Below are 57,671 nucleotides of genomic sequence, written 5' to 3'. Positions count from 1 at the left end.
GGAATAGGCATGCTGGATGCACCAGCCTTGCCGCTCCCGCCGAGCCCCCGCCCATGGCTCGGGTCAAGTTGGACCACTATTCAGCTACAGTGTCCAGAGGGGCCCGAAGCTTATCGAATGGCATTTTCGGCCGGCGTCGACGAATGGTTGCCCGGTGCGTTCAGCGGTGCATCGGGCGCCTCGATTGTCAAGAGGCTCGACAGGTCGGCGCCGCTCGCCGGGGCCGCCATCGGGCAGAGCGCGCCTGGCAGGATGGTGACGTCGAACAGCTCGCGAATCGCTCCATCGAGCCGGATCCATTCCACCACGTCGCCGGAGGACAGGTTGATGATCTGCACGCCGCACCACGGGCTGCCGCCGCGCCGCGCGATCTCCTCTTCGATCGGCAGGGCGGTGAACGACAGGTGGCGCGGCAGCGAGAGGGTCACGACCGCATGCCCGGCGTGGAAGGAGAGCCCGCGCAGGAAGCCGGGGCAGAACGCCACGTCCTCCTTCTCTCCGGTGGCCGGATCGATCCGCACCAGATAGCCGCGCGCGGAATCGAGCACCCACAGCCGGCCCCCATGCAGCCTCGGCGAATGGGGCATGGAGAAGCCGCGTGCGATCACCTCGTGATCGTCCACCCGTATCAGCAGGCCGCCGCCCACCCGGTGCTCGCGCCAGCCGTCGACCACGTCGGTGCCGGCCACCGCGGTCACGTAGCGCACGCGCCCGTCCTCCAGGGCGAGGCCGTTGAGATGGCACCGATCCTCGGCGGCGAGGCGGGAGATGAACTTCGGCTTCCACACCGGCTTGAAGGAATGGGTGCGGCTCACCGTGGCGAGGCAGCTGAACCTGGTGTTCACGAAGACGATGCGGCCGCTCGCCTCCACCGCGACCTCGTGGGCGTCCACGTCGCCGGTCACATGGGCCGTGCGCGGCACGTAGAGCCGGTCGAAATTCTGGTTCGCGCGCTCGTCGGGGCCGAGCACGTTGGCGAAGCGCCAGATCTGGTTGAGTGAGGCCAGATAGAGCTCGTCGCCGCGCTGGTGGAGGCCCATGGCGCGCACGAAGTTGCGCTGGCGGAACGAGAGGTTCTCATTGCCGAACTGGCCGACGAGGAACAGCTGGCCGGACTGGTAGGACGAGAAGGCGAGGCCCACCCGATGCTGGGCCAGCCAGCTCGCGAACGTGCGGGAACAGGTGATCTGCGTCTCGTCCGCGCCGAGCGCGGGCATGGCTGTCGCGGCCGCGCCGGCGATGTCCTGGTGGGCCTGATCCATCACGTCGTCTCGTCCCCCGGCCTTCGTCAGTTCCATGCTGCGGGGGTGGGAGTGAAGCCGCTTTTGGCGACGGAAGCCAGACCATTTCTGCGCCGCGCACAGAGGGTCGTCGGGGGCGAAATTCCCCCGGTCTTCACCAGTTCCCCGGTGTCCCTTCGCCGTGCTGAAGCGTGGTCTCGTTCATCGGACTTCGGCTTCAGAGGGATGCCGATTGCGCTCCGGCAGGCGCGGCGCGCCGCACGTGCTCGAAGGCCCGCAGCGCCCGGTCGCGGGCGGCGGCATGATCCACGAGGGGCCTGGGATAGGTGTGCCCGAGCCTGATCCCCGCCGCGGCGAGCGTATCCTGCGGCGCTGTCCAGGGCTGGTGGATCAGCTTCGCCGGCAGCCGCTTCAGCTCGGGCACGTAGGTGCGCACATAGGCGCCCTCAGGATCGAACTTCTCTCCCTGTGTCACCGGGTTGAAGATGCGGAAATAGGGGGCCGCGTCGAGGCCGGAGCCTGCCACCCACTGCCAGGAGGCGGGATTGTTGGCGGCATCGGCATCCACCAGCGTGTCCCAGAACCAGTCCTCGCCCGCCCGCCAGTCGATGAGCAGGTGCTTGGCGAGGAAGGACGCCACCACCATCCGCACCCGGTTGTGCATCCATCCCGTCTGCCACAGCTGGCGTATGCCTGCGTCCACCAGCGGATAGCCGGTGAGGCCGCGCCTCCAGGCCTTCAGCTCGCCGGGGCATTCGCGCCAGGGGAAGGCATCGAGGCTCGGCTGGATGTTGCGCCGGGCGATGTCCGGCTCCTCGGCGAGGAGGTGGTGGGAGAATTCCCGCCAGTACAGCTCGGCCTCGAGCTTGTCCGCGTCGGCGGCGGGCACCGCGCCGGCGTCCACGGCGTGGCGAACGGCGAACAGGATCTGGCGCGGGGAGATCTCGCCGAACCGCAGATGCGGGGACAGGCGCGAGACATGGTCGAGGTCCGGCCGGTCCCGCCCCGTGGCATAGCCTTTCAGTCCGTCGTCGATGAAGGCCGCGAGCCGCTCGCGCGCCGCGGCCTCGCCGACCTGCCAGGCGGCCCGCAGGCCGCCGGCCCAGTCCGGCTTTTCGGGCTCCAGCTCCCAGCTCTCCAGCATCTCGCCGGCCGGCGGGCGGGCGACGCCCTTGAGCCGCTTGGGGGCGGCAAGGGGCGGGGCGAGGTCGCGGCCGCGCAGGGCTGCGCGGTGGAAGGCGGAGAAGGTACGCGGCATCCGTCCCGATCCGCCGAGCACTGATCCCGGCGGATGTAGCAGGTGGGCGCAGAAGCGCAGGACACGGCGCTCCTCCGCCGCAAGGCGCGCGGTGATCGCCCGGTCGAGCTTGCCCTCGGCCTCGCCCGCCCGGTCGTTGAAGGCGACCGTCGCCGCCCCGAGCGCGGAGGCGACCTCGGGCACGACGCGGGTTGCCGGGCCGCGCCTGAGGATCAGCGGGATGCCATGGTGCGCCAGCTCCGACTGGAGCGCCCGCAGCGACTGGGCGAGCCACCAGCGGGCGGCGCCGCCCAGCGGCCGGATGTGGGGGCTGTCCTCGTCGAGGACATAGAGCGGGGCGATGGGCGCGCCGGTGCCGGCGAGGGCGTCGAGGGCCGGATTATCGGCCAGGCGCAGGTCGTCGCGGAACCACAGGAGGGATGGAGCGGCTATCATGACGCACCTTCCTACGCGGACGGGGCAGGGGAGGTTCACTCCCTTTGCGGTCCTTGCGCAAGAGGGACGGTTGCCGCCCCGTCGCGCCTCAGTGGTCCATGTTCACGTCCCGGGTCTCCTTGCCCAGCACGAGGGCCGTCAGCGTGAGCAGGGCCATGACGGTGAGGTAGATGCCCACCCAGAACGGGCTGCCGCCGCCGTAGCTCCACAATGCGACGGCGATGAAGGGCGCCACCGCCGCGCCGAGGATGGAGGAGACGTTGTAGGAGATGCCCGAGCCCGTGTAGCGCACGTTGGCCGGGAACAGCTCCGGCAGCAGCGCGCCCATGGGGCCGAAGGTGAGGCCCATCAGCGTGAAGCCGATGATGAGCCACGCCATGACGCCGGCCGGCCCGGCGGAAAGGATCGGCACCCACAGGAGCCCGAAGGCGGCAATGGCGGCGGTGATCCAGATGAGGGTGCGCCGGCGGCCCCAGCGGTCGGCCCAGGGGCCGGACACCAGGGTGAAGATGCCGAAGAACACCACACCACCGATCATCATCAGCACGAAGGTACGGTAGTCATAGCCGAGCCCCGGCACCGCCGCCGTGGTCGGCGCGCGGCCGTAGCTGAGCGAGAAGGTGGTCATCAGGTAGAACAGCACGTAGGTCGCGAGCATGTAGAAGGTGCCGAGGATCAGCTCGCGCCAGTAGGTCCTGAAGGCGGCCGCCAGCGGCAGCTTCTCGATGCGGCCGTGCTGGACCGCCTTGGCGAAGGCGGGGCTCTCCACCAGCGAGATGCGCACCCACAGGCCGACGATCACCATCACCGACGAGAACAGGAACGGCAGGCGCCAGCCCCAGGAGAGGAAGGCCTCCGAGGGGCGCGAGGGGTCGCTCGACGGCATCCAGGCGGCGATGGCCAGGAACAGGCCGTTGGCGATGATGAAGCCGATGGGCGCGCCAAGCTGCGGGAAGGTGCCGTAGACGGCGCGCTTGCCGGGAGGCGCATTCTCGGTGGCGACCAGCGCCGCTCCGCTCCACTCGCCGCCCAGCGCAAAGCCCTGGGCGAGGCGCAGGATCACCAGCAGCGCCGGCGCGAACCAGCCGGCCGTATGGAAAGTGGGCAGCAGGCCGATGAGGAAGGTGGCGATGCCCATGGTGAGCAGCGCGCCCACCAGCGTGAGCTTGCGGCCCTTCTTGTCGCCGAGGTGGCCAAAGAAGATGGCGCCGAGCGGCCGCGCCACCATGGCCGCGCCGAACACCGCGAAGGAGGCCAGCAGCGCCGTCGTGTCGTTGCCGGCCGGGAAGAAGAGGTGCGGAAACACCAGCACCGCCGCGGTGGCGTAGACGTAGAAGTCGTAGAACTCGATGGTGGTGCCGATCAGGCTGGCGAGGATGACCCGCGAGCGGGGATTGGCGATGGGCGCCGCATCGGCGGTGAACGTGGTGGACATTCTGGTACTTTCCGACTGCGCCCCGCCTGCGGCCGGGAGCTGGTGGGCGGCGGCCTGGCTGGTCCGGCAATTTTCTGTCGCGACGGGGCGGGGCATGTATGTCCGGCGCGCAGATGAGTGGCAGTCCTGATAGATTATTGCGCGCAGCCTGGCCAGCGCACGCGCCCAACGCTTGCGGGAACCGGGCTTGCAGGTAGCGCATGGCGGGGGAGCGCCGATCGTCGTCCACCGCGCCCTCCAATCTGTGGATGACGGTGATGACTTGCGTGTCCCCGCCCGTCCCGTCCCTGTCCCTCACGAGACGGTGAAAATCGAGCCGGCATAAGGCGCGTTAGGAATTTGATAACCTGCGGGCAGGCACCATATATAGTAGGAAGTGCGGCCATGAGGCCCCAAATGGTGTCAAAGAGGGGTTTGACCGGCAGGCCAGACTCGCTCTAGCGTTCAGGTCTCGGCGGCGGGCGTCCCACGGGTGCGTATCGGTGGACGCAGGCAGCCCCCCTGAACAGCAAATTTCCGACCCGCCAGGTGCGGCGCGCAGCGTCGTGCCCGTCGGATCGTCACGTCCGCCACATTCGTCTTGTAGACTGATCGGCCCCGGGACGGGCCGAGCCGAAGGAGCACCGGTCATGCGCGTCGAACGCCGCTACACGCAAGAGGGCCGTTCCCCTTACGCGGACATCCCCTTCCGCGAGACCGTGAGCGAGATCCGGAACCCCGACGGATCGGTTGTCTTCCGCCAGGAAGGCATCGAGGTGCCGGCGCAGTTCTCGCAGGTGGCCTCCGACATCCTCGCGCAGAAATATTTCCGCAAGGCCGGCGTGCCCGCGCGCCTGAAGAAGGTGGAGGAGAATTCCGTTCCCTCCTTCCTGTGGCGCCAGGTGGCGGACGAAGCGGCTCTGGCGGCCCTGCCGGAGAAGGAGCGCCTTGTCGGCGAGACCTCGGCCAAGCAGGTGTTCGACCGGCTCGCCGGCACCTGGACCTATTGGGGCTGGAAGGGCGGCTATTTCGACACCGAAGCCGACGCCCAGGCCTTCTTCGACGAGCATTGCTACATGCTGGCCATGCAGATGGCCGCGCCGAACTCGCCGCAGTGGTTCAACACCGGCCTGTTCTGGGCCTACGGCATCGACGGGCCGGGGCAGGGCCATTTCTATGTGGACTATCAGACCGGCGAGCTGACAGCATCCACCTCGGCCTATGAGCACCCCCAGCCGCACGCCTGCTTCATCCAGTCGGTCAGCGACGACCTGGTGAGCGACGGCGGCATCATGGATTTGTGGGTGCGTGAGGCGCGCCTGTTCAAGTACGGCTCCGGCACCGGCTCCAACTTCTCGGCGCTGCGCGGCGAGGGCGAGCGCCTGTCCGGCGGCGGCCGCTCCTCCGGCCTCATGAGCTTCCTGAAGATCGGCGACCGCGCGGCGGGCGCCATCAAGTCCGGCGGCACCACCCGTCGCGCCGCCAAGATGGTGGTGGTGGATGCCGACCACCCGGACATCGAGAACTATGTCGACTGGAAGGTGATCGAGGAGCAGAAGGTGGCGGCGCTCGTCACCGGCTCCAAGCTCAACGCCAAGCATCTCAAGGCCGTGCTCAAGGCCTGCGTGAATTGCGAGGGCAATGGCGACGATTGCTTCGACCCGGAGAAGAACCCGGCCCTGAAGCGCGAGATCAAGGCCGCCCGCAAGGCCGCCGTGGCCGATTCCGCCATCCGCCGGGTGATCCAGTATGCCCGCCAGGGCTACAAGGACATCGACGTTTCCATCTACGATACCGATTGGGACGGCGAGGCCTACATCACGGTGGCCGGCCAGAATTCCAACAATTCGGTCCGCGTCACCGACGACTTCCTGCGCGCCGTCGAGGCCGACGAGGACTGGAAGCTCATCCGCCGCACCGACGGCAAGGTGGCCAAGACGGTCAAGGCCCGCGAGCTGTGGGAGAAAATCGGCGCGGCGGCCTGGCATTGTGCCGACCCGGGCATCCAGTTCCACACCACGGTCAACGATTGGCACACCTGCCCGTCGGGCGGCGAGATCCGCGCCTCCAACCCGTGCTCGGAATACATGTTCCTGGACGACACGGCGTGCAACCTCGCCTCGCTGAACCTGCTGCAGTTCCGCGACGCGAACCGCCAGTTCGACGTGGAGAGCTACGAGCACGCCGTGCGGCTGTGGACCGTGGTGCTGGAAATCTCCGTGCTGATGGCGCAGTTCCCCTCGCGCCGCATCGCCGAGCTGTCCTACGAGTACCGCACGCTGGGGCTCGGCTACGCCAACATCGGCGGCCTGCTCATGTCGAGCGGCATTTCCTATGACTCGCCCCAGGGCCGCGCCATCTGCGGCGCGCTGTCGGCCATCATGACCGGCGTGTGCTACGCCACCTCCGCCGAGATGGCGAAGGAGCTCGGCACCTTCCCGGCCTATTCGGCCAATGCCCAGTCCATGCTGCGGGTGATCCGCAATCACCGCCGGGCCGCCCACGGCCTCGCCGACGGCTTCGAGGGCCTGTCCATCGCCCCGGTGCCGCTCGATCACATCTCCTGCCCCGACATGCGTCTCGTCGCCCACGCCACCGCGGCATGGGACAAGGCGCTGGCGCTCGGCGAGCAGCACGGCTTCCGCAACGCCCAGGTCTCGGTGATCGCCCCCACGGGCACCATCGGCCTCGTCATGGATTGCGACACCACCGGCATCGAACCCGACTTCGCGCTGGTGAAGTTCAAGAAGCTGGCCGGCGGCGGCTACTTCAAGATCATCAACCGGGCGGTGCCCGAGGCGCTGCGCGCGCTCGGCTATAAGGAGGCCGAGATCGCCGAGATGGAGGCCTATGCGGTGGGCCACGGCTCTCTCGCCCAGGCGCCGGCCATCAACCACTCGACGCTGCGCGCCAGGGGCTTCGACGATGCGGCCATCGCCAAGGCCGAGGCCGCGGTGAAGACCGCGTTCGACATCAAGTTCGCCTTCAACCGCTGGACCTTCGGCGAGGAATTCCTCGCCAACGCGCTGAAGGTGCCGGCCGCCCAGCTGGCCGACCCCAAGTTCGACCTGCTGAGCTTCCTCGGCTTCTCCCGCGCCGACATCGACGCCGCCAACGTGCACGTCTGCGGAGCCATGACGCTGGAGGGCGCGCCCTTCTTGAAGGCGCAGCACCTGTCGGTGTTCGACTGCGCCTCGCCGTGCGGCCGCATCGGCAAGCGCTACCTCTCGGTGGAGAGCCACATCCGCATGATGGCGGCGGCGCAGCCCTTCATCTCGGGCGCCATCTCCAAGACCATCAACATGCCGAACGAGGCGAGCGTCGAGGAGTGCAAGCAGGCCTATCTGCTTTCCTGGCGCCTCGCGCTGAAGGCCAATGCGCTCTATCGCGACGGCTCCAAGCTCTCCCAGCCGCTCAATGCCCAGCTGGTGGCGGACGAAGAGGACGAGGACGACGCGGTGGAGGCCCTCGTGGCCCAGCCGAACGCGGCCCGTGCCGCCTCCGTGACCGAGAAGATCGTCGAGCGGGTGGTGGAGCGCATCGTCGAGCACCGCGTGCGCGAGCGGGAGAAGATGCCCGACCGCCGCAAGGGCTATACCCAGAAGGCGGTGGTGGGCGGCCACAAGGTGTATCTGCGCACCGGCGAATATGATGACGGCCGCCTCGGCGAAATCTTCATCGACATGCACAAGGAGGGCGCGGCGCTCCGGTCGCTCCTCAACAACTTCGCCATCGCCATCTCCCTTGGCCTTCAATACGGCGTGCCGCTGGAGGAGTATGTGGACGCCTTCACCTTTACCCGCTTCGAGCCGGCGGGCCCGGTGCAGGGCAACGACACCATCAAATATGCCACCTCCATGCTGGACTACGTGTTCCGCGAGCTGGCGGTGAGCTATCTCGGCCGCAACGACCTCGGCCACGTGGACCTGTCCGAGACCGGCTTCGACGCTCTCGGCAAGGGCGTGGACGAGGGCAAGGCGCCGACCAATCCGTCGGCCCGCGTCGTCTCCAAGGGCCTGGTGCGCGGCAAGACGGTGAACCTCCTCTCCACGCCCGGCACCGCCGAGCCGCGGGCGGGCAGCGACAACGTCACCGTCCTGCGCGCCCCGACCTTCGGCGCGACGGCGCTGAAGCCGGAGACGGCGGAACTGGCCGAACCCACCCCCGAGGTGGAGGAGCTGGAGGCGGCGGTGGAGAGCCTGATGGAGAAGACACTCCCCTGGTCCCCCTCCGCCCGCAAGGCGGACGCCCGCGCCGAGGCCCGGGCCAAGGGTTATGAAGGCGAGGCCTGCCCCGAGTGCATGAACTTCACCATGGTGCGCAACGGCACCTGCCTGAAGTGCGACACCTGCGGCGGGACGACCGGCTGCAGCTGAGGATTTCAGCCCTCGTGATAAAAATGCCCGGGGCTACGGTCCCGGGCATTTTTCGTTTGGGATGCGCATTCTGGCCAATCGCGCCATCCTCTTGCCAATGCTATCAGGTGGGCCATCTTGATATCAGATCATCCGCACGGGTCTAACCGATGGCAGCCGTTACAATTCGCAATCTCTCCGAGGAGGCCCATCGCGCTCTCAAGCAGCGCGCGGCTCGCCACAATCGCAGCACGGAGGCGGAAATCAGGGCCATTCTTGACGCTGCGGTGCGCCCAGAGAAGCGGTTGCGGATCGGCAGCACCTTGGCCGAGCGAAGCCGCAAGGCTGGTGTGTCCAACGCCGATGTGGAAGCGCTGGAGCAGGCGCGCGACAGCTGCGCCGCAGATCCCATCGCTTTCGAATGATCCTGCTCGACACCAACGTGGTCTCCGAGGCAATGAAGCCGGAGCCTCATCCCGGTGTCCGGGATTGGCTGGATGCCCAGGTCGCAGAGACGCTCTTTCTCTCCAGCGTGACGATCGCTGAACTGATGTTCGGCATCGGCGCGCTGGCCACCGGCGAGCGCCGCTCTGCACTCGCCAGAGCCCTAGATGGGGTGCTGGAGGTGTTCGGCGAGCGGATTCTGGCATTCGATCTGGAGGCCGCGCGCGCTTACGCGGCACTCGCTGATAAGGCGCGCGGGGCTGGGAAGGGCTTTCCGACGCCTGACGGCTACATCGCGGCCATCGCCGCAGCGCACGGCTTTGCCGTCGCCTCACGCGATACGAGTGCATTCATGGCCGCCGAATTGCCCGTGATCAACCCGTGGACCGCGGGCGGCACGTCTTAGCCGACAGGCGCGAGGCCTCACGCTCAACGCGCGGTGCGGTCAGGGGGATTGGCCTGATCCCCTGGGGCAGACGGAGGCGGGGCAGCCCTCCGTCGCTGGTCGTCTTGTCGGTCCGCGGCCTGATCAGGCGGCGTTCTTGATGGCGAGGCCGTCGTCGAACGACAGCTCCTTGTAGTTTGAAACCTCGTCATACTTCAGGCCCACGTCCGCCAGGGCGTCGAGCTTGGCGGCGGTGTCGTACTTCTTCAGCTTCACCTTATCCACGTAGAAGGTGTCGAGCAGCTCGTTGTAGACCGAGGTATCGTCGATGAAGATGGCGAAGATCTTCACGTCGCCGAAGCGGATGAGGAAGCGGTTGCCCTGCGGCAGGTCCGCAATATAGATGAAATACTTCCCGTCGGCGTCGAGCGCCGGGCCGAGGACGTCCACCACCTTCGGCAGATCGTCATAGGTGGTGATGGAGCCGGCGAGGAAGCCGATGGCGGGCTTGCCGGCCTCGGATACGGAAAACACCTCCTTCAGCACCGTCTCCGGGCCGTCGTAGGAGATCTCGCCGCGGAAGCCGTAGCGGCCGGCCACGTGGGTGTCGGCGTTGAGGGCGGGCTTGAGCAGCCGGCCTTCGGCGTCGAGCTTGGCGAAAGGCGTGTCGGCAACAGCAGTCATGAAAAAGATCCTTCGGGTGGAGGTCCTGTGGGCGGGCCCTGAAACGGCGCCACCCGCGTGCCGGACGGAGCCGGCGGCGCGTGCGACGCCTCGGTCTGCCGTGCCCTTGGCGGGCACGACCTCTGGTGGCGATCCGGCCCAGCCCGCATGCGGACCGGGGGATGGCCTCAATCTCCGGTGATCATCACCTCGGGGACCTCGTTGGGGTCCTCGATGTCCAGCCCGTCCTCCTCAGCGAGCGCGACATTGACGAGACACACGTCGCCGTCGTCGATCACGAGCTCGATGGGGGTGAGCGTCTTGCCCTGGCAGGGGCCGATGAAGCACTGGCCGGTGTCGAGGTCGAACTTCGCCCCGTGTCGGCCGCAGGTGAGGAAATTCCCTTCCTTGTCGAGAAATTCGCCGGAAAAGGTGTCGAGGCGAGAGCCCTCGTGCGGGCAGGCGTTCTCGAAGCCGTGGAAGGTGTTGCCCTTGCGGGTGATGAGGATGGGCCAGGGCTTGCGGTTGCCCTCGTCGTCCAGGCGGGCGAGCACGAAGCCACGCGCATCGCCATCGTCCACCTCGTACGTGGCGCATATGGCGAACAGCTCGTTCATGCGATCAGCCTCTCCCGGACAGGCGATCGCCCCCAAAGGAGCGCAAGGCTTCGAAGCAGAAGGCTTCGCCCCCGCGTGGACGCGGTGCTGTCACCATTCCATAAGCAAGTCCCGCGCCAGCGCGGATTGTCGGGTATCTCCCGCTCCGCGCGGGGCGGCTTGAGCGGCGGCGAACCCGCGCCGGGTCACGCGTCCGGGGTCGGCGCTCGCCCGGGCCGAAGCCGGCGGGGGCTGCGGGGCGCGCGGGGTGTGTCGGGACCCCGACAGGGTTGAGGCCGTGGACGGGAGGCTAGAACGCCGCCATCGGCGCGAAGATGCAGAGCGTGCGGCCCTCGCGCTTGCCGCCCACCGAGCAGCGGTGGAACTTGCCGTCCGGGCTGTCCGGCACCGCGGTGCGGGGGAAATACTCGCCCGTCGCCTTGATGAAATAGCCCTCGCCCGCGAACTCTACGTCCTCCTGCGTGATCTCGTAGCAATCCTGTCCCGAGCAGCAGTAGGCGGGATACCATTCGTGCGCCCAGCTGGCGCGCTCGAACGGCCAGAGACAGAGCGAGCCTGAGAGGGCGAAAGGCAGGGCGGCGCGGGCAAGCCCTCGTGTCACGTGCATCATACGCAGCGACTCCGATCAGCCCGGGCCGGGATCGGCCGGCTCGGGACGTTCCGGGTCGTTCAGGATGACGCAAGCCGCAGCCGGCTCAAAGGAAATTTCGCACCTGCGAGATTGACCCTAGGGCAGAGCGGTAGGGGCGTCCCGGCGTGGTTCAGTCCACGTCGTCCACTTGCTCCGGGCCACCGCCATAGGCGCGCTGGGCGAGGGCCGCCTGCATGAAGGGGTCAAGATCCCCGTCCAGCACCTCCTGCGGCGTGCCGGAGGTGACGCCCGTGCGCAGGTCCTTCACCAGCTGATAGGGCTGGAGAACGTAGGAGCGGATCTGGTGGCCCCAGCCGATGTCGGTCTTGGCCGCCTGCTCGGCCATGGCCTCGGCCTCGCGCTTCTTCAGCTCGAGGTCGTAGAGCTTGGCGCGCAGCATGTTCCAGGCTGTCGCGCGGTTCTTGTGCTGGGAGCGGTCGCCCTCGCTCACCACCGCGATGCCGGTGGGAATGTGGGTGAGGCGCACCGCCGATTCCGTCTTGTTCACGTGCTGGCCGCCGGCGCCGCCGGAGCGCATGGTGTCCACGCGCACGTCGGCTTCCTTGATGTCCACCACGATGCGGTCGTCCACCACCGGATAGACGTCCACCGAGGCGAACGAGGTCTGGCGGCGGGCGTTGGAATCGAAGGGCGAGATGCGCACCAGCCGGTGCACCCCGGCCTCCGTCTTCAGCCAGCCATAGGCATTGTGGCCCTTCACCTGGATGGTGGCGGACTTCAGGCCGGCCTGCTCGCCCTGGCTCTCGTCCATCAGCTCCACCTTGAAGCCGTGGCGCTCGCACCAGCGGCGGTACATGCGCAGCAGCATCTCAGCCCAGTCCTGGCTGTCGGTACCACCGGCGCCGGCATGGACTTCCAGATAGGAGTCGTTGGAATCGGCTTCGCCGGATAGCAGCGCCTCCAGTTCGCGCCGGGCCAGCTCGCTCTTGAGGCCGTCCAGCGCCGATGCGGCCTCGCCGATGACGCCCTCGTCGCCCTCGGCCTCGCCCAGCTCGATCAGCTCGACATTGTCGGCAAGGTCGCGCTCCACCCTGTCGATGGCGCCGAGGCCATCCTCCAGGCCGGTGCGCTCCTGCATCAGCTTCTGGGCCCGCTCGGGATCGTCCCACAGCTTGGGGTCTTCGACGATGGCGTTGAGTTCGGCCAGGCGGCGGCGCGAGCGGTCCACGTCGAGGTGGGACCGCAACAGGTCCAGGGAGGCCTTGATCTCGTCGACCTTCGCGGCGAGTTCCGCGCGCATGATTTGTCTGTCTCCGGCTGAGGGCCGCGGAAAATAGCGGCGGGGCGCGCAGGTGTAAACGGAAGGCGGGTGGAAAGCAGGGGCAGCGGCGTTCAGACCAGCAGCCCGTCACGCCCTCGGGCAGGGGCAGATGGTGATAGTCCTCCCACAAGGGGCTCGTGGCGATGTCGGCCACCATGACGGGGGCGCCCCGGAAAGCCGCCGTGCCGCAGCTGCCGACCTTGGGGCCGATGCGGATCCCCTCCAAAGCATCGGAATAGATCTGTGGAATGTCGGGGGAGGCGAGCACGGTCAGGCGGTCGTCGGCGGTCACGCCAAGGATGGAGCACAGTGAATCCGGCACCAGCTCCTGCACCCGGCGGCACAGCAATTCCAGGATTTCGGAGGCAGGCGCATCGGCGGCAAGGGCGGACAGCACCTCGCGCTGCAGGTCCTCCACCAAGCGGGTATGGGTGATGTCGGCGAACACCGCCACGACCTGCTCGATCTCGCCCGTATCGCGGTCGGCGACCGGCGTGACGGTGGCCGACAGCCAGATGTCCAGCCCGGACTTGCCCCGCAGCAGCACATCTTCCGACAGGGCGGCGCGCTGGCGGAGAGCGTCCGCCACCCGGTCGGCGAAGGCGCTGGTGCTGGAGCGCTGGGCCAGTAGGTCGGTCAACAGCTGGTCTTCGGTCACGCTTTCGGGGCCGCCGAAGATCTCGCGGAAGGCGCTGTTGACGTAGACAATTTTGAGCGCGGAATCGGTGACCACCACCGCACGGTCGGTTTTGTCAGCAATCAGCGAGAGGACGCCCAGCTCCTTGAGCTGGAGCAGGGGGTCCGGAAGGGGCCGCACGAACGCCACGTAGCAGATCTCCTTCTTGTGCTCGGCCCGGGTGACCGAGACATGCCCCACCACGTGCGAGCCGTCGCGGCGGCGGATGGAGAGGCTCTGCGCGGCATCGGAACGCGCTTCGGGGCCCGCAGAGGAGGCGGGCAGCACGGAATCAGGCAGGAGGTTCTTGACGTCCCGTCCGACGATCTCGTCCTGCCGCAGGCCCCACAGATGCTCGGCAGCAGAATTGATGGACGTGATGAGGTGGTCCGCGTCGAAGAAGATGACGGCATCAAGCGACCGGCCGTGGCCGGTTACCGGACGATCCGCCATCTCGTTGACCATGGCTGCGGCTCCCAGCCTCCGGCGGCGCACTGCGATTTGAGTAGAGCGAAGGCCTCGCGAAGCCTTCGGTGAATATCTGTCGTGATGCCATACCAGCTTAACGATCCGGAACGGCTTGTACAGAAACGGTATAACAATGAGGTTAACTCGCAAAATTGAACGCGCGCCGCGCTCAGGTCCGTAGCGCAGCGTTCTGCAGGTCTAACCAATTCCTCTGTAATTGATTGTTATATCGAGAAAACGTCCGATATAACATATCTCTGGTTGAAATCGACGATACTTCGCGTGGGCCGTTCTGCCGCAAGGCTTATCTGACGCTTGCCATCACGCGGGGCAGTTCGGGCAGAGCGCGCGTTCGCGCGGGGCGGGCTCCGACCCCGCGGCCGGGCTCAGTAGAGCCCGCCGCCGCTGCGCGTCGTGGGGTAGACAGGCTCGGGCTGCGCACCCTCGCCGCTGGAATAGCCGACCACGGAATAGCTGTCGGGCGGCGCGGTGCCCGGCTTGAAGCCCTCGAGGATGGCGTTGCCGTCGCCCGCGCTGGTGCGCTGGCCGCTCTTCCGGTCGATGCGCACCAGCTTGATGCCCGCCGGGACGCGGAAGGGCAGGGCGGGGCGGTCGGCGAGAGCGACCTTCATGAAGTCGCGCACGATGGGCGCAGATATGAGGCCGCCGGTGGAGCCCTTGCCCATGGGGCGAGGCTTGTCGTAACCGAGGTATACACCCACCACCACTTCGGGGGTGAAGCCGATGAACCAGGCGTCCTTCTCGTCGTTGGTGGTGCCGGTCTTGCCGGCGATGGGCTTGCCCACCTCCTTCAGCGCCGTACCGGTGCCGCGCTGGACGACACCCTCCATCATGGACGTGATCTGGTAGGCGGTCATGGGGTCGAGCACCACCGGCCGACGGTCGATCAGGGTGGGCTCGGGCTGGTTGTCCCACCTCTCCGCATCGCAGCCGCGGCATTCGCGCTCGTCGTGGCGGAAGATGGTGTGGCCGTAGCGGTCCTGAATGCGGTCGATGAGCGAAGGGGTCACCTTGCGCCCGCCGTTGGCGATCATGGCGTAGGCGCCGGTCATGCGCATGAGCGTGGTCTCGCCCGAGCCGAGCGCCATGGCGAGGTAGGGCGGCATGTCGTCATAGATGCCGAAGCGCTTGGCGTATTCGGCGATGATCGGCATGCCCACGTCGTTGGCGAGGCGCACGGTCATCACGTTGCGCGACTGTTCCAGGCCGAAGCGCAGGGTCTGCGGGCCATAGAACTTGCCGGAGTAGTTTTCCGGCCGCCATGTGGCCTGCCCCTGCTGCTCCAGCTCAAAGGGCGCGTCGAGGACGATGGTGGAGGGGGTGTAGCCGTTGTCCAGCGCCGCCGAATAGACGATGGGCTTGAACGAAGAGCCCGGCTGCCGCATGGCCTGGGTGGCGCGGTTGAACTGGCTTTCGTCGTAGGAGAAGCCGCCCGAGAGGGCGAGCACCCGGCCGGTGGTGGGCTCCATCACCACCATGGCGCCCTCGACGCCCGGCAGCTGGCGCAGCCGCCACTGGCCGGTGCGGTCGGCCAGCGGCTCCACGTAGATGACGTCGCCGGGCTTCAGCACCTGGTTTATGGGCTTGCGCGTCCATTTCGCGCCGTCCACCGGGATGAGCCCCACCTCGCGGTCGGTGGAGCGCTGGCCGGACTTGGTGCGCGGCGGCTGGAGGCCGATACGGGCATTGTCCTTGCTCACGTCCAGCACGATGGCGAGGCGCCAGGGAATGTCGTTGAATTCCTTGATCTCGCCGAGCTTCACGCCCCAATCGACGCCGGGGACGAGGTCGATGTGGTTGACGGGCTTGCGCCAGCCGCGCTCCTCGTCATAGCGCACGAGCCCGTCGGTCAGGGTCTTCTTGGCCAGCACCTGGAGCTTGGGGTCGAGGGGCGTGCGCACCGACAGACCGCCGGCATAGAGCTTCTTCTCGCCGTAGCGCTCGTAGATCTGGCGTCGTACCTCTTCGGCATAATATTCCGCCGCGAAGATTTGCGCGCCGGTGGGCCGCGGGGTCACGTCGAGGCCGGACTTCTTGGCCGCCTCGCCCTCCTGCGGGGTGACGAAGGCGTTCTCCACCATGCGGTCGATCACCCAGTTGCGGCGATCGACGGCGCGGGCGCGGTCGCGGAAGGGGTTGTAGGAGGATGGGGCCTTGGGCAGGGCGGCGAGATAGGCCACCTCCTGCACGTTGAGCTCGTCCACCGATTTGTCGAAATAGACCAGCGCGGCCGCGGCGATGCCGTAGGCACCCATGCCGAGATAGATCTCGTTCAGATACAGTTCGAGGATGCGGTCCTTTGAATAGGTGCGCTCGATGCGCAGCGCCAGGAGCGCTTCCTTGATCTTGCGATCGATGGAGACCTCGTTGGTGAGAAGGAAGTTCTTCGCCACCTGCTGGGTGATGGTGGAGGCGCCCTGGGGCCGGACGTTCTTGCCGTAGTTCTGGAGATAGAAGGCCGCGGCGCGGAAGATGCCGGTCGGGTCGACGCCGCCGTGCTCGTAGAAATTCTTGTCCTCGGCGGCGAGGAAGGCCTCGATCACCAGCTTGGGCACCGACTGGATGGGAATGTAGAGGCGCCGCTCCTTGGCGTACTCGGCCACCAGCGCGCCGTCCGCGGCATGCACGCGGGTCATCACCGGCGGCTCGTAGTTCTGCAGCTGGGAATAGTCGGGCAGGTCCTGGGAGTATTTCCAGACGAAATACGTCGCGCCCGCAGCGCCGGCGAGCAGCACCACCGTGGTGAGCGCGAACAGGAACCCCAAGAACCTCAAAATCACCCGCATCTCGCCGGTTCCTCCCGCCGCACCCGAGGGACGCCCTACGCCATAGCGCGACTTCGCGCCGATGCGAAGCGCCCACTTTGCGTATCGTCATGCCCTAGCGCAATCCGCCCGCGGCGCACGTCCCCCCGACGATCCGATCCGCCCGGATTCGCGCGCGAAACCCTAATGCGGGGCAAACGTGGCCTCTTCGCGACGGAGCGGTGCGCGCCGCGCCCCCTCGCACGTCGATAGGGCGCACCCCCTCAAAACAAAGGGGCCCTCCTGTAGAAGGGCCCCTTTGCCGATTGTCATTCACCGGGACTGGAGCCCCGCGGAGCCTCAGCCGCCGAACAGCTTGCGCTGCCACCAGCCCGAGCGGGGCTTGCTCTCCGGCACCGACTCCTCGGCCGGGCGGGGAGGCGCGGCCTCTGGCGCTGGCGCGGCGGGCGTTTCGACCGGCGCGGCCTCGGCGGTGGGCTCTGGAGCCTCGGCAACCGGGGCTTCAGCGGCGGGCGCATCCGCCGGCGCGGCTTCAGCCGGGGTGGACGCGGCTTCCGCGGCCGCCGGAACGGGGGCCGCGAGAGCGCCATCGGACGACAGGATCACCGGCGCCTTTTCGCGCACGGTGGACCGGCGGCGCCGCCGCGCGGCTTCCGGGGCGTCCTCTTCGGCGGGGGCGGCCGGGGGCGGTGCAGCCGCAACAGGAGCGGGAGCGGGTGCCGGCTCGATCGCCTCGGCGGGGGCCTCCATCACCGGGGCGGGAGCGGTCTCGTCGCCTTCGGCGGCGGGGCGGTCCTCCTCGGCGTCGTCGTCACGCTCGGCATCGGACTCGGCCAGCGGGGCCTCGCCTTCGCCCTCGCGCTCGCGGCGATTGCGGCGGCCACCCCGGCGGCCGCGACGGCGGCGGCGGCGCTCGGCATTCTCCTCGTCGGTGCGTTCGGCATCGGCGGCGCGCTCCTCGTCGGAGCGCTCGTCCTCCTCGCCATCGCTGTCCTCGCCCTCCGCGGCGGTCTCGGCTTCGTCCTCGTCCTCGCCCTCGGGCGCGGCCTCGCGGCCCTTCTCGCGCTCGCCCCGCCGGCGGCGGCGGCGGCGGCGACGGCGACCGCCGTCATCGGCGCGCTCGCCGCTGGCCTCGGAAGCTTCCGCCTCGGCATCGGCCTCGGTCTCCTCGGCGCTCTCCTCCTCTTCCTCCTCGATGAAGTCCTCATCAGGCAGGATGGAATCGGGCTGCACCACGGCGCTGGGGCGGGGTGCGGCGGGCGGCGGGGCCGCCAGCTCGCCCTTCTCGATGATGAAGGGCTGGTGGCCGGTCACGGTCTCGTCGGCGGAAATGGCCAGGGTGACGGTGAAGCGCTCTTCCAGCTCGCGCAGGTGGGCGCGCTTCTGGTTGAGCACATAGAGCGCCACCTCGGTGCGGGTGCGGGCGATGAGATTGTGGGTCGCGGCGCGCAGCAACTGCTCTTCCAGCGCGCGCAGCAGCTGGAGCGAGACCGAGGCGGCGGAGCGCACATGGCCGGTGCCGCCGCAGTGCGGGCACACCTCGATGGAGCTTTCCAGCACGCCGGTGCGGATGCGCTGGCGCGACATCTCCAGCAGGCCGAAATGGGAGATGCGGCCGATCTGGATGCGCGCGCGGTCGTTCTTCAGGCAATCCTTGAGCTTGCGCTCCACCGACCGGTTGTTGCGCTTCTCCTCCATGTCGATGAAATCGATCACGATGAGGCCGGCGAGATCGCGCAGGCGCAGCTGGCGGGCGATCTCCTCGGAGGCTTCCAGATTGGTCTTGAGCGCCGTGTCCTCGATATGGTGCTCGCGCGTGGCGCGGCCCGAGTTCACGTCGATGGAGACCAGAGCCTCCGTCGGATTGATGACGATGTAGCCGCCGCTCTTCAGCTGCACCACGGGGGAGAACATGGCGTCGAGCTGCTGCTCCACGCCGTAGCGGGCGAAGATGGGCTGCGGCTCGCGATAGGGCAGCACCGACTTGGCATGGCTCGGCATGAGCATGCGCATGAAGTCGCGGGCCTCGCGAAAGCCTTCTTCGCCGGCGACGTGAACTTCGTCGATGTCCTTGTTGTAAAGGTCGCGGATGGCCCGCTTGATCAGCGAGCCCTCCTCATAGACGAGGCTCGGCGCCGCGGAGGAAAGCGTCAGTTCGCGCACCGTCTCCCACAGCCGCAGGAGATATTCGAAGTCGCGCTTGATCTCGGTTTTGGTGCGGTTGGCGCCGGCGGTGCGCAGGATGATGCCCATCCCTTCCGGCACCTCCAGGTCCTGCACCACGTCCTTCAGGCGCTTCCTGTCCACCGCATTGGTGATCTTGCGGGAGATGCCGCCGCCACGGGCGGTGTTGGGCATGAGGACGGAGTAGCGGCCGGCGAGGGACAGGTAGGTGGTGAGGGCAGCCCCCTTGTTGCCGCGCTCTTCCTTGACCACCTGCACCAGCATCACCTGGCGGCGGCGGATGACCTCCTGGATCTTGTAGGAGCGGGCGCGGCGCTGCGGCGCGCGCTCGGGCACCTCTTCCATGGCGTCCTCGTCGGCGCCGAGGTGCTCGATTTCCTCTTCCTCGTCGATTTGGTCGACATCGCTGTCATCGTCCTCGTCTTCGTCCTCATCGTCGGCGGGACGGCGGGACTTGCTGCGGGACTTCTCGCGCCGTGCGGGGGCGGCTTCGTCCTGCTCGCTCTCTTCCGGCTCGCTCTCGTCGTGCTCGGCCTCGTCGTGCTCGGCCTCGTCGTGGTCGTCGTCCTGCTCGTCGGCGTCGTCATCGTCGGTGGACGGCGTGTCGTCGCTCTCCAGGATCGGGGCGGGCTGGCTTTCGCCGTCCTCGGCCTCGTGGCGGCGCAGGGACTCCGTCTGGTCGGGCGCCTGGTCCTGCGGGGCGGGGAGAGAGGTACCGAGCGGCGCGTCGGCGACGGCCTCGGCCAGCTGGGCAGCCGCCTCGACCGCCTCGGCGGGGGCAACGAGGGCGCTCATGGGCTCGGCCGGCACAGGGGGCGCCGGTTCCGCGGCGGTATCGCCGTCGGCGACGTCGGTCGCGGGCTCGGAGGCCGCGCCCGCGTCAAGTGGGGCCACCTCGACGCCGTTGGCGTTTTCCGTCGGGGCCTCGGAAAGGGTCTCGGTGGCGGCGGCCTCGTCCGCTGCCCCGGTATCGGCTTCCCCGGCGGACGGCGGGGCGACGGGCGCGCTCACGCTCTGGTCGGGCTGGGACCTGCGGGCCCGGCCGCGCTCGCGACGGCGCTCCTTCAGCTCGGCCTCGTCGTCGGCGAGACGGGCGGCGCGCTCCTCCTCCTCGATCAGGGCGAGGCGGTCGGCGACCGGGATCTGGTAATAGTCGGGATGGATCTCGCTGAAGGCGAGAAAGCCGTGGCGGTTGCCGCCATACTCGATGAACGCGGCCTGGAGCGACGGCTCGACGCGCGTCACCTTGGCCAGATAAATATTGCCCCGCAGCTGCTTGCGGGTCGCGGACTCATAGTCGAACTCTTCGACCCGGTTCCCGCGCACGACCACGACCCGGGTCTCCTCCGGGTGGGTCGCATCGATGAGCATCTTGTTGGCCATGGAATTCTCTCTTCACGGCGCCGGGGGCAAAGCTCCGCGACGGCGGCCGCTCAACGCCCGTGGGCGCTGCCGCGACACCGTTCGGGCGCCGGATGTGATGACGTGAGGACTGAAGCGAGGACCGGGTACGCCCAAGCGTGACGTTCACACGCTCGGGGGCGGGGCACACGGGAGCGCGCGCAACGCGCCTGTCGTGCGGAGAAAAATCCATGCCCTCGGTTACCCGCTCCTCGATGAAGGGTTCAGGCCGGGGATGAGGCGGGCGCCCCGATCCGGCCACGGTACACAATCGCCCGATTCCCCAGATCGTCCCTCGCGGACCTTCGGCAGGGAAGCCGTGAGGCATGCCGCCTGCGCCGACCCGGCGCTTGCCGCGGGGCTCCTCGTCCGATGTGGTCGAGCCGCCAGCGGCGTAGGGCAATGCCTCTTTTCCGGGCTTTCGGCGCGCTGGGCGCCCGCCCGGATCGTAGCCACACCCTCTGCGGCAGCCGCGGCAGCCGGGGGCCAAGAGCCTGTTCCGGGACGCGAACTGTGTACGGCCTCTTTCTTACCCGCCCGACTTCGTCCTTGGCAAGGTTTATGCGTCCCCTCCACGCGTCCTCCGGCCGCCGACCCAACGTCAACGCGCCCTTTACGGCCGTGGCCTTAAGCCTGCCCTATGGGGGTTCATGATGGGTCGGTGGGCCACCTCCAGCTGGCGGGAGAGGTGCGGATTTGATGCGGCGACGGCATGACATTCCCGGCGCGAGCGCGCTTCGACTGCGGCGTGCAAGCCTTGTCAGTGCTGCCGCTTCGTTGGTCATGTTCACTTTTTTTGCAGTCGCTTCCACGCCCGCCGCCTGCGCGGACGAGCCCCGCCCGCCGGCCGTGGCACGGGAAGCGCGGCTCGCGGGGGACGCCCAGCGCACCCGCCTCATCCTCGACCTCGACCGTGCGACGGAATTCCGCGCCTTCACCCTCGCCAATCCGCCGCGGGTCATTCTCGACCTGTCGGACGTGACCTTCGCGCTGAAGCCCGACGCCGCGCAGCTCAAGCGTGGCCTTGTCGCGGCCTACCGATTCGGCGTCTTCGCCCCCGGGAAGGCGCGCATGGTGCTGGAGGTCACGGGCCCCGTCGCCATCGACAAGGCCTTCGTTCTGGAAGCGCTGGACGACCAGCCCGCCCGCCTGGTGGTGGATCTTGTGAAGACCGATCCCGAGGCCTTCGCCCGCTCCATTGCATCCGCAGCGGAGCAGCGCACCGGCCTGCCCGCCACCCCGGTGACGCCGGCGCCGGCCGGAGATGGACGGCCGGTGGTGGTGATCGACCCCGGCCACGGCGGCATCGATTCGGGCACGTCCGGCTATTCGGCCTTCGTGGAGAAGACGCTGGTGCTGGAGACGGCGCTGGCGTTGCGCGACCGCCTGGAGAAGAGCGGCAATTACCGCGTGGTGCTCACCCGCAGCACCGACACCTTCGTGCCATTGGGCGAGCGCGTGCGCATCGCCCGCGCCAACCGGGCCGACCTGTTCCTGTCGCTCCATGCGGACGCCCTTGCCCGCGGCGACGGGCAGGCGCGCGGCGCCAGCGTCTACACCCTCTCCGAGACCGCCAGCGACGCGGATGCGGCCCATCTCGCGGAAAAGGAGAACAAGGCGGACCTCATCGCCGGTGTCGACCTCACCGACGAGACCGATGAGGTGGCCGGTATTCTGGTGGATCTCGCCCAGCGCGAGACCCGCAATTTCTCCGCTTGGTTCGCCCGCACGCTGGTGGGCTCCATGAAAAGCGCCACCCGCATGCACCGCTCGCCGCTCAAATCCGCCGGCTTCCGCGTGCTGCGCGCCCACGACGTGCCCTCGGTGCTGGTGGAACTGGGCTACATGTCGAGCCCCGACGATCTGAAGCAATTGGCCTCCGAGGCCGGCCGTGACCGCATGGCCGAGGCCATCGCCGCCGGGGTGACCGACTTCTTCGCCCGCAAGAGCGCCGGTGGCCATCTCGTGGAAGAGAAGGGCGGCGCCGGGCGCTAGCCGAGGGCCGGATCACGACTCCTGTCGACATCGGCCCTTGCCCCGCGCGGCGGTCCGAGTACCATGGCGCCAGCGCAAGAGGACGGCGCTGGGCAAAGAATCGAAACGATTTAGCCCGGCGCCGCGCATTCGGCGCCGCAGCCAGAGGACAGCGGACGGAAGACGCCGCGACTTTTGTGGGAGGAAATGATGATCGACCGTCGCCGTGGCCTTGCGGCCGCGCTCGCCCTTGCGGCTGCCGTCGCCCTCGGCGGGCCGGCCAGCGCCCAGACCAAGCTGAAGTGGGCGCACGTCTACGAGCCTGCCGAGCCGTTCCACACCGCATCCGTCTGGGCGGCGGGCGAGATCGCCAAGCGCACCAACGGCCGCTACCAGATCGACGTCTATCCCTCGTCGCAGCTCGGCAAGGAGAGCGACATCAACCAGGGTCTGGCCCTGGGCACCGTGGACATGATCATCTCCGGCTCGAGCTTTGCCGGTAAGGCCTATCCGCCCATCGGCGTGACCTACTATCCCTATACCTTCCGCGATGCGGACCACCTCCTCGCCTACGCCAAGAGCGACGTCTTCAAGGAGCTCGCCAAGGGCTACGAGGAGAAGACCGGCAACCAGATCCTCTCCGTGACCTATTACGGCGTGCGGCAGGCCACCTCGAACAAGCCGTTCAAGACCTGCGCCGAGATGAAGGGCCTCAAGATCCGCGTCCCCGACGCGCCGGCCTATCTCGCCATGCCCAAGGCCTGCGGCGCCAACATCACCCCCATTGCCTTCGCCGAGGTCTATCTCGCGCTGCAGAACGGCACGGTGGACGCGCAGGAGAACCCGCTCACCACCATCGAGGCGAAAAAGTTCTACGAGGTGCAGAAGAACATCATCCTCACCGGCCACATCGTGGACCACCTCAACACGGTGGTCTCCGGCGCCCTGTGGAAGAAGCTGTCGCCCGAGGACCGCAAGATTTTCACCGAAGTGGCCCAGGAGGCGGCGGCGAAGGCCACGGCGGAGGTCGCCAAGCGCGAGAAGGAACTGCTCGACGTGTTCAAGCAGAAGGGCCTGACCATCACCGAGGTGGACACGGCCGAGTTCCGCGACACCGTGATGAAGAATATCACCTTCGAGAGCTTCGGCTATCGCAAGGCGGACTGGGATCGCATCCAGGCCATCAAGAGCAACATGTGAGCAGAGGGGAGCTCAGCCGCACTCGGCGCACCGCGCCGGCCGGCTGAGCTACGCACCACTCGTGCGCCGTCGCCTCGACCGTCGGCGCCCTCCGGCCTGAACCCCGTCGCCCTCCGGCTTGACCGGAGGGCCCACAGATCTCCCTCGACCCAAGTCGGTCTCTGGCTGTTCCAGACCCCCGTCACGCTGCGGTCAAGCCGGAGCATATGGACGGATGGGCGACAGGCCGGACGTCCCTGGAGCCCTGCCCCCTCACCTGCAAGGGGGCAGGGGAGCCGTGCCCCATCGTTTCCGTTCCTTCCCACCCGGACCCCTTCATGGCCCAAGAAGTCCACACCCGCGTCACCGGCGAGGAACTCGCCCATACCTTCGAGCAGCAGGAGGAGGTGGACCTCTCCACCTATGCCATCGAGGACTGGATCACCCTCCTCATCTTCTGGGGCATGGCGGGGCTGGTGTTCACCCAGTTCTTCACCCGCTACGTGCTGAACGACAGCTTCAGCTGGACCGAAGAACTGGCCACCTATTGCCTGGTGGCGGTGGTGTTCATCGGCGCCGCCATGTGCGTGCGGCTGTCGCGCCACATCCAGGTGGATCTGCTCTACCGCTTCCTGCCGGCTCCGGCGGGGCGGGTGCTGGCGCTGATGGTGGATGCGGTGCGCACCGGCTTCATCGCCTATGGGGTGTGGCTGATGGTGCGCTACATCGCCATCGTCGGCGATGAGCCCATGGTGATGGTCCAGGCGCCCAAGAGCGTCGTCTATTACGCCGTGCTCTTCGGCTTCGTGATGATGCTGGTCCGCTCGGTGCAGGTGACCGTCGCCAACATCCGCCGCGGCTACGGAGTGCTGGAGCGCCCGGAAGCCTTCGAGCCCCTCTTCGAGCACAAGGGGGACTGACGCCATGTGGCTTCTGATCGGCGCCTTCCTCTTCCTCATGGTGTGCGGGGTCCCGGTGGCCATCGCCATGGCCGGCTCCTCGCTGCTCTACATCGTCATCACCGGATCTGTGCCGGACGTGGTGATCGCCCAGCGCATGATCGCGGGGGTGGAAAGCTTCCCGCTGCTCGCGGTGCCCTTCTTCATCCTCGCCGGCAATCTCATGAACATCGCCGGCGTCACCGGGCGCATCTATGCCTTCGCCGTGGCGCTGGTGGGCTGGATGCGCGGGGGCCTCGGGCAGGTGAACATCATCGGCTCGGTGATCTTCTCCGGCATGTCCGGCACCGCCATCGCCGACGCCGCCGGGCTCGGGACCATCGAGATCAAAGCCATGAAAGACCATGGCTATTCCACCGAGTTCGCGGTCGGCGTGACCGCCGCCTCGGCGACGCTCGGCCCCATCATCCCGCCCAGCCTGCCCTTCGTGATCTACGGCATGCTGGCGAATGTCTCCATCGGCGCCCTGTTCCTCGGCGGGGTCATCCCCGGCGTGGTGATGACGCTGCTGATGATGGCAACCGTCGCCTACTTCGCCCGGCGCAACGGCTGGGGCGCGGATGCCGTCTTCGACTGGCGCAAGCTGGCGTCCGCCGGGGTCGAGGTCGTCATCGTGCTGGCCTTTCCCGTGGCGGTCTACGCCATGATCGCCCTCGGCCTCTCCACCAACCAGGCGGTGATGATCGCACTGGCCGTGCTCATCGCTCTCGACTGGTATTTCGACTTCTCCGCCGTGATGGCGCTGATGACGCCGGTGATCCTCATCGGCGGCATGACGCTCGGCTGGTTCACCCCGACGGAGGCGGCGGTGGCGGCGGTGATCTGGTCGCTGTTCCTCGGCCTTGTGCGCTACCGCTCCATGACGCTCAGGACGCTGGCCAAGGCCACCTTCGACACCATCGAGACGACGGCCTCGGTGCTGTTCATCGTCACCGCGGCGTCCATCTTCGCCTGGCTGCTCACCGCCAGTCAGGCGGCGCAGATGCTGTCGGACGCCATCCTCGGCTTCACCCAGAACAAATGGGTGTTCCTGGCGCTGGCCAACCTGCTGATCCTGTTCGTCGGCTGCTTCATCGATACCATCGCGGCCATCACCATCCTGGTGCCGATCCTGCTGCCCATCGTGCTCAAGCTCGGCATCGACCCGATCCATTTCGGACTGGTGATGACGCTGAACCTGATGATCGGCCTGCTGCACCCGCCGCTGGGCATGGTGCTGTTCGTGCTGGCGCGGGTGGCGCGGCTGTCGGTGGAGCGCACCACCATGGCCATCCTGCCGTGGCTGGTGCCGCTCCTTCTGGCGCTCATCGCCATCACGTACATTCCCGCGCTCACCCTGTGGCTGCCCCACGCACTGGGGCTCGGCCGCTAGGCGGTCGCCACGGCCGGCGGCACCTGAATTGGACGGGTCGGGCTCAGCCCGGCCCGTTTTCGTTGGGAGCGGCCGGCGTGGCGATGACGCGGCGGCCCTCCTCGGCCCGGTAATAATACTGGCTCGCCACCAGCCAGCCCTTCAGCGGGCGCAGGGGCGGGATGCAGGTGAGCAGGAGGATGGGCAAGGTGGTAACGAGGTGCACCCAATAGGGGGCCTGATAGGCCGTCTCCAGCCAAAGTCCGAACACCACCGCCGGCACGCAGGCGAAGCACATGACGAAGAAGGCCGGGCCATCCGCCGGGTCGGCGAAGGAATAGTCGAGCCCGCACACCTCGCAGGCCGGCGCGAGGGTCAGGAAGCCGTTGAAGAGGTGCCCCTCGCCGCAGCGCGGGCAGCGCCCGCGGATGCCGGTCGAAAGCGGGGAGAGGCGGGGCCAGCGGTGTTCGTCCATTTCAACTCCTCGCCGGAAGGGTGGGGCCTTGTCCGGCCCAGAACCCGCTGTCCGGCGGTTGGCGTCCGGCACTCAGCCACGTTGCCGGCGCATTGCGCGCGCCGACGGGCCGGCACCCGCCGCTCGTCCTCCCCCGGTGCGGACGTAGTCGGGCGGGGCCCTCCCGGCAAGGCCGGCCACTGTCGCAGGGGCAGCGGGCCGCACCTTCCGCCTCGCGCTGGGTCAAGCAGGGGGTGACAGCCGCGGGCGGTGCGGCTATTCGGCTTGCGGGGGATGCAACCGTCGAGAAGCGGGGCTGGGATGGATATCGTTTTCGTAGGCGCCGGCCTCGCCAACTGCCTCATCGCCGCGCGCATCGCGGAGCGGCGGGCGAAGATCCGCGTGCTCCTGCTGGAAGCCGGCGAAAGCGTCGGCGGGAACCACAGCTGGTCCTATCATTCCAGCGACTTCGACCGCATGCAGCACGCCTTCCTCAGTCCCTTCCGCGCCTATTCCTGGATGGGGCACGATGTGCATTTCCCGGCCTATTCGCGCACCCTCAAGGGCCACTATGGCACCATCTCGTCGGACCGGCTCGCCCAGGTGATGCACGAGCGGCTCAATTCCTCCATCCGTCTCAATGCCAAGGTCGCCCATGTGGCGGGCGACCACGTGGTTCTGGCGGGCGGTGAGCGGATCGCCGCCGGGGCGGTGGTGGACGGGCGCGGCCAGGCGGAGAGCCGGCATCTCGACCTTGGCTTCCAGAAATTCCTCGGCCAGGAAATGCGGCTCGCCCGCCCGCACGGCCTCAACCGCCCGTTCATCATGGATGCGCGGGTGGAGCAGATCGACGGCTACCGCTTCGTCTACGTCCTGCCGCTCGATCCCCAGACGGTGCTGATCGAGGACACCTATTATTCCAGCGGCGCGGACCTGCCGGCCGACGCGCTGCGCGCGCGGATCGCCGCCTACGCCGCGGAACATGGCTGGCCGGTGGAGCAAGTGGTGCGCGAGGAAAGCGGCATCCTGCCCATCGCCATGGGCGGCGACATCGACGCCTTCCTCGCCGAGGCGCCCGCGGGGGTCGCCCGGGTGGGCCTGCGGGCCGGGCTGTTTCATCCCACCACCGGCTATTCGCTGGCGGATGCGCTCGACCTCGCCGACAAGATCAGCGAAATGCCGGACCTCTCCGGCCCGGCGATCTCGGCTTATGTGCGCCGGTACGCCGCCGAGCGGTGGAAGGGGCGCGGCTTCTTCCGGCTGCTCAATCGCATGCTGTTCCGCGCCGCCGTGCCGGAGCGGCGCTACGCGATCCTCGAGCGCTTCTATCGGCTGCCGGAGGACCTCATCGCCCGTTTCTACGGGGATCGTCTCACTTTTTCCGACAAGGCGCGTATCCTTACCGGGCGCCCGCCGGTATCGGTCTTGCGGGCGCTCGCCTGCCTTCCCGAGACCAAGTCCGCCGGTCACAGATAATGCTCGATGCCACGAAGACCTTCCGCCGCGCCGCCGTCATCGGCTCGGGCTTCGGCGGACTTGCCCTCGCCATCCGCCTCCAGGCGGCCGGCATCGCCACGACCGTCTTCGAGCAGCGCGATAAGCCGGGCGGTCGCGCCTATGTCTATAAGGATGCGGGTTTCACCTTCGACGGCGGACCGACCGTCATCACCGACCCGACGTGCCTCGAAGAGGTGTTCGCGGCGGCGGGGCGAAAGCTCTCGGACTATGTGGACCTGATGCCCGTCTCGCCCTTCTACCGGCTCATCTGGTCGGACGGGCGCCAGTTCGACTATGTGAACGACCAGGCCGCCCTCGATGCGCAGATCGCCGCCTTCGATCCGGCGGACGTGGAGGGCTACCGGCGCTTCTTCGCCTATTCCAAGGCGGTGTTCGAGGAAGGCTATCTCAAACTCGGCGCGGTGCCGTTCCTCAATTTCTCCGACATGATGAAGGCCGGCCCGCAGCTCATGAAGCTCCAGGCCTGGCGCTCGGTCTATTCCATGGTCGCGAGCTTCATCCGCGACGAGCACCTGCGCGAGGCCTTCTCCTTCCATTCGCTGCTGGTGGGGGGAAACCCCTTCTCAACCTCCTCCATCTATGCCCTCATTCACGCGCTGGAGCGCAAGTGGGGCGTGTTCTTCCCGCGCGGCGGCACCGGCGCGCTGGTCAACGGCATGGTGAAGCTCTTCACCGACCTCGGCGGCGAAATCCGCCTCTCGACGGCGGTGGACGAGATCCTGGTGGAGCAGGAGCGCGCCAAGGCGGTGCGGCTCAAGAGCGGCGAGACCATCGCGTTTGACCTCGTCGCCTCCAACGCCGACGTGGTCCACACCTACGCGCGCCTCATGCGCAATTCGGCGCGCGGACGGGCGGAAGGGGCGAAGCTCGCGCGCAAGCGCCATTCCATGTCGCTCTTCGTGGTCTATTTCGGCGCGAACCGCACCTGGGACCATCTCCAGCACCACACCGTGCTGTTTGGCCCGCGCTATCGCGGGCTGGTGGACGAGATCTTCAAGGGGCCGGGGCTGGCGGAGGATTTCTCCCTCTATCTCCATGCCCCGACCGTCAGCGATCCCTCGCTGGCGCCGCCCGGCTCCACCGCCTTCTACGTGCTCTCGCCGGTGCCGCACCTCGGCAAGGCGGACATCGACTGGGAGGTGGAGGGGCCGAAGTATCGCGACCGCATCCTCGCCCATCTGGAGGCGCGGCTGCTGCCGGGCCTGCGCGAAAGCCTCGTCACCACGCGCATCCTCACGCCCTTCGGCTTTCGCGACGAGCTCTCGGCGCACCACGGCTCGGCCTTCTCCGTCGAGCCCATCCTCACCCAGTCGGCGTGGTTTCGGCCGCACAATCGTGACGACAAGATCGCCAACCTTTATTTCGCCGGCGCCGGCACCCATCCGGGCGCGGGCGTGCCGGGCGTCGTGGGCTCGGCCAAGGCGACGGCCGGCCTGATCCTCGCCGACCTCGGCGTCACCGGGGCCGCGCGGGCATGAGCGGTGGCGCGGGCGCGGCAGACGTGGTCGGGGCGAGCGAGGCGGCCATTGCGCAGGGCTCCAAGAGCTTTGCCGCCGCGGCGCGGCTGTTCGCGCCGCGCATGCGCGAAGATGCGGTGATGCTCTATGCCTGGTGCCGCCATTGCGATGACGTGGTGGACGGGCAGGTGCTGGGGCACCGGCCGGGCGAGGCCGCGGCGGGCGACATCCCGTCCGGTGCCGCGTCAGCGGCCGAGCGGCTCGACGCTTTGTATGAGGAGACCCGCCGCGCCTATCGCGGCGCGCCCTCCGCCCATCCGGCCTTTGAAGCTTTCGCCGAAGTGGTGAGGCGTAATGAGATACCCGAGCATTACCCTCTCCAATTGCTGGAGGGCTTTCGCATGGACGTGGAAGATCGCCGCTACGAAACGCTCGATGACACGCTGACCTATTGCTACCACGTGGCGGGGGTGGTCGGCGTGATGATGGCGCTCATCATGGGCGCGCGGGACGAGGTGGTGCTCGATCGCGCCAGCGACCTCGGGCTCGGCTTCCAGCTCACCAACATCTCGCGCGACGTGATGGAGGATGCCGCCCTCGGCCGTATCTATCTGCCTGCGGATTTCCTCGCTGAGGCCGGCGTGCCGGAGGGAGAGATCGCGGCGCCGGCCCATCGGGCGGCGGTGGCCGGCGTCGTGGCCCGGCTGCTCGATGCGGCGGAGCCCTATTACGACCAGGCGGCCATCGGCATGCGGGCGCTGCCGTTCCGCGCCGCCGCGGCGGTGGGGGCGGCACGGGGCGTCTATCGCGCCATCGGCGTCGAGGTCCGCCGCCGCGGGCCGCGGGCGTGGGATGGGCGCGTCTCCACTTCGAGGGCGCAGAAGGTCGGCTTCCTCGCGCAGGGGCTCGCTTTGGCACTGGCGACCCGTTTCGCCGGCGCGGCGCCGGCGCGGCCGGTGCATCTGTGGACGCGGCCGGCATGACCCATTTCGCCATCGTCGCCCCGCCGCTGCCCGGCCATTACAATCCGCTGCTGGTGCTGGCCCGGACCCTCGCCGCGCGGGGCCATCGCACCACCTTCGTCCACATGGCGGACGCCGAGCGCCTCGTGACCGGCAAGGGCGCGGGCTTCGCCGCCGTCGGCGCACGGGATTATCCCGCCGGCGCGCTGGAGAAATACGTCGCGCGCCTCGCGCGGCCCAATGGCCTCTGGGGTCTCCTCGGCACGCTTAAGGCGACCGCCGCGCAGACCGACATGCTGTGCCGCGACCTGCCCGGCGTGCTGCGCGAGATCGGCGCCGACGCGGTCATCGCCGACCAGACGGAAGCCGCCGGCACGTTGGCGGCGCGCCATCTCGGCCTGCCGGTCATCTCCACCGCCACCGCTCTGCTGCTGAACCGCGAGCCGGGGGTGCCGCCGCCCTTCGTGCCGTGGCCCTATGAGGCGGGGGACAAGGGCGTCATCCGCAATAATGGCGGCTATCGCGTCACCGATCTCCTCATGACGCCCATGCGGCGGGTGCTGAAGCGCCATGGCACGGCCTTCGGGCTCGATCCGTTCGCCGACGGAGGCTTCTCGCAGCGCCTGACCGTCGCGCAGATGCCCCGGGGGCTCGATTTTCCCCGCAGCGCGCTGCCTGAAACGTTCCACTACGGCTCGCCCTGGCGCGACGCGGCCGGCGTGCCGAAGGCCGAGGCGCCGCTGCCCGATCAGGACGGCGCGCCGCTGGTGTTCTGCTCCTTCGGCACCCTGCAGGGCGGGCGCAGCGATCTCTTCCGCAAGGTGGCCCAGGCCGCGCGCGAGGTGGGCGTGCGCCTCCTGATCGCCCACGGCGGGCTGTTGTCGCGGTCGGAGGCACAAAGCCTCGGCGAAGCAGCGGAGGTGCGTGCATTCGTGCCTCAGCAGGAAGTGCTGAAGCGCTGCGCCGCGGCGGTGCTTCATTGCGGCATGAACACGGTGCTGGACGCCATGGCGGCAGGGGTGCCGCTGGTGGCCATGCCCATCGCCTTCGAGCAGCCGGCCACCGCCGCCCGCCTCGCCTATGCCGGCGTGGCCGAGGTGGTGCCGGCGGGCCGGGCGAGCCGCAGCCGCTTCGCCAAAGCCCTGTGGGCGGTGCTGGAAAACCCCGCCTACGGGCAAGCCGCGCGGCGCGTCGCGGCCGAGATGGCGGGGGGCGGGGGCGTCGGGAGGGCGGCCGACCTCATCGAGGCGGCGGTGCGGGCCTGAGGCGGTAGAGCACCTGCCGGCGGAGGAGGTGGCCCGGCGGAATCAGCGGGTAGTCGAAGTCGCCCTTTTCGTCCCGCACCATGCCGAGCCGTGTCATCACCGCCCGCGAACGGACATTGGCCGGCACGGTGATGGCGACGATCTCCTCCAGATTGAGCACGCCGAAGCCGAAGGCGAGCGCCGCCCGCGCCGCCTCGGTGGCATAGCCGCGGCCCCAGAAGGCGGGATCGAACCGCCAGCCGATCTCCACCGCTGGGGTGAAATGCGCCGCATAGGGCACATGAACGAGCCCGGTGTAGCCGGCGAAATCGGTGACGCCCGGCACTTCCACCACCCACAGGCCGAAGCCGTGGCGGGCGAAATGCGCCTCGGCCCGATCCGCGACCGCGTCGCTGGCGGCACGGTCGGCCAGGGGCATCAGGAATTCCATGGTGCGCGGATCGCTGTGCATCCGCCACAGCCCGTCGCGGTCCGATTGCCGCCAGGGGCGCAGCCGGAGGCGCGCGGTGGCGAGGCCCCCGCTCATGCGCCGGCGATGAGGGCGCGCAGCCGCGCCGCGACGGCGGCGGAGGGCAGGGTGCGGCCTTCCAGGTCCGCCACGGACCGCAGCCCGAGAGCGGAGCTCAGGAAGATCTCGTCCGCCTGATCCAGATCCTCGGGCGCCAATGACCGCTCGCGGGCGCCCTGGGCGAGGACGGCAGCGCGCATCACGCCGGGCAGCACGCCGTCGGCGAGGGGCGGCGTCACCAGTTCCCCGCGGATCACGGCGAACACGTTGGCGATGGAGGTCTCGGCCACACGGTCGCTGGTGTTGAGCAGCAGCGCGTCGTCGGCGCCGCGCCGGGCGGCCTCCTGCCGCGCCAGGATGCCGTCGAGATAATTGAGCGACTTCACCTGCGCCAGCGGCGAGCGCGCATTGCGGCGGGTGCATCGGGCCACCACCAGCCGCGCCGGCGGCGGCGCCGGCGGCAGGGGCGCGGCGGTGATGACGAGGGTGGGCTTCGGCTCGGCCGGCGGCAGGACCCCGCGCGGACCGACGCCGCGCGTCAGCGTGAGGCGCAGGACGCCCTCGGTCAAAGCGTTGGCCGTGGCTGTGGCGGCGAGGGCGGCGGCAAGGTCGAGCGCGGGGAGCGGCAGGCCGAGCACCTCGGCCCCGGCGGCGAGGCGGGCGAGGTGGGCCTCGCGGCGCAGCACGTCCCCGCCCTTGACGCGCAGCGTCTCGAACAGCCCGTCGCCGAGGGTGAAGCCGCGATCGAAGGGGGAGACGCGGGCGTCGTCTTCCTCCACCAGCGCGGTGCCGAGAAACAGCTTCACGGCGCATCCCCCGACAACGCCCGGAGCATGGGCGAGAGCTTGATGAGGCTTTCCTCATATTCGTCCGCCGGATCGGAATCCGCCACGATGCCCCCACCCGCCTGCGTCAGCAGGGTATCCCCCACGCGGGTGATGGTGCGGATGACGATGGAGGAATCCATGGCCCCGTCAAAGCCGATCCAGCCGATGGAACCGCAATAGACCCCGCGGGGGGCGGGTTCCAGCTCGTGGATGATCTCCATCGCCCGGATCTTCGGCGCGCCGGTGATGGAGCCGCCGGGAAAGCAGGCCTTCAAAAGGTCCACCGGACCGAGCCCGGCCTCAAGCCGGCTTTCCACCACCGAGACCAGGTGATGGACGCTGGCGAAGGTCTCCAGCGCACACAGCACGGGCACCTTCACGCTGCCGACCCGGGAGACGCGCGAGAGATCGTTGCGCAGCAGGTCCACGATCATCAGGTTTTCCGCCCGGTCCTTCTCGGAGGCGAGGAGGGCGGCGGCAAGGCGCGCGTCCTCGGCCGGATCGGGACTGCGCCGGCGGGTGCCCTTGATGGGGCGCGTCTCCACCCGCCCGTCGGCGGAGAGCGACAGGAAGCGCTCCGGCGAGGCGCTGAGCACCGAGAGGTCGGGACCGGCCCGCAGGAAGGCGGCAAATGGCGAGGGGCTGATGCGCCGCAGCCGCGCGTAGAGGTCGAGGTCACTCAGGCCCTCGGGCATCGGTGCCCGCATCTGGTGGGTGATGTTGGCCTGGAAGATGTCGCCGGCGCGGATGTATTCGATGGTCCGCGCGACCGCCGCCTCCACGTCCCCCCGAGGCTGGTCGGGCGCGAAGGCGCCGGTGCGGCGCAAATCAGGGGCGGGAGCCTCGGCGGGCGCGGCTTCGAGGCGGGTTAGGAGGGCATCGGCCCGCCGTTTCGCTCGCGCTTCCTCTTCCGCGCCGGCCGCGGGACGGCCGGTGGAGACGATGAAGCCGCGGCGCGCCTGCCGGTCGAAGGCGAGGATCGTGTCGTAAAAGCCCACCGACATCTCCGGCACCGGCGGATGGCCGGCGCGCGGCTGGGGCAGGCGCTCCAGATGGCGGCCGAGTTCGTAGCCGAAATAGCCCATGGCACCGCCGACGAAGGGCACCGGGCCGTCGCTCGGTGGCAGCGCGTCGGCCGCGAGCATCCGCGCGAGAACCTCGAAGGGCGTGCCGGGCACGCGGCTGCCATCGATCCGGACGCCGTCCGGGCCGCTGGTGAGGAAGGCATAAGGGTCCGTGCCGATATAGGACCAGCGCGAGCGCACGTCGCCCTCCGCCGCGCTGTCGAGGAAGGCGCAACGGGGATCGGCGGCGAAGGCCTGGAACGCGGCGAACGGGTCGCGGTACGGAATTTCAACGATAAGCACGGGCGGGCGACCGATTCGAGACGCTTGGAAACCAACAACGCAGGCCCCCAAGATGGCGTCCCGCACGCGCTCCGGCAAATCGGTGCGGCGGGGCGAGAGGACGCAGCCTCTCCCTGACGCGTCCGTGCGGCGGCCGGGCCATTTCAAGTCAGAGCGCATTTTCGGCTAAGAAGGGGCGCCGGCACCGGCCGGCCTCTTCCTCCGCGCATCCGGGCCATAGCATGCAGCACCCCGTGAAAGTCCGCTCCGGCGGCGAGATCCTGGTGGACGCCCTGAAGATCCACGGCGTCGATACCGTGTTCTGCCTGCCGGGCGAGAGCTTCCTGCCGGCCCTCGATGCTCTGGCCGGGGCGGCGGATGTCATCCGCACCATCATCACCCGCCATGAATCGGCGGCGGCCAACATGGCCGAAGCCTATGGCAAGCTCACCGGACGGCCGGGGGTGTGCTTCGTCACCCGCGGGCCGGGCGCAAGCCACGCGGCAATCGGCGTCCATACCGCGTCGCAGGATTCGACCCCCCTTGTGCTGCTGGTCGGGCAGGTGGACTCCGGAACGCGCGGCCGCGATGCATGGCAGGAGGTGGACTATCCCGCCATGTTCGGCGGCATGGCCAAATGGGTGGCGGAGGTGGACCGGCCCGAGCGCATCCCCGAGCTGATCTCCCGCGCCTTCCACCTGGCGGTGGCGGGACGGCCGGGCCCCGTGGTGCTCGCGCTGCCGGAGGATGTTCTGGGCGCCGCGGCGGCGGTGGCGGATGCCGGCCCCTACAGCCGCGTGGCGGCCCACCCCGGCGTTGCCGACCTCGCCCGGCTTGCCGCGATGATCGAGGCGAGCGCACGGCCCATGGTCATCGTCGGCGGGGGCGGATGGGATCGGGCGGCCTGTGACGACTTCCAGGCCTTCGTGGAGGCCTTCGACCTGCCGGTGGCCGCCGGCTTCCGCCGCCAGGACATTCTCGACAACCACCATCCCAATTATGTGGGCCACGCCGGGCTCGGCCCCAGCGCGAAGCTCGCCGCCCGCATCCGCGCCGCCGACCTCGTGATCGCCGTGGGCGGCCGGCTCGGCGAGACCACCACGGGCGGATACACCCTCTTTGACCTGCCCCGGCCTGCGCAGCGGCTGGTGCACGTTCATGCCGACGCGCAGGAGCTGGGCCGGGTCTATCAGGCCGATCTCGCCATCAACGCGGGCGTGCGGGAGTTCGCGGCTGCGGCGGCGACCCTGCGGCCGACCGGGACGGCCCCCGGCTGGAGCACCGAGGTGAAGACCGCCCGCGCCGACTACCTCGCCGATCAGGTCCCGGGGTCCATGCCGGGCCGCCTCGACCTCGGAGCGGTGATGGTCGAGCTGCGCGCGAGCCTGCCAAAGGACGCGATCATCGCCAACGGCGCCGGCAACTACGCCATCTGGGTCCACAAATTCCACCGCTACGGCGGCTTCCGTACCCAGCTGGCGCCGACCTCCGGCGCCATGGGCTACGGCCTGCCGGCGGCCATTGCGGCGAAGCTCATCCATCCCGAGCGGGAGGTGATCTGCTTCGCCGGCGATGGCTGCTTCCAGATGGCGCTGCCGGAGCTCGCCACCGCCTGCCAGCATCGCGCCGGCGTGGTGATCGTCGTGGTGAACAACGGGATCTACGGCTCCATCCGCATGCACCAGGAGCGCGAATATCCCGGCCGGGTGTTCGCCACGTCGCTGGAGAATCCGGACTTTCCCGCTCTCGCCCGCGCCTATGGAGCGTTCGGCGAAAGGGTGGAGGAGACGGCCGCCTTCGCCGCCGCCTTCGCACGGGCGCGGGCCTTCGCCGCCGCCGAACGCAAGCCCGCCTTGCTGGAGCTGCTCATCGACCCCGACGCCATCACTCCGTCCTCGACCCTTTCGGGCCTTCGCGCCGCGGCGCTTGCGGCCGGGCGCGGCACGGGTCACTGAGCGCGGCGTTCGGCGACGGGCGGGCTCCGACCCGAAGCCCTCTGACGCTCAGGCGGCGCGGGCGAACGGGGGCTGGGGCTCGTCCCGGGGCGTGTCGAGCTGGGTGGCGCTCAGCATGCGGCTCTGCACCAGCTCGGCCACTTCCAGCAACTCGCTGCTCCAGGCGAGGGCGGACTGCTGCAGGAACGCGGCCTCGCGGGTCATGAGGGCTGAGGGGTTCGGCTCGCGGGCGAGATCGCCCAGGATCTGCACCTGCTCCTGCACCTGCCGGCCGACGAACTGCTGCATGTGGGCGGTCACCGCCACCGGGCAGTCGAAGAACAGGGTTTTCCACATGGTCAGCGGCCAGGCCATGGGCGGCGTGCCGGGGGTGAGGGCACGCGCAAGGCCCTGAAGCATGACGGAATCGTTCATGGCGGTTTCTCCCGTTGGCGATGCGCGGTTGGCGCAAGCGTCCTGCCGCATCCTATGGATTTAACATCACACCGATGTGGGTCTTTGGCGTTGCGCGAGGTCAAATGCCTTGCGTCGCGGATCGGGGAAAATCACATTCCCTGCGTCGCCCTCTTCAGGGGCCGGCGCTCATTTTCGCGCTCTTGTCGTCCGGTGCAAGCAGAGCCTTTGCGCGCTGGGGCGGGAAGGGCGCGAAGCCGTCCATTGTCAACGCATCGTGATGGCGCAGGGCCGCGATGCACAAGCCCGCTTGGCCGGGGAGGAAAACAACATGTCCCAGTTGCCGCACGGCTTCCGTCAGATCCGCATGGAACTGGCCCGGGAGAAGGGGCACCCGGAAGGCGCCCGCGATGTGGGCTATAGCTTCGTCGCGCCGCTGGATTCAGCCGGCCGCATCAACGCGGCGGAATGGGCCAAGCACAAGGACAGCTGCCGGGTGGTGAAGTTTCGCCCGGACGAGGCCGACGAGGTGGGCCATCTGGTGCGCCGTCCCGGCGGGAGCTGGGCGTTTCGCTACGACATCAAGGGGGCGGATGACGACGAGGCCGGCTACCGCTTCGGCGACGAGCGGTTCGAGGTGGGCGAGTATGTTTCGGTCCATGAGGACGACGAGATGCACACCTTCCGCGTGGTCTCCGTCCAGCCGGTGTGATGGAAAGGCCCGCCGCCAGGACTGACCGGCGGCGGGCCTTCACCTTGCGGGATCGTCTCAGTAGCTCTTGTACTCGGCGGTGCCCTTGGAGAGGGCGAACTCCTCCTCGGGGGAGAGCACCAGCCGGTGGCGGCCGAACGCGGCGAAATAGGCGATGCCTGCCGCGAACCAGATGGCGACGCCGATCACGCCGTTGCGGTAGATCGGGTCGGACAGCTGGAAATAGATGGTGACGAGGGCGATCACGATGGTCGCCACCGCTCCCGGTATGCCGAACGGGCTCACATAGGGCCGCTCGATGTGCGGCATGTTCCTGCGCATGAGGATGAAGGAAATCGCCTGCATGATGTAGGACAGCATGGCGCCGAACACCGCCATGTTGAGCAGCGTGCCGCCGATGACCGCGGCGCCGGCTTCCGCCCCCAGCGCGAACCAGATGGCGAGCATGATGACGAGACCCACCACCGCGCCGGCCACCATGGCGACGTGGGGCGTCTTGCGGCCGCCATGGGTCACCGAGAGGCCACGCGGGAAGTAGCCCGCCCGCGACAGGGAATAGATCTGCCGGCCCTGAGCATAGATGATGGTGTGGAAGGAGGCGATCAGCCCGATCACCGCCACCAGCGCCAGAAGCTTGGCGAGGCCGTCGCCATAGATGGCCTTGAAGCCGTCCAGCAGCGGCTCCAGCGAGGTGGAGAGGCCGAACGAGCCGTTGGCCACCGAGGCGTTCAGCCACAGGATCATGAAGGCGGAGACGATGAGCGTCGCCATGCCCAGCATGATGCCGCGCGGCATGTCGGTCTTCGGATCAACCGATTCCTCCGCCGCCAGCGGCAGCTGCTCGATGGCGAGGAACAGCCAGACCGCGAAGGGCAGGGCCGCCAGGGCGCCGCCGATGCCGAACGGCAGGAAGGGGCCGCCACCGTTGGGCAGCTCCACGGCCGTCCCGTCCGGCCCGACGCCGATGTTGAGCGCCCAGCGCGAGAAGTTCGCCACCGGAATAGCGCTCACCCAGAAGGCGACGAGGCAGGCGAGGGCGGCGAGCGTCACCACCAGCGTCACGCGGAAGGAGAGCTCCACGCCGGCGATGTTGAGGCCGACGAAGACGATGTAGCCGAAGATCCAGTACACCGGCTGGAATGCCGGCGGGGTCCCGAAGATGGAGCCCATGTAGGAGCCGATGAAGGACACCACCACCGCCGGGGTGATAACGTATTCCACATTCTCGCACAGGCCGGTGACGAAGCCGCCCCACGGCCCCATGGTGGTGCGGGCGAAGGAATAGGCGGCCCCGGTGTGCGGCAGCGCCGGCGACATCTCGGCGATGGAGAAGGTGAGGCCGAGATACATGATGGCGATGATGACCGCGGCGATGAACATGCCGCCCCATCCGCCCGAGGCGATGCCGAGATTCCAGCCGGAGAAATGGCCGGAGATGACCGCGCCGACGCCGAGCGCCCACAGCGACCACACCCGTGCGTGCCGCTTCAGGGCGCGCTGCTCGAAATAGGAGACGTCCACCGTGGTGTAGGTGACGCCGGATTTGCTGCCTTCGGCCATGGTACCCAGCCCTCCGTGCTCGCGCCCGCCTGCGGCCGGCGCGCTTGACTGACAGGCAACTTTGTTGCCACGCCAGGATCGCGAACCGTGGCAGCTCCTCAACCATGGCCAAGGCGCAGCGGCGGAAGCCCGGACTCCAGCAGGAGGTCGCTCTCGTCCTTCAGATCCACGCCCGTCAGACGGCGGGCGAACGCCTCCCGGATGTGCCAGGCGAGCTTGAATGCGGCCAAATCGTAGGCAAGACCCTGCGGGCGCACGTTGGAGATGCAGTTGCGCTCGGCGTCCGAGCGGCCGACCCTGGGCGCGAAGGTGAGGTAGAGCCCGAGGCTGTCGGGGGAGGAGAGGCCGGGCCGCTCGCCCACCAGCAGAACGCAGGCGCGGGCTTTCAGACGCTCCCCCACTTCGTCGCCCAGCGCCACGCGGGCCTGGGAGGCCACTGCGACCGGCGCCAGCGTCCACCCTTGTTCCGCGATCCAGGGTTTCAGCGCGGCGAGGAAGAGGGCGGCATGGGCATGGACGGCGGCGGAAGACAGACCGTCGGCCACCACGATGGCGAGGTCCGCCGGTTCACCCGCGGCGGCATCGAGGGCGGCGCTGCTCTCCTGCGACAGGCATCGGCCGAGGTCGGGCCGGCGCAGATAGACATCCCGCGCGGTGGCGGCGCTCGCCACCTGCAGGGTCTCAAACCCCAGTGCCTTCAGCTGGGCTTCCACCCCATCGGCATCGAACGGCGTGTGCACCGCGTCGCGCGCCTGGGCGTGGGCGAGGGAGAAGCGCAGCACCTCCTGGGTCGGCAGGCTCGCGCCGGTGCGGCCGAGCGCGATGCGCGCGGGCGTGTACCGGGCGAATTTCAGCCACGGGTCGCGTTCGATCATGCGGCGCGCTCCGCCACATAGCCGAGGAGCGGATGGCGCCCGTCGGCTGGCAGCAGCCGCCCGTCGTCGCCGGTGATGGCCATCTTCTCCAGCCACGCCTCGAACTCGGGCGCCCGCTTCAGGCCCAGCACCTCGCGGATGTAGAGCGCGTCGTGGAAGGACGTGGACTGATAGTTCAGCATCACGTCGTCGGCGCCGGGAATGCCCATGATGTAGGTGACGCCCGCCGCGCCGAGGAGCGTCAGCAGCGTGTCCATGTCGTCCTGATCGGCCTCGGCATGGTTGGTGTAGCAGACGTCCACGCCCAGCGGCACGCCGAGCAGCTTGCCGCAGAAATGATCCTCCAGCCCGGCGCGGATGATCTGCTTGCCGTCATAGAGATATTCCGGGCCGATGAAGCCCACCACCGTGTTCACCAGCAGCGGATGGAAGGCGCGGGCGACGCCGTAGGCGCGCGCTTCCAGCGTCTGCTGGTCGACCCCGTGATGGGCGCCGGCGGAGAGGGCCGAGCCCTGGCCGGTCTCGAAATACATGGCGTTCTGCCCCACGGTGCCGCGCTTCAGCGCTCGGGCGGCGTCGGCCCCCTCGGCGAGCACGTTCAGGTCGACGCCGAAGGAGCGGTTGGCTCCCTCGGTGCCGGCGATGGACTGGAACACCAGATCCACCGGCGCGCCGCGCTCCATCAGGGCGATGGAGGTGGTGACGTGGGTCAGCACGCAGCTCTGGGTGGGGATCTCGAAGCGGCTGATGACTTCGTCCATCAGCTTCAGCAGTCGGTCGATCACCGGCACGCTGTCGGACGCCGGGTTGATGCCGATGACCGCGTCGCCGCAGCCATAGAGCAGGCCGTCGAGGATGGCGGCTGAAATGCCCGCCGCATCGTCCGTGGGATGGTTGGGCTGGAGCCGCACCGCCATGGTGCCGGGCAAGCCGATGGTGTTGCGGAACCGCGTGACCACCCGGCATTTCCTGGCCGCCAGGATGAGGTCCTGGTTGCGCATGATCTTCGACACCGCCGCCGCCATCTCCGGGGTCAGGCCCGGCGGGAGGCGGGCGAGAGCTTCCGGCGTTGCCTGCGGGGAGAGCAGGTGGTCGCGGAAATCGCCCACCGTCATGGCAGAGACCGGGGCGAACGCCGCGGCATCATGGGTGTCGAGGATGAGGCGGGTCACCTCGTCGCCCTCGTAGGGCACCAGCGGCTCGCTGAGGAAGGCTTTCAGCGGCACCTCGGCGAGGCACATGCGGGCGGCGACGCATTCTTCCGCGGTCGCGGCGGCGATGCCGGCCAGCATGTCGCCAGAACGCGGCGGCGTCGCCTTCGCCATCACCTCCTTCAGGTCCGAAAACACGAAGGATTTCGCGCCGATGCGATGGGTGTAGGCCATGGCTGGCTCCGCTGCGCAACAGGACCGGGTGCGGGTCGTCGCCCCCGGGATGAGGGTGCAACAAATATGCCTGTGGGGAAACGGGCCCTATTTGGGCACGCCGTTGATGACGAAGAGCGCGTTGAGGAACTGGTCGGGGGGAAACTTGCCGAAGCTGCGCGCATAGATGTCGCGGATGCGGTCGGTGCGGTAGAGGTCGGCGAGGGTGGTGTCCACCAGCAGGCGGAACGTCTGGTCGCCCCTTGGCAAAGCGAGGGCGTAGGTCTCGAAGGTGAAATACTGGTCCGACAGGGTCAGCCGATTGCCGAACGGCGCGTTGGCGATGAGGTAGCTCAGAATGCCCCGGTCGCCGAAATAGGCGTCCAGCTTGCCGTCGGCGAGATGCTTGAGCCCCTCGGGGTGGTCGTTCACCGAGACGATGGTGGCGGCGATGCCCATCTGTCCGAGAGTGGCGCGCAGCGTCTCCTCGGTGGTGGTGCCCTTGAGCACGCCCACCTTCTTGTCGCGCAGTTCCTCCAGCCCCTTCACCGCCGGTCCGCGGGTGACCACTCCGGCCCCGTCCACGAAGGTGGGCAGCGAGAAGTCCACCAGCGACCTGCGCGACATGGTCATGGAGGTGGGCTCGCACAGAATGTCGATCCGTCCGTCGCGGACCGCCTCGAAGCGGTCCTCCGCCGTCACCTTCACGAACTCCACCTTGAGGTTGGGCAGCTTCTGCGAGCGCTTCAGCGCGTCGGCCACCTCGCGGCACAGGTCGACGATATAGCCCGCCGCCTGGCCGTTGCCGGCCGCATAGGAATAGGGCGGGGCGAAATGGCGATAGCCGATGCGGAAGGCCTCGCCCTGCGCCAGCCGGTCCAGCGTTTGCGCCGCGGCCGATACGGGACCGGCCAGCACGCCGAGCGCGAGGATGAGAAATAACACTATCCTGCCGTGCACAACCCTGCGTCCGACTTCACCCTGCAGCGGGTTGTCCCCGCTCGCTTGTGCGGCACCCATCGTTGCCCCCCTGCGATCCCTGACCGCTGTAATCTTGCCCCGGCAAACGCGGCGGGCCAAGGCCTTAGCGCAACAGGCCCTCAGGCGGGCGCCCCGCAACGCGGGCGCTCACTGTGACCGGTCTGCGGATACCATCGGTTGCGCCCCAGCGGCACCCGGCCGGCGCCGCGCGCCTGAGCGCGCTCAACGCGTCCTCGGGAAGGGCTCCCGGCGCGCCGCAGGCTCCGGAGCCGCCGCGCGGCGCACCCGCTCGGCGAAGCGGGCCACCGCGTCCTGCTCCAGGGTGCGCTGGATGGCCTTGGCCGCCACCACGCCGTCGGCCATGGAGGTGACGCAGCACGGATGCATGCGCTGGGCGATCTCGCCAATGGCATAGAGGCCGGGGATGGCGGTCTCGCAATCGACGCTGGTCTCCACGAAGCCGCGCGGATCCCGCCTCAAGTTGAGATGCCGCGCGTAGGGCAGATAGGGCTCCCAGCCGTACAGGACGAGAATGCGGTCGAAGCGCGCGCCGTCCACGCTCGGCTCCGCCGGGTCGACCGCATAGGGGCCGATGCGCACGTCCGCCGGCGGCACCTTCTCCAGGAACTCGCGGCGTGCGCGGATGGTGCGGGCGAACAGGGTGATGCGGCCGGCGCCGCGCTTGCGCACGAAGATGTAGTTCTCGAACGCATTGTCGCCGCCCCCGAGGATGGCGACGGAGCGGCCCTCGAAGCCGGCGTTGAACAGGGTCTGGCCGGGGCCGATGATGACCGTGTCGGAATCGGTAAAGCCGCCCTTCACCGGCCGCACGCCGGTGGCGAGCACGCAGGTCCGCCCGAGGATGATTTCGCCGCCCGTCGTGGTGACGCGGAAGCCGCCCTTCACCACCTCCAGCTCGCTCACCGCCTCGCCGAGGCGGCAGACGATGTCGTGCTCCTTCAGGTGGCGGTCGATGTCGGCGGCGATCTCGAGCCCCGTCTTGTCGCGGACCGGGGCGATCCAGGCGTTGGGATAGGGATTGTCGTTCTGCAGCCCGCCCAGCGCCTGCCGCCGCTCGACGAGGCACGGGCGGAAGCCGAGCATCTTCAGCCACAGGGCGCAGGACGATCCGGCGGGGCCGCCCCCGATGATGACCGCGTCGAACATGACAGAAGCCGCTCTGCGCTGCGCCCGCCGCGGGCGGGCCTGATCCGCCAGCTTATGCGAGGCGGCCGCCGGCTGCCATACCGCCAGAGCCCGCAGACCCGGCGCGCCGGGCGAGCTCCGCCTCCCACGCGAGGGCGGAGCGCACGATCATCTCCAGATCGTCGAACTGCGGCCGCCAGCCGAGCTCGGCCTGGATGCGGCGGGAATCGGCGACGAGGCAGGGCGGGTCGCCGGGCCGGCGAGGCTTCGGGACGACCGGAAAGTCGACGCCCGAGACCTTGCGCACCACGTCCAGCACCTCGCGCACCGAGAAGCCGCGGCCATAGCCGCAATTGTAGACAAGGGGCGCGCTGCCGGCGCGCAGCGCGTCGAGCACGGCGAGATGGGCGTTGGCCAGATCGGTGACATGCACATAATCGCGGATGCAGGTGCCATCCGGCGTCGGGTAATCCTCGCCATAGACCTCCACCACCGGGCGCTTTCCGGCCGCCGCCTCCGCCGCCACCTTGATGAGATGGGTGGCGCGGGCCGAGGACTGGCCGATGCGGCCCTTGGGCTCGGCGCCCGCCACGTTGAAGTAGCGCAGCATCGCGTAGGAGAAGCCGTGCGCGGCTGCGATGTCGGCGAGCATCCATTCGGTGGCGAGCTTGGAGCGCCCATAGGGTGTGATGGGGCGCTTGTCGGCCGACTCGGGAATGAGGTCGGTGCCCGCCTCGCCGTAGACCGCGGCGGTGGAGGAGAAGATCACCCGCTGCACGCCGCAGTCCACCGCGGCCTCGAACAGCGCGCGCGAGCGCACCGTGTTGTTCATGTAGTAGTCGAGGGGCTGCGCCATGGAGTCCACCACCACGATGCGCGCCGCGAAATGGGCGATCTCCGCGATGCCGCGCCGGCGCAGCACGCCGGCCACCAGCTCGGTGTCGCCCACGTCGCCCACCACCAGCTCCACGCCGTCCGGCACGGCATGGCGGTGGCCGGTGGAGAGATCGTCGAGCACGACGACCTCCTCGCCCCTGTCCACCAGCTCGTGAACCATGTGACTGCCGATATAGCCGGCGCCGCCGGTAACGAGGATCGTCATAGTCTGGTCCCGGTGGGTCCCCCGGCTCCGGTTTCGCCCATGCGAAGGCTGCGCGCAACCACCGGATGCGGGTCCATTCCGCCAATGGTGGAGTAGCAAGTCGTCGCCGGGTGTGCTTCCTGAGCGGGGGAGGGGGTTGTGTTTGGGGTTGCGCTGGTAGCGGCGTACACGCTAAGCGGTGAGGCAGACCCTTGAGCATGAGTTGCGAGCCGATGCGTAAAGACCCCCTCGCGGGCGGACCTCCACCCCCGCGGCCTTTGCGCGTCGCGCTTTTCGTCCATGCCTTCTATCCCGAGCATGTCTACGGCACCGAAGCCTATACGCTCACGCTGGCGCGACAGATGCGCAACCTTGGCCATGACCCGGTTGTGGTGACCGCCCGCGCCTCCGACGAGCCGCCGCAGGGCGAGGAGATCGCGCGCTATACCGTCGAGGGCATCCCCGTGCTGCGCATCGACCGCAACCGGGCGCCGGCGCGCTCGGCGCGGGAGGATTACGACATGCCCGCCCTCGCGCCGCTGCTCACGCGCATCCTGCGCGAGATCGCGCCGGACGTGGTGCACATCTGCCATCTGAGCAATTTCACTGCCGTCCTGCCGGAGGTGGCGGCCAGCCTCGGCATACCGATCTTCGCCACCCTGACCGACTTCTTTAACCTGTGCCTGACCACGACCCTCCAGGCGACGGACGGGCGGCTGTGCGGCGGGCCGGATGCCGTGCGCGCCAACTGCCTGTCCTGCGGGCTCGGCATGCGCGGCACGGAGCGGTCCGGTCTCTTCTGGGGGACCCTGGCGCAACCGGCGCTGCGCGACGCTGCCGGCGCGCTTGCGGCCCGGGTGGCCTTCGCTCTGCCGGGGGCCATGGGGCGGGACGCGCGGGCGGTCATCGACCGGCCGGATGCCCTGCGCGCGGCCATGGCCCGCTGCCGGGCGGCCATCGCCCCCAGTGCCTTCCTCCAGCACCTGTTCGAGCGCAACGGCGCGACGGTGCCCCTGGTGCGCAGCACCTTCGGGATCGACATCGATCGCCGGCCCAAGCCGCCGGCCCCGGCCCAACCCGTCCGCTTTGGCTTCATGGGGCAGATCAGCTATCACAAGGGCCCGCATCTGATGCTCCAGGCCCTGCGGCGGCTGCCGCCGGATGTGTTCACCCTCGACTTGTGGGGCTCCGAGCAGCAGGACCCGGCCTATTCGCGCGACCTGCGTGCGGTGGCGGCGCCCATGCCGGTGCGCTTCCGCGGCACCTTCTCCGAGGCCGAGATGGCGGATCTTCTGGCCGGCATCGACGTGCTGATCCTGCCCTCGACCTGGTTCGAGAACGCGCCCCTCACCCTGCTCAAGGCTCTCGCGACCCACACGCCGGTCATCGTCGCCGACGTGCCGGGGATGACCGAATTCGTCGAGGAGGGCGTCAACGGCTTCGCCTTCCCCCGCGGCGATGCGGAAGCGCTGGTGCCGGTGCTGCGGCGCTTCGTGGACGACCCGGGCCTTGCCGCCCGCATGAGCCGCACCACCGCCTACGACCGCACCGAGCGCGACATGGTGCTGGACGTCCTCGCCCTCTATCGCAGCCATGGGCCGGTGACGGCGGGCACGGCCGCCCTGACGGCCTGAGGGGAGAGGATGCGCATCGCCATCCTTGCCTCGGGTTATCTGCCGGTGCTCGACGGCGTCACCGTGAGCCTCGCCGCCCGCGTGCGCCGCCTTGCCGCCGCGGGACACGCGGTGCTGCTGATGGCGCCGCGTGCCGCGCGCCCGCCGGAGCCCGAGGCGCTGCCCGCGGGCGTCACCTTCGTCGCCCTCGACAGTGCGCCCTTTGGTGAAGCGGCGGGCGATCATAATGTGCGGCCCGCCGCCCGTGCCGCCATCGAGCGCGCGCTCGACGCCTTCCGGCCCGACGTGATCCATGTGGACGAGCCGGAGCGGCTGGCGCTGGGCCTGCGCCGGGTGCCCGCCCGCGCTTATGCGCGCCGCCACGGCATCCCGCTGCTGGCTTTCTTCCACACCAATTTCATGGACTATGCCGGGGCCGGCGGCGGCCTTCCCTCCGGTCTGCTGGGGCCGGTGCGGGCGCTCGGCTGGCGGGCCGTCGCGCGGCTGTACAACGGCTTCGACGCGACGCTGGTGCCGAGCCCGGCGAGCCTTGTCCGGCTTCAGCGCTTCGGCCTCGCCAACGGCGTGTGCGGCCCCTTCAACGGCGCCGACACGGCGGCCTTCACCCCCGATCTGCGCCGGTCCGGCTATTGGGCCGGCCGCGGCCTGCCGTCGCTCGAGGGGCGGGTGGTGATGCTCGTCGCCGGCCGGCTCACCCCGGACAAGGGCTGGGACGCCTGGGGGAGGGCGCTGCCCGCCCTCGCGGCGCGGCTGGGACCAAGCCTCGCCATGGTCATCGTCGGGGATGGCGCGCTGATGCCGGAGGTGCGGCGCATGGCGGAGCGGGTCGGGACCGTGCACGTAATCGGCGCCGTGCCGCATCCCCAGATGCCGGCGCTGTTCGCCAACAGCGCGCTCTACGCCACCCAGTCGCGCTGCGAGAATGCGAGCCTTGCGGTCTATGAGGCGCTGGCGAGCGGCCTGCCGGTGATCGGGCCCCGCGCTGGCGGCCTGCCGGGGCAGGTGCGGGACGGGGAGACCGGACTGCTCTTCGCGCCGGGCGACGTCGCGGGCTTCGTCGCGGCGGCGGCGCGGCTGGTGGAGGACGAGGGCGCGCGGGCCGCCATGCGGGCGGCGGCGCTGGCCGAGCGGCCACGGCTCGGCTGGGACCGGGCGGTCGAGGCATGGCTGGAGGCGGTTGCCGCGCACGTGCCGGCGAGCAAGGCCCGCGGCTGAGTCTCAGCCGATGAGCCCGATCCGTTTCGCTTCCTCGGTCAGCACGTCCAGCGCTTCCGCGATCTGTGCGGGGGTGTGGGCCGCCGACAGGAAGAAGCGCAGACGGGCCGAGCGGTCGGGCACGCCGGGGGGCAGGACGGGGAAAGCATTGATTCCCCGGGCTAGCAGGGTCTGGGCTAGCAGCACGGTCTTGATGGTCTCGCCGACGATCACCGGCACGATGCCGGATCCCCACGCCTGGCCCACATCCAGCCCGGCGGCGACGGCGCCGTCGCGGAAGGTGCGGCTGTTAGCCTGAAGGCGCGCGACGCGCTCCGGCTCTTCCAGCATCAGGGCGAGGGCGGTGCGGGCGGCCTCGGCCACCGGCACGGGCAGGCCGACGCTGTAGACCATGCCCGGCGCGAACGCCTTGAGATAGGCGACGAGGGCCGCCGGGCCGGAGATGTAGCCGCCACAGCTCACCAGCGACTTGGACAAGGTGCCGAACCAGATGTCCACCGCGCGCGGATCGACGCCCGCATGCTCGGCGATGCCGCGCCCGGTGGCGCCGAGCACGCCGAGGCCGTGGGCATCGTCCACCATCAGCCAGCAGCCGAACCGCTGCTTCAGCGCCACGAGGCGGGAAAGGTCGGGGCCGTCGCCGTCCATGGAGAACAGGCCCTCGGTGATGATGAGCACCCGCTCGAAGCGGGAGCGGTCGCGCGCCAGCATCGCCTCCAGCGCGTCGAGATCGTTGTGCGGAAAGGCACGGCGGGCGCAGGGGGAATATTGCGCGCCGAGCATTACGCTGTTGTGCATGAATGCGTCGGTGATGATGAGGTCCTTCGGCCCCATCAGGGTGGGCAGAGCGGCGATGGCGGTGGCGTGGCCGCTGACGAAGGCGACGGCGTCCTCCGCGCCGTAGACCGCCGCGAGGGCCTGCTCCAGCGCCCGGTGGGCCGGCCGCTCACCCGCCGACAGGCGGCTCGCCGACACGCTGGTGCCCCAACGCTCCGCCGCCTCGGCCACCGCGCGGGTGATGCGGGGGTCGCCGTTGAGGCCGAGATAGTCGTAGGAGGCGAAGTTGATCACCTCCTGGCCGGCGATGCGCGCGCGGGCGCCCGCCCGCATCTCGTGCATGCGGTGATAGGGGTTTTCGAGGCCAAGCACCTGTGCTGCCGCCTGCTGGGTCTTCAGCTCGGCGAAGCGGGGCAGGGTCTCGAAGGACAAGAGCTCGGGTCGGAGCGGTGCGGCGGCAGCAGGCGCGGCGTTCCCCTCGCGCATCTCGCCGATAAGCGAAGCGAGCTCGGCGTCCGATAAACCGCCGGCCGCGCTCACGGCACGGCCCGTGCGGCCTTGCGGGCCTCGGCGATGGCCTCGACGCGGGTGCCGATGCCGGCGTCGCCCAGCTCCACGCCGTGCTGCGCCGCCATGGCCGCTTCCGCGTCCGGAATGACGATGCCGGGGCGGGGGGCAGCAGGCTCCGCCGAGCTCTCGGCGCCGCGCAGGCTGGAGAGGGCGACGGCGGCTAGATCGTCCAGCGTGCGGCCGCTGCCAATGGAGAGCAGCGGCAATTCGATGCCGAACTTCTTCTCCAGCGTGAGGCGCAGCTCCAGGGCCATCAACGAATCCATGCCCAGATCCGACAGCGCCGCGGCGCCCGAGACCGTATCGGCCGGCAGGCGCAGGATGGCGCCGATCTCGCCGGCGAGCAGGGTGCGCAGGATGTCCCGTGCCTCGGCGTCGTCGCGCCCCGCCAGCTGCTCCATGAGATCGTCGCCGCTCGCGGCCGCCCCCGCCCCAGTGGTGGAGAACAGGCGGGGGAAGGTCGGCGTCTGCAGCACCGGCAACTGGCTGGCGATGGAGGTCTGGTTCACCTGGGCATAGACGCACACCGGATCCGCCGCCATGCCCTCGGCCATGCGCCGGCCGAGGAAGGCGAGCGCCTCGGCGGAGGCAATACCGGCGACGCCGGTGGCCCGCGCGAGGCGCTGGCCGAGTGCCTGGTCCTTGGCCAGCACGCCGGCATCCGAGATGGCCCCCCACGCCAAGGCGAGCCCCGGCAAGCCGCGGGCGCGGCGGTTGCGCACCACGCCCTCGAGGAAACCGTTGGCGGCCACATAGGCGCCCTGTCCCGGGCTGCCGATCATGGCCGAGGCGGAGGAAAAGACGACGAAATGCGCCACGGGATGGGCTTGGGTGATGCGGTCGAGGGCGACGACGCCGTCAATCTTCGGCGCCAGGACCGTGGCGAGCCCCTCCGGCGTGAAGCTCGGAATGGCGCCGTCCTCCAGCACCATGGCGGTGTGGATGATGCCGCGCAGCGCTCCATGTTCGGCCACCAGCCGGTCCACAAGAGCGGCGAGGGCCGCCTCGTCGCGCGCGTCCACCGCCTCCACGACGATGCGCGCCCCGGCCGCGCTGGCCGCGGTGATGCGGTTGGCGGCGGCCGGATCGCGCACCCCGCTGCGGGAGGCGACGGCGACCGTGCCTTGGGTCTGGCCGGCGAGCCAGAGGGCGGTTTCGAGGCCGAAACCGCCGGTGCCGCCCACAACCAGCCACAGGCCCTCGCCTGCGAGGGGCCCGGAGGCGGCGGCGGGGCGCGCCGCGCCGCTCTCGGCCGGGCGCACCACGATCTTGCCCACGTGGCGGGCGGCCTGCATCTGGCGGAAGGCCTCCTCCACGCTCTCGCCGGCCATCACCCGGTAGGGGATGGGGCGGAGCGTGCCGGAGGCGAAGGCGGCGGCGATGTCGCCCATCATCGCCTTGGCGCGCGCCGGATCGTGGGCGAGCAGCTGGTCGAGATCGACACCGAAATAGCTGAGATTGCGGGCGAACGGGCGCAGGCCGACGGTGGTGTTGGCGAGGAAGTCGCGCTTGCCGAGCTCGATGAAGCGGCCGAACGGCTTCACCAGCTTGAGGCTCGCCGCCATGGCTTCGCCCGCGAGGGAGTTCAGCACCACATCCACCTTGCCGTGGCTGCGGGCGATCTCACCGGCAAAGCCGAGGTCGCGCGAATTGTAGACCGCATCCACGCCCAGGCCGCGCAGCAGGGCCGCCTTCTCGGCGGTGCCGGCGGTGGCGATCACCCGCGCGCCACGGGACAGGGCGATGGCAACCGCCGCGAGGCCGACGCCGCCGGCCGCGCCGTGGATCAGCACGCTCTCGCCGGAAGACAGGCGGGCGCATTCCACCAGCGCGTACCATGCGGTGGCGAACGCTACCGGGATGGAGGCGGCGGCCTCCGGCGGCACCTGATCGGGCACCGGGAAGGCGTACCAGCCGGGAACGGTGACGTGGGAGGCGAAGGCGTCGGGCGCAAAGCCCATCACCCGGTCGCCCACCTCGTGCCCGCTCACCCCTTCGCCCACCCGCGTCACCGTGCCGGCCAATTCGAAGCCGAGGGAGGCGCCGGTGAGGCCGGGGCCGAGAATGTCGTCGTCCAGCGCGCCGAGGGCCAGCATCACGTCGCGGAAGTTGAGGCCGGTGGCAGCTACCGCGATCTCGATCTCACCGGCACCCGGTGCAATACGCGGCTCGGCCACCCAGTCCATGGAGCCCAGCGCGCCCTGCTGGGCGACCACGAGGCGGGTGCGCACGTCGTCGCCGGCGGGCGTGCGTGCCGCCTCGACGCCCCGGCGCACGCGCACCACGTATTCCCCGTCGGGGCGGGACACGCGCTCGGTCTCGGCGCCGGGATGATCCACCAGCCGGCGCACCCGCGCCGCCGCGGCGGCATCGAAGGCGTCCACATCCACGAGGCGCAGGTCGAGGCCTGGGTTTTCGTTCATGGCCACGCGGCAGAAGGCGCAGAGGGCGACGGCCGCGGGGTCCAGCGTTTCGCCGGGCTGGGGGCGCCCGCCGGCGGTCACGATCCACAGCCGAAGGTCCGGCCGGTCCTGCACCCGGGCGATCACGTCCTTGAGCTGGAGCAAAGCGGCCGTCACCTGCGGACGCGGCGCCTGGGCCGGGTCGAACACCATGGGCAACACCAGCGTCGCCGCTCCACCGCGGGGTGGCAACTCGGCCTCGGAAACGGCGCGGGTGCCGGGCTCGGCCGCAAGGAAGGCGGCGGCGAAATCCGGCGTCGCTTCGCCGACGAGCCACACTGGCGCCCGATCGGTTTCCGGCGCTGGCGCGAGCGAGCCGGCGACCGCGCTAGAGAAACCATCGCCGAGCGGAACCTGAGCGATGGCGCCGGCCCCGAGGCGTTCCAGCAGGCCTTCGGTCTCCGCCGCCGTGGGCGCGGCCGGCCCGCCGGTGGCGAGGAGCAGCGCCAGCGCGGCGTCGGCCGGCGGATGAGCCACCACCACGCGCGCCCCCGCCGCGCCGGGCGCGATACGCTCGATCGCGTCATGAGCCGTGTCGTCGATGGCAAGGGCGAGGACCAGATCCACGGCGGGCAGCGCACGGTCTTCGTCGGCCAGGTTGGCGATGGCGAAGGCTTCCGCCTGGGGCAGCAGGGAGAGGCGCTCGCAGGCGGCGGCGTCCGCGCCGGGGAGGGTCACCTGCGCCCTTCCACTGCGGGCGAACGGCGCCAGCATCTGGGCGAGCGCGTCGGTGGGCGCCGCCACGACCACATGGGGCGCGACGGGCGCGCAGGCGGCGATGCGCTCCTCCACCGCCCGGCGCAGCGTCCCGAGCGGCGCGCGGAAGGCGAAGGCGTCCGCCTCGAACAGGTCGGCGAGGGCCGCCGGCAGTGCGGTGTCCGTGCCCCGTCGGAAGGCCTCCGGCAGGCTGGCGGCGAGGTGGGCGGCGGCGCGGATCTCGGCCATGGCCGAGGGGAAACGGTCCACCAGGGTGCGGAAGATGGCCGCCGATGCCGGCAGCCGCGTCTCGCTCAGGCGCCATGCGCTGCCTTCGCGCGAGGCGAGGCTTGCGACGGTGAGCAGCTCGATCAGCCCGGCGACGCGGGCCTCGGCTTCGGGCGCGATCCGGCCGGTGGCGGCGAGGCGGGCGGGGTCGATCTCGCCCGCATCGGCCAGTGCCGCGGCGCACTCGTGCAGCGCCGAGCGCACGAAGCCGCGCAGCAGGAGATGTGCGTCGCCGGGCGCGGCGTCGCCCGCCAGGGCAGCGGCGTCCGCGCCGGGCGGCGTCGCGGGCGCGATCCGGGCTGGCTCGATGTCGAGGCGGAAGCGGCGCGCGTCGTCGTCGCGGCGGGCGAGCACGACCTCGCGCAGCACCAGATCCGCCACCTCCGCCACCACCGATCCGTCGGCAGCAAGCAGGGTGATGTCGACGACGGCGGTGAAGCGGTTCTCGCGCCGGCGGCGCAGGATGGTCTCCACCACCGCGACGCTCGGCTGCCAAAGGCGCAGCACGCCGATGCGCACGGGCAGGTGGGTGCGCGTCTCGCCCTCCACGCTCTTGGCGTCGAGGAAGAGCATGTGCAGGCCGGCATCGAGGGCGGTGGGGTCCAGGGTGTGCAGATCGGCGAAGGCGCCGAGCGCCACCGCGCGGGGCTCAAGGCGCGCAATGCCGCCGTCGTCGTCGCGCTCCACACCGCTTACGCGGCTGAAGGCGGGTCCGTAATTGAGGCCGCAGCGCCGGGCCGCGCCATAGACGGTGTCGGCATCCACCTGCCACGCCACGGCGGGATCGGGCAGGGGCTGGCGCACGGGCGTGCCCACGGCCGGGGCGAGGCGGCCCGTGGCGTTCAGCAGGAAGGCGCCGCCGCCCAGGCGCAGGCGGGACCAGATCTCGCAGGTCCGCGTGGTGGCGTCGAACCGGGTCGAGACTTCCCGCATGCTCCCTTCGGCGAGGGCGACGGGCCGCAGGATGTCGAAGTCCGTCAGCTCCAGCGGAATGTCGCCGAGCACGTCCCGGCCGACGGAGAGCATCATTTCGGCCAGCGCGGCGCCGGGCACCACCGCCTCGTCGCCCACCTTGTGGTCGGCGAGATAGGGCACGATCTCGGCGTCGATCCAGCTGCGCCATTCCGGCACGCCCTGGCTCACCCTGAGGCCGAGCAGCGGATGGGTCGCCGGCGCGTCATAGACCCGGCCGTAGAGCTCGATGGCCTCGCTGGTGTTGGGCAGGACATAGCGCTGGCGCTGCCAGGGATAGTGAGGCAGGTCGAGCGGGGAGGGCGGCGCCCCGAAGGCGATGTCCGCGTCGGGCACGAGCCCGCGCGCCACAGCCCGTGCCACCACCGCGCGCACCGGGTCGCCCGGGCTCTGGTCGTCGCGCTCGACGAGACTTCCCATGCACTCGGCGGTCACGCCCGCGGCGCGCAGCGTGTCGCTGGCGGCAGAGACGAGGATGGGGCGCGCCCCGATCTCGACGAAATGGGTGCCGCCGAGCGCTGCCGCGGCGGCGATGGCATCGGCGAAACGCACCGGCAGGCGGATGTTGCGCCACCAATAGGCGGCATCGAGCGCGGTACCCTCCAGCGCGGCGCCCGTCACCGTGGAGATGAAGGTCGCCTGCGTCGGCTGCGGCGCAAGGCCCGACAGGTCGTCGCGGATGGCCGCCTCGGCCGGGTCCAGCAGGTGGGAATGGAAGGGATAAGCGATGTCGAGAGCGACGGTGGCGAGGCGCTGCAGGCGCGCCGCCTTCTCCGCCTTGGCCATGGCCTCCAGCGAGCCGCTCAGCGTCACCGAATGGGGGCCATTGATGGCCGCGATGGTGAGGCTCGGATCGCCGAGGCCGTCCACGAAGGCCTCCGCCTGCGTCTCGCCGGCGGCCAGCGCCACCATGCGGCCCTGACCGGCGACGCTCTCCTGCCTGAGGCTGCGGTGATGGATGAGATGGATCGCGTCCGTCAGATCCAGCGCGCCGCTGGCCAAAGCCGCCGCCACCTCGCCAACGCTGTGGCCCAGCACCAGATCGGGCTTCACGCCCTCCGCCGCCAGGGCGGAGGTGAGGGCGGCCTGGATGGCGAACATCAGCGGCTGCGCCACCGATGTGCGTTCGAGCCGCGTCGGGAGGTCGGGCGCTTGGAGCGCCTCGGCCAGCGACCAGCCGGCGAGGGGGGCGAAGATGGCGTCGATGGCCTCGAAGCGCGCGCGGAAGGCGGCGTTGCGGGCCATGGCGGTGCGGCCCATGCCGACCCACTGGGCGCCGTTGCCGCTGTAGACAAACACGGTCTTGCCCGGCCGGAGATGGGCCTTGCCGGTGGCGAGGGCGGCGTCCGACGTCTCGCCGGCGGCGAAACCCTCCAGTGCCCGCGCCATGTCCTCAGCCGTGGTGACGGGAAGCGCCAGCCGCAGGTCCAGACCGTCGCGCTGGTGCCAGGCGGCGGCAGCGATGGTGCCGGGCGCTGCATCGCCGACGCGCAGGCGCCCGGCATAGGCCGTGGAGAGGGCGCGCAGCGCCTCCTGCGAGCGGGCGGAGAGGCTGAGGACACGCGCCTCGCTGGTGGCTGCCGGGGCCGGCGAGGGCGTGCGCAGCACCACATGGGCGTTGGTGCCGCCGAAGCCGTAGTTGCAGATGCCGGCGAAGGGAGTGCGCACGGCGTCCACCGCCATCTCCTCGCGCGCCGGGGCGAGGCCGAGGGCGGCAAAGTCGATATGGGGATTGAGGCCGTCGAGATAGAGCGTGCGCGGCAACACGCCGTGGCGCAGGGCCAGCGCCGACTTGAGGAGGCCGGCAAGGCCCGAGACGCATTCGAGGTGGCCGATGTTGGACTTCACCGAGCCCACCGGCAGCGGCGAGGACCGGCCTGCGCCGAGGACGGTGCCGATGGCGTGCGCCTCGATGGGGTCGCCCACCGGGGTGCCCGTGCCGTGGGCCTCCACGAAGGCAAGGTCGTCGGTGCGGATGCCGAGGGCGCCATAGGTGGCCGCCATCAGCGCGCTCTGCCCGTCGGCGGATGGAAGCGAGATGCCCGAGGTGCGGCCGTCCGAATTGACCGAGGCGGCGGCAATCTCGGCATGGGCGCGCTGGCCGCTGGCGCGGGCGTCGGAGGCCCGGCGCAGCACCAGGGCGATGGCGCCTTCCGAGCGCACATAGCCGTCGGCATCCGCAGAGAACGGCCGGCACCGCCCGGTAGGCGACAGCATGGAGGCGCGCGAGAAGCCGATGAACGGCGCTGGCGACAGCAGCAGGTTCACGCCCGCCACCACGGCGGTGTCGATCATGCCCGCCTTCAGCGCGGCCGCGGCCTGCGCCAGGGCGACGAAGGACGACGAGCAGGCCGAATCCACGGTGAAGCTCGGCCCGCGCCAGTCATAGATGTAGGAGATGCGGTTGGAGACGATGGACAGGGAATTCCCTGTCATGAAATGGCTCTCGATAGCGGCAGGATCGCCCGAGGCGCCGGTCTGATAGTCGACGTTCGAGGCGCCCACATAGACGCCGATCTCCTGGCCCGCGGTGCGAGAGGGCGGCAGGCCGGCGTCTTCCAGCGCCTCCCACACCACCTCCAGCAGCAGCCGCTGCTGCGGGTCGATCTGCTGCACCTCGCGCGGCGAGATGCCGAACATGCCGGGATCGAAGGCGAAGGGGTCGTCGAGATAGCCGCCCGCAAAGGTGTAGCTGAAGCCGGGCTCGGTGCGGCGCGGATGCAGGGCGCGCTCCACGGGCCAGCGACCGGTGGGCGCGTCGGCCACCGAGGACTGGCCGGCACGCAGCAGGCGCCACAGAGCATCCACGCTGTCGGCACCGGGCAACCGGCAGGCGTGTCCAATGATTGCGAGATCAGGCGCGATGAATGAACTCAAATGACCGATTCCCGATGAGCGCCGCGCCCCGCGACATGAAAGTAGCCACCTAACAAACGCCTCAGACCGTGCCGGCGATCCGTGCGGCCGGCCGTCGCGGCACGTCGGGGATGCCCTCGACGGTGCCCTGGGCCCAATCCAGATACTGCCGGGCGGCGGATTCCAGCGGCACCGGAGCCTTCATGGAGCGGTAGAGGCGCTCCCAGCGCTCGGGGTCACCGGCCGTCAGCAGGGTCTCGCCCCAGTCGGCGGCGTTGCCGACGCCCACATGGAGGCCGTCGAGCCCGTCGCGGACATGCTCCGCCATTCCGCCGATGTTGGAGCACAGGAGGGGCCGCCCGAAGCGCAGCGCCTCCTGGATCACCACCGGGGAGTTCTCCCACCACACCGAGGGCACCACCACCCAGTCGATGCGGGCCATGCGGCGCTGCAGGTCGTCGCGGTGGTACGCGCCCGGCCAGTGCAGCACGCCCTCTTCCATGAGGGGCCGCCGCAGCGCCTCGATGCGCCCGCGGAAGCCCTCCTCCTGGATCTCCAGATTGGCGCCGTGGATCTCCACCTGGATTTCCTTGCGCTGCTTGCGGGTGAGCCCGGTAAGCGCGGTCAGGAGCACGTCCACGCCCTTGAACGGCGTCACCTGTCCGAAATAGGCGAAGCGGTTGCGCCGCCCGTCCGCGGGCAGAGCGCGCGGCGGCAGGCGGGGACCCGCCGGCTGGCCGTTCTCGATCATCGTGATCTTCTCCGGGGCGAGCCCCCAGGAGATGTAACGCTGGCGCAGGAATTCGGAGGGCGCGACGAAGCGGTCCACCGCATCCAGATGGCGCTGGATGAAGTGCTTGCGCAGCCAGAAATCTTCCTCGCTGTGCTCGGGGAAGCAGGCGTTGCAGGCCTGAAGCGTCTCCTCGAAGCACAGCTCGCGGCTGCCGCGCTTCACCATCTGGCCGTTGTTGTGGCAGATGGCCTGAAATTCGTGGAGCGTCAGTACGATGCGCGCGGAGGGGCAGGTCCGGCGGATCTCCCGCAGCATCTCGAGCCCCATGTGGGCGTAGTGGTGCACAAAGACGATGTCGGGCTTCAGCCGGGCGAGGAAGCTGCGGAACGGCCCGGTCACGCTGTCGCGCACCGCCGAGCGGAAGCGGAACCAGTCGGACATGCCGGTGCGCCAGAGATATTCATCCTCCCGCAGCACCGTCACGAGCCCGCTCGGCGCGGTGCCGCCGTGACGGGCCAGGAGGGCCACCTTCCGCGTCATGCCCTGGTCGCGCAGGGTGGTGAACAGCTGGTGCGCCGCCACCTCGGCGCCGCCGGCGCTGAAGTCGCGGTGGCCGTGGGCGATGACGAGAACCGTCCCGATCATGCGGGCATCTCCTCGCCCCAGGAGGCCGCGTGGCGCTCGATGGCGCCGCGCCAGCGTTCCTGGTGCAGCCAGGCGTTGAACAGCATCACGCGCATGCGGAACTCGCCGGTGCCGTGCATGCCGAACGACTGGCGCTCGAGATGGGTCAAGGCGATGTCCGGGCAGACGCCGACGCGGCGGCCGGACGCCTCGACCTTGAGGCACAGATCGGAATCTTCGAAGTCGCCGATGAGATAGGCCTCCGAGAAGCCGCCGAGGGCCGCGATCTCGGCCCGGTCGGCGATGAGGCAGGCGCCGGTGGCGGCGGGCCACTCGCGCACCGTGCCGGGGATCGCGTCCTCGGCCGGAAGGCCCTTGCCGGGGTGCTGGTTCAGCCACACGCCGTAGGTGCCGTTGAACTCGAAGGTCATGCCGTCGTGCTGCACGCCGCCGGAGGGAAACAGCAGCCGGGTGCCGAGCAGGCCGAACTCGGGATGATCGTCCAGCCGCCGGCTGAGCGCCTCCAGCCAGCCCGGCGCCATGGGCACCACATCCGAATTGAGGAACAGCACCTGCCGCCCGCGGGCCAGCGAGAGGCCGAGATTGTTGGCGCCGGAGAAGCCGCGGTTGCGCCCGCCCCAGACCACGGTGATCGGCACGCCGTAGAGCTGCCACCACATGTCCAGCGCCGCCAGCACGGGCGCGCTGATGCCGGGATCGTCCACCACGTAGATGAT

The 57,671-nt window shown here is 69.6% G+C and carries 39 protein-coding genes and 1 pseudogene (1 of these 40 only partly in view); 15 read left to right on the top strand and 25 right to left on the bottom strand.

Features of this window, described 5'->3' with window-relative positions:
• Positions 1-110: 110 nt before the first annotated feature.
• The 3 genes from ABLE93_RS08745 to ABLE93_RS08735 form a co-directional block, all read right to left on the bottom strand.
• Positions 111-1,262: a TIGR03032 family protein gene (locus tag ABLE93_RS08745; RefSeq protein ID WP_348839316.1), complete on the bottom strand. Its 1,152-nt coding sequence runs from the start codon at positions 1,260-1,262 to the stop codon at positions 111-113.
• 196 nt (positions 1,263-1,458) lie between these two features.
• Complete coding sequence (locus ABLE93_RS08740; protein WP_348839315.1) at positions 1,459-2,934, bottom strand: cryptochrome/photolyase family protein; 1,476 nt, start codon at positions 2,932-2,934, stop codon at positions 1,459-1,461.
• 88 nt (positions 2,935-3,022) lie between these two features.
• Complete coding sequence (locus tag ABLE93_RS08735; protein WP_348839314.1) at positions 3,023-4,369, bottom strand: MFS transporter; 1,347 nt, start codon at positions 4,367-4,369, stop codon at positions 3,023-3,025.
• 629 nt (positions 4,370-4,998) lie between these two features.
• Between ABLE93_RS08735 and ABLE93_RS08730 the strand changes: the two genes are divergently transcribed.
• From ABLE93_RS08730 to ABLE93_RS08720, 3 genes are all read left to right on the top strand, one after another.
• Positions 4,999-8,724 (top strand): vitamin B12-dependent ribonucleotide reductase, encoded by a 3,726-nt coding sequence (locus tag ABLE93_RS08730; protein WP_348839312.1) that lies wholly within the window; start codon positions 4,999-5,001, stop codon positions 8,722-8,724.
• Between the two features lie 149 nt (positions 8,725-8,873).
• On the top strand, positions 8,874-9,128 hold the full coding sequence (locus ABLE93_RS08725) for a FitA-like ribbon-helix-helix domain-containing protein (protein ID WP_348839311.1): 255 nt from the start codon (positions 8,874-8,876) through the stop codon (positions 9,126-9,128).
• Positions 9,125-9,553, top strand: a complete 429-nt coding sequence (locus ABLE93_RS08720) for a PIN domain-containing protein (protein WP_348839310.1) — start codon at positions 9,125-9,127, stop codon at positions 9,551-9,553. The genes ABLE93_RS08725 and ABLE93_RS08720 overlap by 4 nt, the downstream gene beginning before the upstream one ends.
• A gap of 123 nt (positions 9,554-9,676) precedes the next feature.
• On the opposite strand, the gene ABLE93_RS08715 is transcribed toward ABLE93_RS08720, so the two are convergent.
• The 7 genes and pseudogenes from ABLE93_RS08715 to ABLE93_RS08685 form a co-directional block, all read right to left on the bottom strand.
• Entirely contained in the window at positions 9,677-10,216 is a 540-nt protein-coding gene (locus tag ABLE93_RS08715) for a hypothetical protein (protein WP_348839309.1), read from the bottom strand.
• A 167-nt stretch (positions 10,217-10,383) separates the two neighbouring features.
• A complete protein-coding gene (locus ABLE93_RS08710; RefSeq protein ID WP_348839308.1) occupies positions 10,384-10,812 on the bottom strand; it encodes a Rieske (2Fe-2S) protein in 429 nt (142 codons plus the stop codon).
• A 289-nt stretch (positions 10,813-11,101) separates the two neighbouring features.
• Positions 11,102-11,422 carry a hypothetical protein gene (locus ABLE93_RS08705; protein ID WP_348839306.1) on the bottom strand — a complete coding sequence of 107 codons (321 nt, stop codon included), beginning with the start codon at positions 11,420-11,422 and terminating at the stop codon, positions 11,102-11,104.
• Between the two features lie 151 nt (positions 11,423-11,573).
• Entirely contained in the window at positions 11,574-12,704 is a 1,131-nt protein-coding gene (prfB, locus tag ABLE93_RS08700; protein WP_348839305.1) for a peptide chain release factor 2, read from the bottom strand.
• 502 nt (positions 12,705-13,206) lie between these two features.
• Positions 13,207-13,854 (bottom strand): annotated as a pseudogene (locus tag ABLE93_RS26965) (PAS domain S-box protein); the annotation flags it as partial.
• Between the two features lie 401 nt (positions 13,855-14,255).
• On the bottom strand, positions 14,256-16,676 hold the full coding sequence (locus ABLE93_RS08690; protein ID WP_348839302.1) for a penicillin-binding protein 1A: 2,421 nt from the start codon (positions 16,674-16,676) through the stop codon (positions 14,256-14,258).
• 318 nt (positions 16,677-16,994) lie between these two features.
• The gene (locus ABLE93_RS08685) at positions 16,995-20,222 is read right to left on the bottom strand and encodes an Rne/Rng family ribonuclease (RefSeq protein ID WP_348839301.1); all 3,228 of its coding nucleotides are present in this window, start codon (positions 20,220-20,222) and stop codon (positions 16,995-16,997) included.
• An 801-nt stretch (positions 20,223-21,023) separates the two neighbouring features.
• Between ABLE93_RS08685 and ABLE93_RS08680 the strand changes: the two genes are divergently transcribed.
• The 4 genes from ABLE93_RS08680 to ABLE93_RS08665 all read left to right on the top strand — a co-directional run bounded on the left by ABLE93_RS08680 (position 21,024) and on the right by ABLE93_RS08665 (position 25,724).
• A complete protein-coding gene (locus ABLE93_RS08680; RefSeq protein ID WP_348839300.1) occupies positions 21,024-22,235 on the top strand; it encodes an N-acetylmuramoyl-L-alanine amidase in 1,212 nt (403 codons plus the stop codon).
• A 189-nt stretch (positions 22,236-22,424) separates the two neighbouring features.
• Positions 22,425-23,414: a sialic acid TRAP transporter substrate-binding protein SiaP gene (locus ABLE93_RS08675; RefSeq protein ID WP_348839299.1), complete on the top strand. Its 990-nt coding sequence runs from the start codon at positions 22,425-22,427 to the stop codon at positions 23,412-23,414.
• Between the two features lie 317 nt (positions 23,415-23,731).
• Positions 23,732-24,313, top strand: coding sequence for a TRAP transporter small permease (locus ABLE93_RS08670; protein ID WP_348839298.1), 582 nt, complete (start codon positions 23,732-23,734; stop codon positions 24,311-24,313).
• 4 nt (positions 24,314-24,317) lie between these two features.
• Positions 24,318-25,724, top strand: coding sequence for a TRAP transporter large permease (locus ABLE93_RS08665; RefSeq protein WP_348839297.1), 1,407 nt, complete (start codon positions 24,318-24,320; stop codon positions 25,722-25,724).
• Positions 25,725-25,767: 43 nt separating this feature from the next.
• Here ABLE93_RS08665 and ABLE93_RS08660 read toward each other — a convergent pair whose 3' ends face one another.
• Positions 25,768-26,178 carry a DUF983 domain-containing protein gene (locus ABLE93_RS08660; protein WP_348839296.1) on the bottom strand — a complete coding sequence of 137 codons (411 nt, stop codon included), beginning with the start codon at positions 26,176-26,178 and terminating at the stop codon, positions 25,768-25,770.
• A 300-nt stretch (positions 26,179-26,478) separates the two neighbouring features.
• Between ABLE93_RS08660 and crtY the strand changes: the two genes are divergently transcribed.
• The 4 genes from crtY to ABLE93_RS08640 are packed head-to-tail and all read left to right on the top strand — an operon-like array spanning position 26,479 to position 31,359.
• Positions 26,479-27,633, top strand: coding sequence for a lycopene beta-cyclase CrtY (gene crtY / locus ABLE93_RS08655; RefSeq protein WP_348839295.1), 1,155 nt, complete (start codon positions 26,479-26,481; stop codon positions 27,631-27,633).
• The gene (locus ABLE93_RS08650; RefSeq protein WP_348839294.1) at positions 27,633-29,153 is read left to right on the top strand and encodes a phytoene desaturase; all 1,521 of its coding nucleotides are present in this window, start codon (positions 27,633-27,635) and stop codon (positions 29,151-29,153) included. The genes crtY and ABLE93_RS08650 overlap by 1 nt, the downstream gene beginning before the upstream one ends.
• Complete coding sequence (locus tag ABLE93_RS08645) at positions 29,150-30,115, top strand: phytoene/squalene synthase family protein (protein WP_348839292.1); 966 nt, start codon at positions 29,150-29,152, stop codon at positions 30,113-30,115. The genes ABLE93_RS08650 and ABLE93_RS08645 overlap by 4 nt, the downstream gene beginning before the upstream one ends.
• Entirely contained in the window at positions 30,112-31,359 is a 1,248-nt protein-coding gene (locus ABLE93_RS08640) for a glycosyltransferase (protein ID WP_348839291.1), read from the top strand. Before ABLE93_RS08645 ends, ABLE93_RS08640 begins: the two co-directional genes overlap by 4 nt.
• On the opposite strand, the gene ABLE93_RS08635 is transcribed toward ABLE93_RS08640, so the two are convergent.
• The 3 genes from ABLE93_RS08635 to pabB are packed head-to-tail and all read right to left on the bottom strand — an operon-like array spanning position 31,334 to position 34,061.
• Complete coding sequence (locus ABLE93_RS08635) at positions 31,334-31,885, bottom strand: GNAT family N-acetyltransferase (RefSeq protein ID WP_348839290.1); 552 nt, start codon at positions 31,883-31,885, stop codon at positions 31,334-31,336. The genes ABLE93_RS08640 and ABLE93_RS08635 overlap by 26 nt on opposite strands.
• Positions 31,882-32,673 (bottom strand): aminotransferase class IV, encoded by a 792-nt coding sequence (locus ABLE93_RS08630; RefSeq protein WP_348839289.1) that lies wholly within the window; start codon positions 32,671-32,673, stop codon positions 31,882-31,884. The genes ABLE93_RS08635 and ABLE93_RS08630 overlap by 4 nt, the downstream gene beginning before the upstream one ends.
• The gene (pabB, locus tag ABLE93_RS08625; RefSeq protein WP_348839288.1) at positions 32,670-34,061 is read right to left on the bottom strand and encodes an aminodeoxychorismate synthase component I; all 1,392 of its coding nucleotides are present in this window, start codon (positions 34,059-34,061) and stop codon (positions 32,670-32,672) included. Before pabB ends, ABLE93_RS08630 begins: the two co-directional genes overlap by 4 nt.
• Before the next feature lie 221 nt (positions 34,062-34,282).
• Here pabB and ABLE93_RS08620 point away from each other — a divergent pair, with 221 nt between their 5' ends.
• On the top strand, positions 34,283-35,995 hold the full coding sequence (locus ABLE93_RS08620; protein WP_348839287.1) for a thiamine pyrophosphate-binding protein: 1,713 nt from the start codon (positions 34,283-34,285) through the stop codon (positions 35,993-35,995).
• Positions 35,996-36,043: 48 nt separating this feature from the next.
• Here ABLE93_RS08620 and ABLE93_RS08615 read toward each other — a convergent pair whose 3' ends face one another.
• On the bottom strand, positions 36,044-36,409 hold the full coding sequence (locus tag ABLE93_RS08615) for a hypothetical protein (protein WP_348839286.1): 366 nt from the start codon (positions 36,407-36,409) through the stop codon (positions 36,044-36,046).
• Positions 36,410-36,719: 310 nt separating this feature from the next.
• Here ABLE93_RS08615 and ABLE93_RS08610 point away from each other — a divergent pair, with 310 nt between their 5' ends.
• Complete coding sequence (locus tag ABLE93_RS08610) at positions 36,720-37,100, top strand: hypothetical protein (RefSeq protein ID WP_348839284.1); 381 nt, start codon at positions 36,720-36,722, stop codon at positions 37,098-37,100.
• Between the two features lie 57 nt (positions 37,101-37,157).
• Here the strand turns inward: ABLE93_RS08610 and ABLE93_RS08605 are convergent, their stop codons facing one another.
• The 6 genes from ABLE93_RS08605 to galE all read right to left on the bottom strand — a co-directional run bounded on the left by ABLE93_RS08605 (position 37,158) and on the right by galE (position 44,128).
• Complete coding sequence (locus ABLE93_RS08605; protein WP_348839283.1) at positions 37,158-38,660, bottom strand: amino acid permease; 1,503 nt, start codon at positions 38,658-38,660, stop codon at positions 37,158-37,160.
• 98 nt (positions 38,661-38,758) lie between these two features.
• Complete coding sequence (gene eutC / locus ABLE93_RS08600) at positions 38,759-39,535, bottom strand: ethanolamine ammonia-lyase subunit EutC (RefSeq protein WP_348839282.1); 777 nt, start codon at positions 39,533-39,535, stop codon at positions 38,759-38,761.
• A complete protein-coding gene (locus ABLE93_RS08595) occupies positions 39,532-40,920 on the bottom strand; it encodes an ethanolamine ammonia-lyase subunit EutB (protein ID WP_348839281.1) in 1,389 nt (462 codons plus the stop codon). Before ABLE93_RS08595 ends, eutC begins: the two co-directional genes overlap by 4 nt.
• Before the next feature lie 87 nt (positions 40,921-41,007).
• The gene (locus tag ABLE93_RS08590; RefSeq protein ID WP_348839280.1) at positions 41,008-41,844 is read right to left on the bottom strand and encodes an amino acid ABC transporter substrate-binding protein; all 837 of its coding nucleotides are present in this window, start codon (positions 41,842-41,844) and stop codon (positions 41,008-41,010) included.
• 258 nt (positions 41,845-42,102) lie between these two features.
• On the bottom strand, positions 42,103-43,047 hold the full coding sequence (locus tag ABLE93_RS08585) for an NAD(P)/FAD-dependent oxidoreductase (protein WP_348839279.1): 945 nt from the start codon (positions 43,045-43,047) through the stop codon (positions 42,103-42,105).
• A 52-nt stretch (positions 43,048-43,099) separates the two neighbouring features.
• On the bottom strand, positions 43,100-44,128 hold the full coding sequence (gene galE / locus ABLE93_RS08580) for a UDP-glucose 4-epimerase GalE (protein ID WP_348839278.1): 1,029 nt from the start codon (positions 44,126-44,128) through the stop codon (positions 43,100-43,102).
• A gap of 212 nt (positions 44,129-44,340) precedes the next feature.
• Here galE and ABLE93_RS08575 point away from each other — a divergent pair, with 212 nt between their 5' ends.
• Both ABLE93_RS08575 and ABLE93_RS08570 read left to right on the top strand, forming a co-directional pair.
• Positions 44,341-45,741, top strand: a complete 1,401-nt coding sequence (locus ABLE93_RS08575) for a glycosyltransferase (protein WP_348839277.1) — start codon at positions 44,341-44,343, stop codon at positions 45,739-45,741.
• A 9-nt stretch (positions 45,742-45,750) separates the two neighbouring features.
• Positions 45,751-46,956 carry a glycosyltransferase gene (locus tag ABLE93_RS08570; protein WP_348839275.1) on the top strand — a complete coding sequence of 402 codons (1,206 nt, stop codon included), beginning with the start codon at positions 45,751-45,753 and terminating at the stop codon, positions 46,954-46,956.
• A 3-nt stretch (positions 46,957-46,959) separates the two neighbouring features.
• Here the strand turns inward: ABLE93_RS08570 and ABLE93_RS08565 are convergent, their stop codons facing one another.
• The 4 genes from ABLE93_RS08565 to ABLE93_RS08550 all read right to left on the bottom strand — a co-directional run.
• Complete coding sequence (locus ABLE93_RS08565) at positions 46,960-48,273, bottom strand: aminotransferase class I/II-fold pyridoxal phosphate-dependent enzyme (protein WP_348839274.1); 1,314 nt, start codon at positions 48,271-48,273, stop codon at positions 46,960-46,962.
• Positions 48,270-55,598, bottom strand: a complete 7,329-nt coding sequence (locus tag ABLE93_RS08560) for an SDR family NAD(P)-dependent oxidoreductase (RefSeq protein WP_348839272.1) — start codon at positions 55,596-55,598, stop codon at positions 48,270-48,272. Before ABLE93_RS08560 ends, ABLE93_RS08565 begins: the two co-directional genes overlap by 4 nt.
• A gap of 61 nt (positions 55,599-55,659) precedes the next feature.
• Entirely contained in the window at positions 55,660-56,955 is a 1,296-nt protein-coding gene (locus ABLE93_RS08555) for a glycosyltransferase family 4 protein (protein WP_348839270.1), read from the bottom strand.
• Positions 56,952-57,671, bottom strand: partial view of a glycosyltransferase family 2 protein gene (locus tag ABLE93_RS08550; RefSeq protein WP_348839269.1) — the 3' portion only. The gene runs 1,044 nt beyond the window's last position; 720 of the gene's 1,764 nt are visible here — the last part of the coding sequence; its start codon lies beyond the right edge, outside the window; the stop codon is at positions 56,952-56,954. The genes ABLE93_RS08555 and ABLE93_RS08550 overlap by 4 nt, the downstream gene beginning before the upstream one ends.

Origin of the sequence: Xanthobacter pollutisoli (assembly GCF_040044995.1) — a bacterium.
In the GTDB taxonomy this organism is placed as follows: Bacteria; Pseudomonadota; Alphaproteobacteria; order Rhizobiales; family Xanthobacteraceae; genus Xanthobacter.
Note: the sequence above shows the minus strand (reverse complement) of the source record. Positions and strands in the feature narration are given on the sequence as shown.

Coding starts and splice junctions, on each gene's coding strand:
- ABLE93_RS08680 (WP_348839300.1), top strand. CDS start 21,024: ATGTTCACTTTTTTTGCAGTCGCTTCCACGCCCGCCGCCTGCGCGGAC.
- ABLE93_RS08610 (WP_348839284.1), top strand. CDS start 36,720: ATGTCCCAGTTGCCGCACGGCTTCCGTCAGATCCGCATGGAACTGGCC.
- ABLE93_RS08735 (WP_348839314.1), bottom strand. CDS start 4,369: ATGTCCACCACGTTCACCGCCGATGCGGCGCCCATCGCCAATCCCCGC.
- ABLE93_RS08690 (WP_348839302.1), bottom strand. CDS start 16,676: ATGCGGGTGATTTTGAGGTTCTTGGGGTTCCTGTTCGCGCTCACCACG.
- ABLE93_RS08705 (WP_348839306.1), bottom strand. CDS start 11,422: ATGATGCACGTGACACGAGGGCTTGCCCGCGCCGCCCTGCCTTTCGCC.
- ABLE93_RS08640 (WP_348839291.1), top strand. CDS start 30,112: ATGACCCATTTCGCCATCGTCGCCCCGCCGCTGCCCGGCCATTACAAT.
- ABLE93_RS08585 (WP_348839279.1), bottom strand. CDS start 43,047: ATGTTCGACGCGGTCATCATCGGGGGCGGCCCCGCCGGATCGTCCTGC.
- ABLE93_RS08595 (WP_348839281.1), bottom strand. CDS start 40,920: ATGGCCTACACCCATCGCATCGGCGCGAAATCCTTCGTGTTTTCGGAC.
- ABLE93_RS08660 (WP_348839296.1), bottom strand. CDS start 26,178: ATGGACGAACACCGCTGGCCCCGCCTCTCCCCGCTTTCGACCGGCATC.
- prfB (WP_348839305.1), bottom strand. CDS start 12,704: ATGCGCGCGGAACTCGCCGCGAAGGTCGACGAGATCAAGGCCTCCCTG.
- eutC (WP_348839282.1), bottom strand. CDS start 39,535: ATGATCGAACGCGACCCGTGGCTGAAATTCGCCCGGTACACGCCCGCG.
- ABLE93_RS08635 (WP_348839290.1), bottom strand. CDS start 31,885: ATGAGCGGGGGCCTCGCCACCGCGCGCCTCCGGCTGCGCCCCTGGCGG.
- ABLE93_RS08720 (WP_348839310.1), top strand. CDS start 9,125: ATGATCCTGCTCGACACCAACGTGGTCTCCGAGGCAATGAAGCCGGAG.
- ABLE93_RS08675 (WP_348839299.1), top strand. CDS start 22,425: ATGATCGACCGTCGCCGTGGCCTTGCGGCCGCGCTCGCCCTTGCGGCT.
- ABLE93_RS08615 (WP_348839286.1), bottom strand. CDS start 36,409: ATGAACGATTCCGTCATGCTTCAGGGCCTTGCGCGTGCCCTCACCCCC.
- ABLE93_RS08670 (WP_348839298.1), top strand. CDS start 23,732: ATGGCCCAAGAAGTCCACACCCGCGTCACCGGCGAGGAACTCGCCCAT.
- ABLE93_RS08740 (WP_348839315.1), bottom strand. CDS start 2,934: ATGATAGCCGCTCCATCCCTCCTGTGGTTCCGCGACGACCTGCGCCTG.
- ABLE93_RS08645 (WP_348839292.1), top strand. CDS start 29,150: ATGAGCGGTGGCGCGGGCGCGGCAGACGTGGTCGGGGCGAGCGAGGCG.
- ABLE93_RS08555 (WP_348839270.1), bottom strand. CDS start 56,955: ATGATCGGGACGGTTCTCGTCATCGCCCACGGCCACCGCGACTTCAGC.
- ABLE93_RS08715 (WP_348839309.1), bottom strand. CDS start 10,216: ATGACTGCTGTTGCCGACACGCCTTTCGCCAAGCTCGACGCCGAAGGC.
- ABLE93_RS08665 (WP_348839297.1), top strand. CDS start 24,318: ATGTGGCTTCTGATCGGCGCCTTCCTCTTCCTCATGGTGTGCGGGGTC.
- ABLE93_RS08650 (WP_348839294.1), top strand. CDS start 27,633: ATGCTCGATGCCACGAAGACCTTCCGCCGCGCCGCCGTCATCGGCTCG.
- galE (WP_348839278.1), bottom strand. CDS start 44,128: ATGACGATCCTCGTTACCGGCGGCGCCGGCTATATCGGCAGTCACATG.
- ABLE93_RS08685 (WP_348839301.1), bottom strand. CDS start 20,222: ATGGCCAACAAGATGCTCATCGATGCGACCCACCCGGAGGAGACCCGG.
- ABLE93_RS08725 (WP_348839311.1), top strand. CDS start 8,874: ATGGCAGCCGTTACAATTCGCAATCTCTCCGAGGAGGCCCATCGCGCT.
- ABLE93_RS08730 (WP_348839312.1), top strand. CDS start 4,999: ATGCGCGTCGAACGCCGCTACACGCAAGAGGGCCGTTCCCCTTACGCG.
- ABLE93_RS08710 (WP_348839308.1), bottom strand. CDS start 10,812: ATGAACGAGCTGTTCGCCATATGCGCCACGTACGAGGTGGACGATGGC.
- ABLE93_RS08575 (WP_348839277.1), top strand. CDS start 44,341: ATGCGTAAAGACCCCCTCGCGGGCGGACCTCCACCCCCGCGGCCTTTG.
- ABLE93_RS08620 (WP_348839287.1), top strand. CDS start 34,283: ATGCAGCACCCCGTGAAAGTCCGCTCCGGCGGCGAGATCCTGGTGGAC.
- crtY (WP_348839295.1), top strand. CDS start 26,479: ATGGATATCGTTTTCGTAGGCGCCGGCCTCGCCAACTGCCTCATCGCC.
- ABLE93_RS08745 (WP_348839316.1), bottom strand. CDS start 1,262: ATGGATCAGGCCCACCAGGACATCGCCGGCGCGGCCGCGACAGCCATG.
- ABLE93_RS08570 (WP_348839275.1), top strand. CDS start 45,751: ATGCGCATCGCCATCCTTGCCTCGGGTTATCTGCCGGTGCTCGACGGC.
- ABLE93_RS08605 (WP_348839283.1), bottom strand. CDS start 38,660: ATGGCCGAAGGCAGCAAATCCGGCGTCACCTACACCACGGTGGACGTC.